Origin of the sequence: Roseivirga sp. E12 (genome assembly GCF_017592825.1) — a bacterium.
Lineage (GTDB): Bacteria > Bacteroidota > Bacteroidia > Cytophagales > Cyclobacteriaceae > Roseivirga.
The window spans coordinates 1-51,904 of record NZ_JAGFMD010000014.1 but is presented as its reverse complement, the minus strand read 5'-3'; the positions used below and the strand labels follow the sequence as shown (position 1 = coordinate 51,904).

Sequence of the window (51,904 nt, the reverse complement as noted above, 5' to 3'; positions counted from 1 at the left end):
GATTTACAGTCGGGTGCCTTGCTTATTAGCTTTGATAGCAATGGTGAGTATCGGTCGTCTAATGCTGAGTTTTCAACTGAGTCTGGTACCTCAGATGGTACGAGGCCTTCTAACTGGTCGACCGACCCTAATGCGAATGTATGGTTTAAGTTTGTTGCTCCATCAAATGGAGAGGTTGAGGTTGAAGCTAAGGTGTATGGCTCAGAAGGTTATATGCAGTATGCACGACTGGCATTGTTTGATGCACAAGGCTCAGAGTTAAGTAGTGTGAATCATATTCAGGGCAATTCTGATGTTAGTCTATCAGCAGAAAACCTGACTTCTGGTTCTGAATACTTTTTGACAGTGGATCAGGGAAATGGTGAGTCTCATCGTAGAGGTACTTTTACGCTTTCTATGGATTTCGTAGCTGATCCTCATTCTTGTATTTCTGAGTTATGGGCGATAGCAGATGGCAATTGGAGTGACCCAAATATTTGGTCTGATACTGAGGGTGGCAGTCCAATATCGACTATACCATGCGACCAGTCAGTAGTTCATATTAAAGGCTTCGATGTTTCCTTTAGTAATACATTACCGGTAACTGTCAAACGAATTGTTATAGTAGGGCTCGCATCTACAAACACTAGGTTAAGTATTATTTCTGGGGAGTTGAACGTGATAGAAAAAATAGTAACTAGTGGTAACGGGGCCAAATTAAAGACCAATACTTCCTCTACTATCAGAGTGACCGGTGTTGGCGGTAGTTAAGATGAGCGAAGACCATTTAGGAATAAAAACCTTTCTAGATGAAAAGGTAGAAGACTATAATCAACCTTCATTTATTCATCCTGACCCGATCAGTATTCCGCATGCCTATACGCTTAAACAGGATATTGAGATTACTGGTTTTTGGGCTTCTATTTTGGCTTGGGGCCAAAGGGTAACCATTATTAATAAGTGCAAGGAGTTGTTTGCGATGATGGATAACCAACCCTATGATTTTATTCTCAATCATAGTGAAAATGATTTGAAACCCTTACTCAAGTTCAAGCACCGTACTTTTAACGATATAGATACACTCTATTTTATTGCTTACTTCAAGAACTTTTACCAAAACCATAATTCACTAGAAGAAGCCTTCTTGAAAGGTTTTAAAGAGACCGATGAACATATAGGTAATGCACTGATTCAATTTCACGATCAGTTCTTTGCTTTGCCTGATGCGCCTCAGCGAACAAGAAAACACATCGCTACGCCAGCCAGAAAATCAGCATGCAAGCGGCTTAATATGTTCTTGCGCTGGATGGTTAGGCAAGATGATAAGGGAGTTGATTTTGGTATCTGGAAGAATATCGAGCCATCGAAACTAATATGTCCCTGTGACTTGCATGTAGAACGCGTAGCCAGGAAACTAGGACTTATCGATCGCAAACAGATGGATTGGCAAGCGGCACTAGAGCTGACCGAAAACTTAAGACAATTCGACTCAGAAGACCCTGTCAAATATGACTTCGCCCTATTCGGCTTAGGAATCGAAGAGAAGTTTTAGAGAATTAAGAATTAAGAATTAAGAATTAAGAATTAAGAATTAAGAATTTTCCTTCGCTATACGCTATACGCTATACGCTATACGCTATACGCTATACGCCTTACCCCCAATTCCCAGGATCATTTCTCCATTCTTCCAACGAAGTCAGATCTGACTCATTGATATAACCCAATTCCATTGCTTTTTGAAGCATGATCTGATAATTGCTCAGGCAGTGCAATTGAATGTCTGCATTCTTGAAATTGTCATCGGCAAGAGGAAATCCATAGGTAAAGATGGCGAGCATGCCCATTACTTCAAATCCTGAAGCAGTTAGTGCTTCTGCTGCTTTTAGTGAGCTGCCACCAGTTGATACAAGGTCCTCAACTACAATCACCTTCTGTCCGGGAGTTACCTTTCCTTCGATTAGGTTTTCCATACCATGCCCTTTGGGCTTAGACCTTACATAGACAAATGGTACGCCTAAAGCTTCCGCCAAAAGCGCTCCTTGTGGAATACCGGCCGTTGCTACACCTGCAACTGCTTCATAACCAGGAAACTTAGCTTTTGCTGCCTCAGCCAAGGCTTCTTTGATAAAAGTTCTTGTTTCGGGAAAAGAAAGCGATAATCGATTGTCGCAATAGATTGGTGATTTCCATCCAGAACTCCATGTAAATGGATTTTCCTTACTCAATTTAATTGCTTTGATCTGCAATAAATCGGATGCTACTTTCAGGGCAATTTCTTTTTCACTGAGAACTCTTTCCATGTCGCGAATTTAAGATATTTTTTTTCTGAAAATGTCATGATTTTCTTTCACCTACTTAGAGATTTTTTTTTCATATTGACAAAGAATTAAGACCCTCAATGAGGATTTATATAAAGGATACACCCCTAAGGATCAAAAGGCCTGAACAAATCAAGGATCAGAGTCTTTTTGACGAAGTTCTCCAAGAGGATGATCTATTGATCAATGAGCGCAAGTTCAGAGGTAACATGCTCATCTTTAACGCCAATCGAGATACGATTAAGAGTATTCTCTTTATCCTACATAATAAGAAGATCAAAGGCCTTGAGTCGGTGACAGTGGTTACGCCTCATTATGACGAGGCAGTAGAATACATCAAAAGTAAATTCAAAATCATCAATGCAGGTGGTGGTGTGGTTTACAAGAGTGGAAAAATTCTTATGATTCATCGATTGGGCAAGTGGGATTTGCCAAAAGGCAAGATTGAAGGTAAGGAGTCAGTCTTGGAAGGTTCCAAAAGAGAGGTTGAAGAAGAGTGCAATGTAAAAGTTGAAGTGTTAGACAAGATTTGCACCACTTGGCACACCTATACTAAAGGAGAGAAGAGTATCCTTAAGAAGACTGTTTGGTACCAAATGGAATGCCTTGATGATAGCGAGATGAAGCCTCAGTTAGATGAAGGTATTGACGAGGTACGATGGATGAGTAAAAAGGAAGTAGATGTGGCACAGTTTAATGCATACAGCTCCATTCAGCACGTCTACAAAAAATTCAAGAAGCACCTACTGGCTCACAAATCGTAGGGGAGGTATTTCTGAACATTCCCACCATAGCGGTGAACTTCCCTAATGATTGAAGAATTGACCGCTGCCAGCTCAGCAGAGGTAATTAAGAAAACCGTTTCAAGCCTATCGTTCAAATCTCGATTTACCTGAGAGATACTATTTTCATATTCAAAATCGGTCGTATTTCTTAACCCACGAAGAATGTATGAGGCTTCTAATTTATCAGCAATCTGAGCTGTGAGCTCATTGTAAACTAATACCGAAACTTCTGGGACATCTTTGAAGGTCTGATTGATTTTCTCCTCCATGTATGCGATTTCGAAATAGCGATTGGCCTTTTTGCTGTTATAACCTATCGCCACAATGATTTCATCAAAGAGCTTGAGTCCTCGCATTACGATGTCCTCATGGCCTTTAGTAAATGGATCAAATGAACCGGGGAAAAGTGCTATGCGCTTCATATTATAAATCTAAGCAATAAAACTAGAGGTTCGAAAGCACATCAAAATACTCCATTTGCTCCAATTCATTAAATAGGGGATGTATATGGATGTCAGAAGGGCGCTGCCCTAATTCAATATTCCTGAAATACTTCTTCAATGTAGGTAGATGCTCGTTTACTTGGTCTTTAATACCATGTAGAAGTAAGGGGATAGATTGACCTTCTTCACTATACTGACGAGATGTCAATAAAATGCGTTTGACCAAGTCCATTGAATCAGAAAATTGGAATTGATTATATATGGCTACGCGACTTAGGTTAAAACCTGCAATCATTACCTCTTTATCGTTGAGCAAAACATATACGCTGCTTTGAGCTCTGTTTCTCAACTGACTTTGTAGGCCCTTTAAATAGGCCACACTTTGGTGATTGAACTGTAAGCCGTTATTGGGGTATTTCTCTTTGAACCATGCCTTAATTTCCGCTGCATAAGCAAATGCAATGGAGAGTCCCAGTTCATCCAGAATCTTGAATCGATATTCATCCTCATTCGGATCGGTAGGCTGGTTTAGCTGAATATACTCTTGAAGTAAGGACTTATCGAAAACCGGAACTGGAACGAGTGAGAACTTATCATTCCGAATGAAAACCTGAACCTCTTTCCAAAAACCCGCTGCAATTAGGATGTGATCATCATAAAGCCGCTGTAGATTTTCGACCCGACTTAAATCCGATTGAAAGGACACGTCCTCTAAAAGTAAAAGGAGCTTTTTCTGAATGTCTAGAATACTGATCTGACATGAATCATCACCAATAAAAAACGAAAGACGATACTGATCAATGCGATCAATATCCAGTCTTTCGTCTTTTAATGATAATCTTGTTGGCGTATTAGTAGAACGCAATTTTATTGCCAGTTACCTGCGGTAGTAATGTCAGTTCTAGAACCGAATCTCAGAGGTCTGCGTCTCTCATTTTCGTTATCTTCCGTTCTCGTTCTGTCAAAAGGGTAGGTGTCAACAACCTCAATGTAATCAACACTTACACCAGATTTAATCGAATCTTTTGCATAAAGAGAGAAGTACTTGCCGCTTGAGTGAGGCAATTCTGGAAGCTTCTTGAAATCATAACCTGCAGAAAAAAGTGAATCTCTTACAGGAATGATATCCAAAGTATCATAAACAAAAGTTGATCTTTCTGCACCGTAATCTAGAATTTCAATTTGTTCTGTTCTTTGAATCACGTAGATATTTCCAGAATCAGCATAAGAGATTAGTTTCTCCCATGTGTCTGCGTAATCTCCGAAAGTACTTTGGTAGGCATTTTGAGTGTCTCGGATAAGCTCCAGTTTGGCTTTTACCAAGTTCTCTATTCTTTCAATTTCTTTTCCCTTCTCGATAGTCGAGTTAATGCCATCATAAAGGAAATATGCCACTACAATCGCTAGGACAAAGAAAACACCAGTGAGTATTTTAGTAAGGTTCATTTTCGAGGTTGATTTTCGCTAAATTAACTAATTATTTAGGTAATCCATAATAAATGGAAACGCTAGTTTATGGATAATTAATGATATTTGAAATAACCTTTTCGATTAATCAGTACATCGATTGACTCATTGTTTTGAAGTACATAATGAAGACTTTCCAATTCTTCGGTTCTAAGTACCTCCAAATCAAAGTACCCCAGCTGTGTAAGTATCTGATCATCAGTAGACAATTCAGGGTCCGTTCCTAACTTGAGATCGCCAGAAATCGGGTTCACCAAGAAGAAGAGCTCGATACCATGAAGTGGGGGATCTAGATACTCATGGACAAAGAGGAATTGTTCAACCTCGATGGTCAGGCCCGTTTCTTCCTTGAACTCTCTGGTTAAAGCTTCTTCTGCACTTTCGCTATACTCCATTCCACCACCAGGAGGCGCCCAAAGCGATCCCGTCTTGCCAAGTGGGTTGTGATGAACCAAGAGTATCTGGTCATTCTTAATGCAAATTCCGCACACCCGTACCCTAAGTTTTTGGCCGTAAGCTTCCGATATCTTAGCATCTATCTGGGTCATCTGTAGGGGTGATTAAGACTAGTGGATATATTTGCACAAATTGTAGTCTATGGTAAAGGTATTTAATCCTGAGTTCAAGTCAAGGATTGAGAAATTTCTAGAGCGTCAGCATTTCATGAAATTGGTCGGCTTTGATCTAAATGTCATCGAAGCAGGGCGTACTGAAGGCTGGTTGGATTTAACAGAAGATCATAAGCAACAGACTGGTTTGGTACACGGTGGTGTCACTGCTACGCTGGCCGATATTGTTGCCGGTTTTGCTGCAGTGACAGTTGTTGCTGAAGATCAGCATGTGGTCACTGGCGAAATAAAAATTTCCTATTTCACACCAGGCAGAGGCCAAAAACTGCATGCCAAAGGATGGGTGGTGAAACAGGGAAGAAAGATGAGCTTCTGTGAGGCCGAAGTCTGGTCTGTAGACGGTGAAGAACGTACTCTGATTGCTAAAGCAAGTACCACTATGGTGACTATCTTTCCTGAAGACAAGAAAAAGTCTTAGGATTGGCCAAGCCCTCAGAAATATTAGTCAGCAAATTTCCCTTCGAACCTACCGTTGGTCAACGAAAGCTCTTTGGCTTGTTTGATGACTTTCTATTAGATCCAAAACTTCGAAAGCCTGTATTAGTACTTCGCGGTTATGCCGGAACGGGAAAGACCACTGTGGTAGGTGCCATTGTTAAGATGCTCCCCTTTTTCAATTACAAGTATGTATTGATGGCTCCAACGGGTCGGGCGGCAAAAGTAATGGCTGGTTATACCAACCGAACGGCATTCACGATACACAAGAAAGTCTTCCAGCAAACAGCCGAGCCAGGTGGAGGTTTGGCCTTCAAAAGGCAGAATAATTATCACAAAAACACACTGTTTATTGTCGATGAGGCTTCTATGATTTCGAATCAAGCGGAGTATGGAAAGAACGGTTTACTCACCGATTTAATGGATTATGTTTTTTCTCAGGAAGGAAATCGACTATTGCTGATTGGTGATGTAGCGCAGTTGCCACCTGTGGGATCGCTTGAAAGCCCAGCCTTAGAGAGTGAATTCCTGGCCCAATCTTTTGGTAACGACATAAGCGCATTAGAACTGACAGAAGTCATGCGACAAGAGGAGGAATCAGGCATCCTTTTTAATGCTACCAATCTTCGTAATGAACTACTAAAGGAAGACTTCGCTATTAAGTTTGCTACTTCTAGGTTTAAAGATGTATTCAAGATGACCGCTGAGCGCCTGGAAGATGGATTGCGCTATGCATATGACAAATATGGTACTGAGAATGCCGTGATAATTTGCCGGAGTAATAAAAATGCGGTCCAATACAATCAGTACATCCGAAGAACCATCCAGTATAGAGAAGATGAAATTGAGGCCGGTGACATCTTGATGATCGTTCGGAATAATTATCATTTTCTACCCGAAAATGCTCCTGCTGGTTTTTTGGCTAATGGTGACTTTGTGGAGGTAATGAAAATCATCCGGTTTGAAGAATATTATGGACTTCGCTTTGCCGAACTTAGGGTACAACTTTTGGACTATCCTGACCAAGAACCCTTCGAGGCGAAAGTTATCCTGGATACACTTTACTCCCCAGAAGCATCCTTAAATAACACGGATTACAAAAGACTTTATGAAGAAGTCACCGAAGGCTATGCAGACCTTTCGACCAAAAAGGAGAGAATGAAGGCGATCAAAAGTGATCCTCATTTAAATGCACTTCAAGTCAAATTTGCCTATGCGTTGACATGCCACAAATCACAGGGTGGTCAGTGGGATGCTGTTTTTATAGATCAAGGTTATTTGACCGAAGAAATGGTAGATAGGGAGTATGTACGTTGGCTCTATACAGCCGTTACTCGGGCAACCAAGGAACTCTTTATGGTCAACTTTCACCCAAGGTTCTACTAATCTAGAGCGACTTTGAAACGCCTAAAATCAAGAAAATCCACCCCATGATAAAGGCCAACCCTCCAATCGGGGTGATGGCACCTAGCCAAGTGATATTGGTTAAGCTAAGCGTATATAGTGAGCCACTGAAAATTACAATACCAATCAAAAAACTGATCCCCGCATAATTGAAGTAGTTGCTCTGCACATTGAGCATTAAGATGCCTAGGAGAATTAAAGCCAGTGTATGGTAAAATTGATATTTCACAGCTGTCTCGAAAGTATCGAGCCGCGCATTGGCAGTGAGCGTTGCCTCCAGACCATGAGCTCCAAATGCTCCGATGCCAACAGAAAGTACGCCTAGAATTCCACCGAGTATAAGTATGGTTTTTGCTGTCATATAATTATTGTTGAGGGTAGTTACGTGCACCAAAAATGGCGCTTCCGATTCTGACCATGGTGCTGCCTGCTTGGCAAGCCTCTATGTAATCACTTGTCATACCCATGGATAGCTCCTGCATATCGACATTTTCCAAATCGAAATTGCTTTTTATCTGATTGAAAAGCGACTTGAGTTGATCAAACTCTTTGCTTACCTGAGCCTTGTCGCTGGTGTTAGTCGCCATACCCATCAAACCAAGGATTTTTACATTGTTATACTCTTTTAAAGAGTCGCCATTCAGAAAATCCATCAACTCAGTTTCGTCAAAACCAAATTTGGTCTCTTCTTCGGCAATATGAACCTGCAATAGGCAAGCAATCACTCTATCGTTTTTGAGGGCTTGTTTGTTGATTTCGGCCAATAACTTCGGACTATCTACCGCATGGATCAAGTGAACAAAGGGAGCAATATACTTTACTTTATTCCTTTGCAAGTGGCCAATCATATGCCATTTTATGTCTTTGGGCAGTACTTCTTCTTTGGCAGAAAGCTCCTGAACCTTGTTCTCCCCAAAATCTCTTTGGCCACCTTCATAGGCTTGTAACAAATCTTCAACAGGTTTAGTCTTACTCACAGCGATAAGTCGTGTATTGTAAGGAGCTAATTGCTCATTGTAGTGATTAATGTTATTTACAATTGACATATTGCAGAAATGCGATCGAGTTTAGATTTCTATTATCTTTGATCAAAATGATCGATCGGTCAAAGTTAGAAGATTTTAATCTCTAGCATAAGGTCATTTTTTAGAGAAGACAACAACAAATGCCCATAATTGGATCAATTTTAAAGAAAGGCATAAAGCTCAGAGAAACTCTCGAGCAAGATTATACCTCTCCTTATGACTTACAGAAAAAAGAGCTTTCAAAGTTGCTTATCAGTGCTCGCAACACGCAGTTTGGAAGAACTTATGATTTCCACGCAGTTTTAGAACAGTTCAGAAGTTTCGGTCAGCACGACTTTTTTGAAAAGTTTAAAGAGCTCGTCCCTGTCTCGGATTATGACAAGATGGATGAAGGTTGGTGGCACAAGATGCGCGAAGGCGAGTCTGACGTAAGTTGGCCAGGCAAAACGAAGTTTTTCGCACTCAGCTCAGGAACATCTGGAGCAGCATCTAAATACATTCCTGTGACAAAGGATATGATTCGCCAGATCAGAAAAACGGGAACAAGACATATTTACACCCTCTCTAAGTACGACTTTCCGGATCAATTCTTTCAGTCGGGAATGTTGATGTTAGGAGGAAGTACAGCATTGAATTTCTCAGGGAATTACTACTACGGTGATTTAAGTGGAATCACCACTGGTCAGTTACCGCTTTGGGTGCAAGGCTTCTCTAGGCCTACTCCAAAGATTAAGAAGCACAAGGACTGGGAAATTAAATTAGAAGAAATTGTAGAATCTGCTCCTAAGTGGAACATCGGTATGATTGTAGGTGTGCCCGCCTGGATGACCATACTTCTTGAGCGCATTATCGAAAGGTATGGTGTCAAAGATATTCATGAGATCTGGCCTAACCTGGGTTCATTTGTACACGGTGGTGTGGCCTTTGAACCCTATAAAAAGAGCTTTGACAAGCTGCTTGGTAGACCAATCCATTACATAGAAACTTACTTGGCTTCTGAAGGCTTTATTGCCTTTCAGGATACGCCCGAAAATCGAGGGATGAGACTGATGCTCAATGGTGGTATCTTCCATGAATTCGTTCCATTCAACGAAGAGAATTTTGATGAGGATGGGCAGATTGTTGATAATCCAGAAACCTTAATGATCGATCAGGTAGAAGAGGGTAAAGATTATGCACTGTTGATTTCAACATGTTCAGGTGCCTGGAGATATTTGATTGGAGACACCGTTAGGTTCTTAGATAAGCACAGCTCCGAAATTATCATTACAGGTCGTACCAAACACTTCTTAAGCCTTTGCGGAGAGCATCTTTCGGTAGACAATATGAACCGGGCCGTTGAAATGGCTTCTGAAGAGTTCAATATTGGTATTAAAGAGTTTACCGTAGCAGGTGTGCCGGATGGTAAGCTGTTTTCTCACCACTGGTTTATTGGAACGGACGATCATGTAGATGTTGAAGCTCTAAAAGCTCGAATAGATAACTGTCTTAATGAATTGAATGACGACTATGCAGTAGAAAGAAAGCATGCGCTAAAGAATATAGAAATGGACGTTCTCCCTACAGAGGTTTTCTATGATTGGCTAAGAGCCCAAGGCAAAGAAGGTGGTCAGACAAAATTCCCACGTGTTTTAAAGAAAGAAAAACTTGAAAGCTGGCTATCCTTTGTTGGCGATAAGGTCTAGACTGCATGGACATAATCATTAACGGATTTTTGTTTGGGTTACTGCTGTGTGTCTTAATTGGGCCGGTATTTTTTGCATTGATCCAAAACGCCATCGAGAAGGGATTCTTCTCTGGCTTCTTTATGGCAGTTGGTATTGCCTTGAGTGACACCATATATATTTTCATTACCTATCTCGGTATTTCTCAGCTTACAGATAATCCATCTTTTAATATGTGGCTGGGCGGTATTGGTGGAACCATTATGCTGGTCTTTGGGATATTCTATATGTTCAAGCCCATACCAACCAAGGGTTTAAAGCAGCTTCATGCTGAAGAGACCAAATGGTTTCAGCAAATAGTGAAAGGGTTTGTGCTTAATGGAATCAATCCTTTCGTGCTGATCTTTTGGATCGGAATTGTTAGTAAGATCACGGTGGACTTTGAATACACGACTAATGAAGCGATTACTTTTTTCATTGTGCTGATTGCAACAGTATTCTCAGTGGATGTTCTCAAATCTTATTTTGCGGTTAAGCTGAGCGAGATTGTAACGCCACGCTTTATGAAGATTATGAATCGAGTAGTAGGCGTGGCACTTGTGCTATTTAGTCTGCGCCTCTTCAATTTTGTGCTCGAAGGCTTTGGTATTGAGCTTTTCTAATCCCTTGCCTTAATTCTCGATTATTGACGCAGTACTCTATTTGGCCTTGCAATCAAGGGCTATGGGCTTGACAAACATTCTGGGAAAGGTGACGATCACACCTGAAAGTATTGGCTTGGTCCTTAGGTTCTAGTCTTCCAGTACGTTACTGATAAACGTGCTTTTAGAGAGTAGGTAGAGCAAAAAGAACACAATGCCCCAGCTTAAGTAAATGCTGTAGAAGTCTGTTGTGTTTTTGTAACGTGTTTCCTTGATTTCGGCTTTCTCGTACTGGTCGATCAACTGGAAAACGCTCTGTAAAGCTTCGTTGTCCGAAACGCGATAGAACTCACCATTTCCAATTTTGGCAATCTCACGAAGCGTGGTTTCATCCAATGTGTTTTCAACATAGTTCGGTCTGCCAAAGAAGTCTTTTCCAAAAGGAACTTTGCCCTCTTTGCCGATACCAATCGTATAGATTTTAATGTCATAAGCAGATGCTAACTCTGCGGCCGTTACTGGGTCGATATTTCCTGCAGTGTTATCTCCATCGGAAAGTAAAATCATCACCTTAGAAGCAGCTGTAGATTCACGCATGCGGTTTGTGCCTACTGCTATGGCACTGCCAATTGCCGTTCCGCGATTCTCTATTTTATTAAAGTCGATTTCCTCTTCGATGAATTTATAGAGCAGTTCATAGTCAGTGGTAAGTGGTGATAGAGAATAGGCATCGCCAGAGAAGATGACGAGACCAATACGATCCTGACTTCTGCCAGTGATAAAGTCCCGCGCAGTCCGTTTGGCAGCTTCCAGTCGATTAGGCTTAAAATCCTCAATCTGCATAGATTCTGAGATGTCAATCACCAAAGCAATGTCAATACCTTCAGACCACTGCTCTACCTCTTCATTTGTCCTTTGAGGGCGCGCTAATGCAACTAGGAGTAAAATGATCGATAGGGCCATCAAAGCATTTGGGATAAACCTTAAATAGCTGGCCCAGTGTTTTTTGATTTCCTTTTTTGGAAGGGCCACAGGCAGTTTCTGCTTGATTTTGCTACCGATCAGCCATTTAAGGATGAATAATAGAAGGACTAGCGGTATAGCATAAAGCACAAAGAAGAACTCCCAGTCAAAAGACTTGAAAGCTGTGGGTGTAAACCACTCCAGCGAATACCATTTATATAGTGTTTCGTCAAGCATTCTTTATCTCTTCCGTTACATGATTATACCTGTCTTCAGAGTAATCTTTCAAAAACTCAAAGTCGTTCTGCAAAGCAGTTACTTCTATCGGACTGTAAATGTTTTTATCTATGGACTTCAAAGTTTCCTCCAAAGAAGAACTCTTCTGTACTAAAACGATCTCTTTGGTGGTGAGTTTAGTATAAGGCACTTTCTCAAGCTTTTCCATGTAGCCCTTCCAGAACTTCAACACCGATTCAATTTTAACTTTAGTTGTATCAGATTTTAACTGATCAATTTCCTGATCAAAGAGCTCCTTGAACTTGATTAATTGCTTATTCAGTCTGTAAAGCTTGATTTTCTTGTGAATGGCCTTACCCCAAACGACCATTACTATTATGGCAATGATGCCAAGAACAACTAAGCCTATGACCCAATACGGATAATTGAAATCCAATGACAATGGCATAAAAGCCGAAGTTTCAGCGAGACTTACCGAGTCAGGCATCTGTGTTACCACCTGATCTAGAATGATGGAGTCCATCAAACTATAGAGTTGAAGACTGTCGTTGCCCGTGTAAAGAAAAACAGGTAGACTCAGCCTTTGTACCGTATCAATTTCAAAAGTGGCTAAATGATATACCGCACTATCAATACTGTTGATTGAGTCTGATTGGGTATCGAAATATTGTTTGTCGAGCAGCTCGAAAGGGGAGAAGTCGAATAGAGAATCTGGGAAGAAAACAGGTCTGTTTTTGCGATCCTTATAACTCAAAGAGTAGGAGACCGACTCACCAATCTTAACACTATCTTTTAAGAAAAAGCCAACTGGTTTTAGCTCCTGCGCTGCCGCAGTGCTCGCCATTAAAACCACTAAAATCAGAGATGTTAGTAACTTTCTAATCACGCTTCATCGATTTATTCCTGATCATAAAAAGCTTAATAAGCTGTGGGACATAATTGTCCTTGGTATTGATTTCGAGATAATTGATCTGGTGTTTTCGGCAAAACTTCTCCAGCTCACCTTTATTCACCGTATAGGTCTTCTCTAATTTTTTTCGAAAGTCTTTTGAAGAGGTGTTTACCCAAACCGTCTTACGACTCTCTTTGTCATAGATGGGTACAATACCCAAATTAGGCAGCTGCGTTTCGCGATCGTCCTTCAGATGAATGACAACTAAGTCATGCCTTTTGGCAATAAGCCTCAGGTTTTGCTCATACCCTTCATCAATAAAGTCGGAGATCAGAATGATGACACTCTTCTTATGAATGATTTCGAGTGCTCGCTTGATGCCCTCTGATAAGTCAGTTTTGGTAGACTTAGGTAGGTGGTTGTACAGTTCGTGAATTATGGCATACCCATGCTTATTACCTTTTCCAGACTTCACGTACTTTTCCTTTTGGTCAGAAAAAGTAAGTAGGCCTACTCTGTTCTGCTGTTTTACGGCGGCCAAAGTAAGTACTCCGGTAATCTCTTTTCCGATGTCGACCTTTTGAGCGCCTGGGGTTCCAATTTCTTGAGAAGCACTAACATCCAGAAGGAAGAAAACGGTCTGTTCTTTTTCCTCTTTAAACGTTTTTACAAAGGTGCCGTGCCCTTTGGCAGATACGTTCCAGTCGATTGTCCGGGTGTCATCACCATATTGATATTCCCTCACTCCGTCAAACTCCATACCCGAGCCCTTGAATATAGAATGGAAATCACCCTGCATTCTTGAATTAATGGCTTTTCTGATCTGTATTTCGTACTTCCGAAGTTTGGAAATAATATGCTCCATAATAAAGGGTCAAAAATATGACTTATTTGAGTTCTGGAAAGTCCTTTAGTTCTTAATTTTGGTTAATTCTGGGGTTTTCCTCCGTCATATCTTTTACTTTTGCTTCCACGTAAGAACAAAGTGTTCTCGAAAGTAACTTGGACGTGTTGAGGTGAAAAAGGTTTTTTTATTTACGGTTGCTCTTGTTGTTTTCTCTTGTGGAAAAAAAGAGCAAATCCCAGACAGTATCTTAAGTGAAGCCCAGATGGTGGATCTATTGATAGATATTCGAATGGCCGAGGGTAAAGTATCCACACTTACCTTAAACAATGATTCATCCGCGATTTTATTTAAGGTGCTAGAAGATGAGATTTTCACTGAACATGATATCGATTCTACAACCTATATGACAAGCTATAATTATTACCTACTAAACCCTGCAAAGTTTTTGCGCATCACCGATATCGTTATTGATAGTTTGAAAGTAAGACAGCAAGAACTGACCACAGGAAGAAGGCCCAGCAACTAAATGTTATACCCAAAGAATCTAGAGCAAAAGCTGGGTTTTGACAAAGTCAGACAGCATCTACAATCCTTCTGTGAAAGTAATCTAGGAACTCAGTTTGTTGAAAAAATAAAGTTTTCAGCCAACAGGGAAGATATTGAGCAGTGGCTGGCCCAAACGGATGAGTTCGTTAAAATCATTCAGAGTGGTGAACTTTTCCCTAACTCCAATTACATTGATATCACCCCTTACTTTGCAAAAGTAAGAGTTCAGGATGCGCATCTATCAGAAGAAGAGTTTTTCGATGTCATATTAGCACTCAAGACATTAGACAAATGCCTCGACTTTTTTAGAGAAAAGCGAGAAGAATATCCTTTCATGTCTGAGTTAACCCACCCTGTATTTTTTAACTCAGACCTGCTTTGGGCGCTGGATAGGGTTTTTGATGAAAGAGGAAAACTTAAGGATAATGCCAGCGATCGACTTTACGAAATCCGAAAGGGGATTGCTTCCGAAAAGCAAAGACTTCGTGGCGCCTTGGATAGAATCATTGCCCATTCTAAAAAGGATGGCTATACCCCAGACGATCTTTCTATTACCATTAGAAATGGTCGGATGGTCATTCCAATGTTTGCCGAGCACAAGCGTAGAATCAAAGGATTGGTGCATGGAGAGTCGGCCACAGGCCAAACGGTATATCTTGAGCCTACGGAAGTCTTTGAGATTAACAATGAAGTTCAAGAACTTGAATATGCCGAACATCGGGAAGTCTCAAGAATTCTGATTTCGCTGACCGATGAATTGCGGCCTGAAGTAGAGAGTCTCAAAGGCATCATGAAATTTTTGGGCCTGATTGATTTTATCCGATCGAAAGCCCGCTTCGCCATTGATATTAGCGCATGTAAGCCTCAGTGGTCAAATAGTAAGCAGTTTAAGTGGGAGAACGCCAAGCACCCAATCCTGCTAATGAACCATCGGGAGCTTAATAAAGAAGTAGTTCCTCTGAATATCGGTTTGAGCGCAGAAAAACGGATACTTCTGATTTCTGGCCCCAATGCAGGTGGAAAGAGTGTGTGTCTTAAAACCGTTGGGCTGCTCCAATATATGTTCCAAAGCGGACTGCTGGTTTCTGTCAATGAGACTTCTGAGTTCACCGTGTTCAATGACCTTTTTATTGACATCGGGGATGAACAGTCCATCGAAAATGACCTGAGTACCTATAGCTCTCACCTGATCAACATGAAGAACTTGTTGATTCATGTGAACAAGAAAAGCCTCTTTCTAATCGATGAATTTGGTACTGGAACCGAACCACAATATGGAGGAGCCATTGCAGAATCAATTCTTACAGAGCTAAATGCCTCAAAAGGCATGGGCGTTATTACAACACACTATGGCAACCTTAAAGAGTATGCCGATAAAAATCCAGGGCTGCTCAACGGAGCCATGCGCTATGATATTCATAAGCTGCAGCCACTCTATGAGCTTGAAGTAGGTAAACCGGGTAGCTCCTTTGCATTGGAAATAGCGACCAAGATTGGCTTGCCAAAATCTACCATTGACAAAGCCAAGAAAAAAGTAGGAGTGAAGCAGGTGTCTTTTGATCAAATGCTGGGTCAGTTGCAAGCGCAAAAGCAAGAGGTAACCAGAGCAGAGCAACGCATCAAACAGCGCGAGCAAGACCTGAACGAGCTGACTTCCCAATACGAAGACTTAAAAGCCCATCTTGAAAAGCAAGAGAAGCGCATTTTGAACAAGGCAAAGCAAGAAGCTACGCAAATCGTTCAGGAAGCCAATAAGGAAGTAGAAAAGGCCATTCGTGTCATTAAAGAAAAGAAGGCGGACAAAGAAGTCGTCAAAAAGCAGCGTGAGCAACTGGAAGCCGTCAAGAAGAAGAATGTTGTCAAGGCCGAAGCCAAGACAAAGTCAGATGCTGAGATCAAAGTGGGTGATTATGTTCGTGTCATAGGACAAGACACAGTTGGTCAGATTGCAGCCATTAAGGGCAAAGATGCTGAGCTAAAAATGGGAGCACTTACTTCATTCGTAAAGCTCAATCGCCTGGAGAAAGTCAATAAGAAAGCCTTTAAACAACAAGGCCAGGTGCAGTCCTATTCAGGTTTTGATTACACGGCCAAGCGTGCTGACTTTTCAGCTAAGATAGACCTCCGAGGTAAACGAGCCGAAGAGGTAATTCCTTTGCTCGATGTGTGGTTGGACGAAGCCATTCTATTGGATGCCAAAGTGCTCCATATCCTTCATGGTAAAGGCAATGGAGTACTAAGACAGATTACACGCAATCACCTGGGTACCTACAAAGAAGTAAGCACCTACCGCGATGAACATGTTGACCGTGGAGGAGCGGGCATCACCGTGGTGGAGTTGAGGTAGCTTTGAGCCAGACTTAATTAGTACGTCATTTCGATCACGAGTACTTAACTGGATGTAGTTTGTAACTACATCCTAATATGACTCTATGATATCATAGTACTGTTACACCTGTCTGCCGACAGGCAGGAACTACACTTAGGTCGGTTGGCTCTTAGAAAGTGCTTTTTAGACGAGCGTGATAAGATCTCTCATACTTCGAGATGACTAAATTTTACAGTTATCGAAATTTATATTAGCACGTCATTTCGAACACAGTGAGAAATCTTAGCCATCAAGAAAGTCGGGCTTTGTAGTCAAAATAAGGAGATTCTTTCGCTTCGCCTGTCTGCCGACAGGCAGGTTCAGAATGACGTCAACGATATCAAACCATACTACCACTTCAAATGGTCGATGATTGTGAATTATCTAAACCGTTCAAAAGCAGCTCTTTCCAATGCTTCTCTATGATCGGGATGTGCAATCTCAATCAATGACTTGGCGCGTTGCTTTAGGTTCTTACCATATAAATTGGCTACACCATATTCAGTGGCGACATATTGCACGTGTGCACGAGTAGTCACAACGCCAGCACCAGACTTCAATACATGAGAGATTTTCGATTCGCCTTTGCGGGTCGTGGAAGTCAATGCAATAATCGGTTTTCCCCCTTTGGATAATGAAGCCCCTCGGATAAAATCCATTTGCCCACCTACGCCAGAGTACATGGTTGTACCAATTGAGTCAGCACAAACTTGCCCAGTTAAGTCGACCTCAATAGCACTGTTAATACTGATCATATTGTCGATTTTGCGAATCACTTTCGTGTCGTTGACATATTCGATGTCCAGCATTCGAATCATGGGATTGTCATCCACAAAGTCGTAGAGCTTTCGGCTACCAATCATAAAACCGGATACCAAAACATCCCTATGTCGCTTTTTATATTTGTTGGTAATCACCCCCTTTTCCATCAAGGGGATCACGCCATCAGAGAACATTTCCGTATGAACTCCAAGGTCTTTATGGTTACCCAGACAAGCCAGCACAGCATCAGGGATGGCTCCAATGCCCATTTGAAGCGTGGCGCGGTCGTCAATCAATGCGGCTACATGCTCACCGATGGCTTTCTCCTCTGGTGTTAAGGCATGAGGTGGTAGCTCGGGTAGTTCTGCAGTGGCTTCAAAGTAGCGTGTCAAGCGGCTTACATGAATCAATCCGTCACCATGAGTTCTAGGCATTCGAGGGTTTACTTGAGCGATGATGGTTTTAGCACACTCCACCGCGGCCTTGGTAGCGTCAATGGAAATTCCCAATGAGCAATAGCCATGCTTATCCGGTGGAGAAACCTGAATTAGGACCACATCTACAGGGATAACGCCTGATCGGATCATAATGGGTACTTCGCTTAGGAAACAAGGAATAAAGTTTACACGTCCGGCCTGATGTGCTTTCCGCACATTGCCACCCAGAAAGAGCGAGTTGATCTCGAAAGATTTATGATGTGCTTCATCCGCGTAGGAAGCGGCACCCTCTGTATGCATATGATAGACTTTTACATTATGCAGTTCTGGTGCGCGTTCCGACATGGCTTCCACTAAGGGAACCGGTGTAGCTGCAGCCGTATGGACAAAGACAGATTGACCAGATTCGATAATAGAGACAGCTTCTTGGGCGGAGTTGACCTTCATTGTTTTTTTTCTCAAAAGTGAGGCTTGAATATTTCGGATACCCTGATGAAAGTCAGGTTATGAAAATATCTTTTTCATTTAATCAAACGGCTATGAAAGTGTTAACATGATAAGACCCCTATCCCGAAGCCTTGGGAGAGAAATCTTAACCATCCTACAAATCAGGCTTTGTATCCAATAATAAAGGGATTCCGGACTAAATCCGGAATGACGTCTAAAATGGGGAGAGACTCCTTCGCTTCGCCTACAGCAGGTAGGTTTAGAATGACGTCAAGGAAGAGGGGATGCGTAATGGCTGCTATTTTTTTCACAGCTTTTTAAAAGAAAAAACCTTCTATTGGAAATTTCTCTTCAACCTATTTGAATTAGCCTTCAATTTCTCTCAATACAGAATAATTCTTCTCTGAAAGCCATAATATCGATCAAATATTCTTTGGTGAAAAATGTATTTCACATGTTTTTATGTTGTCTGGCTGACACAAAGCCCTTCTTCTCAAAATAATCATGCAGCCATTTCTGCAAGGTGCTCTGTATACCATAATCAAAAACTGAGAAACATTCTTGAGTCATCAATTGAAAGACCAAGATCACCCTCGGTTCGAAATGGAAAAGTTTAACAGACAATAATTAGTAAAACAGAAATGGATAGTAAATTTTTAAAGAAGAGTATTTTGGGAGGCTTGATGCTTTCAGCTCTAGCGATTACTTCATGTGATAATGAGGACGACAATGGTACCAACCCGACAGGGCAGGATGTATCTGTAGTATTGAACGAGGTAAATTATGCAAGTGGCGATTGGCTTGAGATCTATAACAATGGATCTGAAGTGGCTGACCTTAGCAACTACTGGCTATGCCTCGGACCTGGTAGCTACCAGCAATTGAGCAGCTTAACACCACAGGCAGGTTCAGTGAATAACCTCTCTGCTGGTGAGTATCTAGTATTGCCTTATACAATGCCGGATGAAGAAGGTGGTTTAGGCTTATATTCTACCAACGAGTTCACCAATGCAGAAGCACTTGTTGACTTTGTACAATGGGGAGCTGGAAGCAGCGCTCGTGAAGATGTAGCTGTGTCTGCTGGTCTTTGGACGGCAGGAGATTTTGTGCCAACCGTAAGCGATGCTAGCAACAGTATCATCTTCGATGGTGAAGGTAATGGAGTAGCCAACTGGGCAGAGACTTCTCAGCCTACTCCTGGCGCAGAGAATGTATTAATGGTTCCTGAACCTGCACGCTCGATCATTATCAGTGAAGTGCAGTACGGTAACCAAGACCAGATTGAGTTCTATAACAATGGCGAAGTAACCATCGACTTGAGTTCTTACTGGTTATGCTTAGGCCCTGGCACTTATGTGCAGGTTGGAAGCCTTACACCGACTTCTGGCGACATTCAAGTAGAAGCAGGAGACTTTGTAGTATTGCCATATGCTATGCCTGATGATGAAGGCGGACTTGGCCTTTACTCAATGAACCAGTTTGCCAACCCAGCGGCAATCATGGACTTTGTACAATGGGGTGCTGGCGGAAGCGCTCGTGAAGACGTTGCCGTGTCGGCAGGAATCTGGACAGCAGGTCAGTTTGTGCCTACTGTAAGATTGAATAGCTACAGTATTGAAGTGGATATGGAAAGTGAAGGAAATCTAGCTTCAGATTGGTCTGAGGAAGTAAATCCATCATTAGGTGCGCCTAACGATGCTGATGTTGAAACGACAACTTTCAACGTAACCATCAGCAATGTCACTAACTACTTGAACGTACACACTTTCACTACGCCTGTAGGAGCTACTAGCCCTGGGCCACTGAATGTAAACGGTGCGCAATACCAAATTGAATTCAAAGCAGTACCTGGCACTAAATTCACTCCAGTGACTATGATGGGCAACAGCAACGACTGGTTCCTAGCACCAACGGATTTAGCAGGTATCGATTTATTTCCGAATGGAACAGCATTGAACAATGTGGATATCGCAAACCAGCTTTCGCTTTATGATCTTGGAACAGAAGCCGATGGTATGCCAGAGAGTTTCCCTCCAGCAGGAACGAATGTTGGTGCTGCTGATTCAGACCCAACAGTACGTTTAGTTTCAGGCAGACCAACAGGTGAGGTTTACATGAATGCAGTACTAACTTACGCTGCAGGAGCTCAGGACGAGGCTGGTACTTTCACATTGACAATGACGGCCATCAACGCTCCAGATGCGAATCAGGCAGCGAGCCAAACGAATGGCTTTGTGGTTACTCCTGGTATTGTGGTATTACATGCTTTACCAGAGCCATTATTTACCCTTGGTGCTGAAGACAGACAGGTTGGACTCGAAAGAATTGCCGAAGATGGTATGCCAAGCGAATTGTACGGTTGGTTTACAGAAACAGGTACTAACGGTGCTCCATTAAGACTCTCTTCTAGCTTGAGCGTATTCTCTCCAGGCTTGATCTACGCTTTCAATACAACTACTGACCCGCTATTCACTCAAGGTGAAGCAGCAAAAGCTGGAAGTGGTATCGAAGAATTAGCTGAAGACGGTAACAACCAGGTAGCGGTGGACTATATAACAAGCTTAGGCCTACCAGTAGCGGCTAGTAACGAAACAGTAAATATTGGACCGGGCGAAGACTTGACATTCGAGATTGAAGTGCCTGCTGGACAGAATTACAAACTAGGTATGGGTACCATGCTTGTACAAACGAACGACTGGTTTGTGGCTTATAACAACAGTGGTGTTGCCCTTTGGGATGCTAATGGTGTACCAACAAGTGGTACTTCTAACAGTGCCAGAACCTACTTGTACGATGCAGGTACTGAGGTAGACCAAGCAGTAGGTTTCGGTGCCGACCAAGCGCCAAGACAGGCTGGACCAAACCAAGGTGCTGTTGATGGTAATACAATTGTAAGAAGAGTTGCTGAACTAACTGATGTGCAGTTTGGTAAAGGCGCAATTGCTAACGGACCGGGTACTACTTACCTAAGAGATCCAAGAGGTGGTTACAATATCATTAGAGTTGATATTCAGCCGCAATAAATTCACAGAGAGATTTAAGAAATTCCGAGACATTATCTAGGGATGTTTGATTATGTGGGAGAGCCCCTGGCCAGTATTGGTCAGGGGCTTAGTTTTTCCCATCAAATTAAATTAGCACGTCATTTCGAGTGAGGGGAGAAATCTTAACTATTTAGAAATTGAGATTCTGAAACACCCCGAAGCTTCGGGGCAGAATGACGAGATTCTTTCACTTCGCTGTGCTTCGTTCAGAATGATGAACAAAGAACGGAATGACGAAAGGGAGTTGAATGGGTAGTCTCTCTAGAAAGAAACCACTCAACTCTGATATCTCATTTCCTAAAGCATTATTAACATTTTATATTTATATTATTAATACTTATGAGTATATTAAATAATTGGCTGGACATTGTATTTGAATAAGGGGTATGCCGAAAACCCCAAATAGAGTAGGCATTTAGTTAATCATATCAAGATGAAAAAAGCAATTAGAATGTTTCTAGCCTTAGCTGTTGTTGTGTTTATAACCACAGCCTCATTCAGTTCCTATGCTGGTTGGGATTACAAATCAGAAACTTCCATAGACCGAATGGAAGGTAGAATTTACATAGTCACACATTGTGAAGACAAACTAGGGGATGACTGCAATATGGTAGGCAGTGCCTCTAGGACAGATATAACCTTGTTGATGGATATGCTGAAACTCTTTAAGCGATAGCCGTCATGAAGCTTATTGCTAGGTTGATTCGGGATTGGCATATATCAATCCCTTTTTTGTTTTTCCTTTCCTGCTCCTCTAATAACAGCAGAGATAAGCTAATCTATAGTCACTTCTCAGCTATGGATAGTCTGGAAGTAGTGATGCCCTTACCGTTTATTCAGCACACCAATTGGACAACTTATAGGAGAGGAACAAAAAGTATATTGGTAGAATATGGACTGGATGACTATGGGAACATCATCATCCATCAGGTTGACTTCGACAAAGCAGCTTATCTGAATCCAATGGTCATAAGTAGAGAAGGACCAAATGGATATAACGCGTCAAATGCTTCTGTCTTCTTTAAACAGGAAGACTCAATCTATGTTTTTCCCGCTGCTAGAAATTCATTTTTCCTATACAATGGTGCTGGAGAGAAGCTCAGTGAATATCTATATAGTTCCTCATCATTTGAGAGATATTATAAAAATGGTTATTACTCCAGTTTGGTTGATTATGACGATAGGCTAATCTTGACAACAATCAATGACACTAGGCATGATGACCCTTCTTACTTCGATAAGGTAACTCCGGTAAAGACTTATGATTTTGAAAAAGCAGGATTCACTGAGCCTCTAACATACCCAAAGTATATCAGTGATAAACATATTCCTTCAAACCTTACAGGAGCAATGATACACCCCCTTGATTCTGGTCACTTCATTATTAACTACAGCTTTTCCGATTCCCTCTATGTCCATAATATTCGTACTAGAAAAACTGAGGCGGTCTATTGTGGCGCCAACGGTTTTGGAAAGCCCAAGCTCCTAAACAAAGTGCCAGATAAGCTGCAAGAATTAGAATACAACCTTAAGGAGGTCAATTATGAGTTGACTTTCTTCAATGCTGGAAAATTGTATCGGGTAGTTTCACACCTACCGAAGCGATATCAGAGTTATTCAATTCCGGAAATCGTCAACCAGAATTTAAGAAGAGTGTCGCTCATTGAAATGGATATGAATACTCAGGAATTAAGGTTTTATCGCATGCCGATCGCCAAGTACTTTGTTTTTGATGATGACTTCTTAATTGTTGGAGGGGTTTCTATACGAGAAGTCAATGGAGAGACCTTGAGAAAGTTTTATAAGTATAGCCTCTAAGACTAGATAGCTGATTGGGTCCTAATCTTTGAAAACCAAATTAGAATGACGAACTATTCGGGAGATTCCTTCCCCGAGCGCTCACTTTTATTGTGTGCTGGTATTACTCTCTCTCTCTCTCTTCTGGGTTGATGCTTGATCTACTAGGGTGATAAGATCTCTCATACTTCGAGATGACTAAATTTTATAGCTTTTGCAAAACCTTATTAGCACGTCATTTCGAGTCAAGGAGAAATCTTGACCAATTAGAAAGTGAGATTCGGAAACACCCCGAAGCTTCGGGGCAGAATGACGAGATTCTTTCACTTCACTGTGCTTCGTTCAGAATGACGGACAAAGAACGGAATGACGTACGCGATATGGAGATTCCTTCTCCCGATAAATCGGGATCGGAATGACGATAGGCTAGAAAGAAACTACCTTAAATTCCGTACGCCTGTTGGCTTGATGCTCTTCAGAGCTACACTGAACACCATCTTCACATTGGTTCACCAACTGTGTTTCGCCATAACCCTTGCCCACAATCCTATCCTGTGCGATACCTCTAGAGACAATATAGGCAGCAGAAGAACGTGCCCTGCGATCGGACAAGGCCAAGTTATAAGGGTCGCCACCACGCGAATCCGTATGAGACCCCAGCTCAATCTTAATCGTTGGATTATCCGTCATCATGGCAACGATTTTGTCTAGCTCAAATGCCGCATCAGGACGAATTTCAGACTTGTTCAAATCGAAATAAATGTTCTCAATTCTAATAGCTCGGCCTATGACAATCTCATCCATTTCCAAGTCGAACTTGATCAGTCCACTAGGGTCGGAACCAGTTTCAACCTTGGTTCTAAAGTTGAAATAACCTTCTTTCTGCAAGAATACATCGTATTCAGAGTCGGGTTGTGCGATAAAATAGAGTAAACCATTCTCGTTGGTTCTCACACTGTCAACTTCACCTGTTGTGGTTTCCGTAAAGGTTACCAAGGCATTGTCGACTACTCGTCCGGCAGGAGTTACCAAATCACCTTTTATAACCAATAGTTCTCGCAGAGGGATCCTTAGAAATTCTTTGTCCAAAACATCATCAAAAGTCTTGGCCGAGTCCAGACCAACTGACCAATCAGGTTTGGTGGCCGTGAAGTCATAATCCTTATCCCAGTCTAGCACAAACTCGAAGTTTCCATCTGCCTGCGTGGTGATTTTAATACTGTCACCATCAGCTGTTGATAGAAATACATCGGCATTGCCCAATGGGTTTCCAGATCTCTGATCTACCACTATCCCTTTGATGGCAATGTTCTCTGGCTTCGGTGGTTTAACAATGCTGAAGGAGTAAATATCATCGCTGCCCATTCCACCTTCTCGATTAGAAGTGAAGTATCCGTGCTTCAAAGAATCACCTAGAATAATAGCGAAGTCATCTTTTCGCGAGTTCATCGGTATACCCATATTATAAACCGTTTGACTACTATCGGTAAGCACTACTTGGTAGAGATCCAGGCCGCCCACACCGTAGTGACCATCAGAAGAAAAGAAGAGTACACTATCGCGCACAAAAGGGAAAACCTCATCTCCAGAAGTATTGATTTTCGGTCCTAGGTTAACCGGCTCTGACCATTCACCGTCATCCAATCGGCTCATATAGAGGTCTACACCACCTTGTCCACCTGGCATGTCAGATGAGAAGTAAAGTGTCTTTTCGTCTGAAGAAATCGCTGGATGGCCAACGCTATATTCTTTGTTGTTATAAGGGAAAGGTTGGGGTTTACTCCATTTACTGTTGACACTAGCACGCTCTGAAAGGTACAGTTGCAGGTGGATCGTTTCGTCTTCGGACTTGCCCACTTTTCTTCCATTATAATTGTTACGGGTGAAGATTATCTTTTCATAATCGTCATAAAAACTAAGAGGCCCCTCGTGATACTTAGTATTCAAAAGGTCACTAAATAAGTCCACTGTACTGGTGGAATCGCTTGTAGGTTTGTAGTGATAGATCTGCAAAAAATTAGTGTCGTCCCAGCCGTGTCTTCTTTTCACTATTTTAAATCGAGATCGGTTCGAACTAAATACGACCCCTTCTCGATAGAAAGCCGGGCTAAAATCAGAGCCTTCGGAGTTAAATGCGGCTGTATCAATTTTATAGCGTGCTGAGTCCAAATAGAAAGCCTCGAAATTATCGATGCCTGCGATCAAGTTGTTCGCCCTTCCTTGGTCGTCAGATTCGCTTCTATAGCGTGCCAACCAACTTCTAGCGCGATCGTACTGCCCATTACTCATTAAAGCTTGCGCATAATAGAGTTTGTGAATCGGGTCGGAGATAGAATCGTTTACAATTTCGGCATACCAAACAGCGGCCTTTTCTGGCCGATTCATCAGGCGATACGATTCTGCCAATTGCAGTTTGGCGTAGCTAAAGCTAGAATCTTTCGCCACCAGGCGCTCATAGATTTTTGCTGCTTCCACAAATTCAAAGCCATCGAAAAGTTTTCCAGCACGCATCACATCTAATCTCGACCTGTTTTGTGCTTGCACCAGTCCTGAACATAAGATCAGAGCAAATACCAATAAGAGTTTTAAGTGTTTCTTCAGCATTGCTTAAAAGTATCTTGGTGAAATGATCTTTTTCTTTCCGAATACAAACCTGTACTGAATCATAAGTTCATGCGAGCCTGCATTCACCCTTCTTAGGTCTGTAGTGGTGGCAAAATCATAGGCATAACCGAACTGAAATTGCTTAGAAATTTGGACTTGTACTAGCGCATCAAAGGAATCGAATGAACGATAGGAGAGCCCTGCCCATATGATATCCTTGATTAAGAAATTGGCATTGATGTCGAATTCCACCGGAGCATTCTCCACATACTTAATCAATAGATTGGGCTTGAATTTTAAGTCTCTGGAGATATCAAAAACATAACCCGTATAGCCAAAATAGTGGCGCTCCAATCTAGAGTCGGAATCACTATTGTTTACGTCCAGTTTACTTCTAACAAGCTGAGGTACTGATACACCAGCAAAGAAGCGATTGGAGTTAAAATATAACCCTGCACCAAAATTGGGACGATTTATATTGATGTCTCCCTGACCGAAAGCCGGGTCTGAAGTACTGATTCGACTCAGCTTAGAGTTATAATTGCTCAGCCCTCCCTGCAGCCCAAAAGCCAAACGAGCGGAACCGCTAAACCTAATTCTATAGGCAAAAGCCAAGTAAGCGGTAGTCTGGTCCGTTACTCCAATGTTGTCATGGATCAGCAGTGCTCCTACATTGGCGCTCCCACTGGCATTGAAAGGAGAGTGGATACTGAAGGTCTGGCTAGCAGGTGCTCCTTCGAGCCCCACCCATTGTTCCCTTGCCAGGAAGGTAGCCGTGATATTATCGTGGCTACCGGCATAGGCAGGGTTAATGGCCAGGCCATTAAACATGTATTGTGTAAACATGACCTGTTGCTGGGCCATGGCTACTTGACCAAATACTGTCAGAATCAGAGCAAGTGATATGTTTCTTATCATTTTCATGTTCAGTATCTATTTATCGTTTTATGACTATAAATCCACTCAACGGCTTCGTGCCATTGCCCAAATCGACTACGTAGAAGTAGGTACCATCCGGTAGTCGCTCTCCATCTTTATTGATGAACAATCCTACAATAGCATCACCATTCCATGCATTGGTAGTATTGTTATAGCCATCAGCTTCCCAGACCTTGTTACCCCAACGGTTGAAGATCTTGACATTATTATCAGGGAATTTATCAATACCCTCAATAAACCATGTTTCATCTCCCATACCATCGTTGTTAGGAGAGATACCCTGACCAGGAATTACATCCGAGTTCTCAAGTACAGTAATGGTCACCACTGCCGTATCACATTTGACAGGAATACCATTGTCACAAACTTGGTAAGTGAATGTCACCACTCCAAAGAAGTCAGGCGTTGGTGTATAAGTATAAGAACCATCCGCATTGAAGACTAGGGTGCCTCGCTCTGAAGCTGAACCTCCATTAACAAGTGAGTAAGTCAACTGATCTCCGTCTGCCTCAGTGTCATTGAAAATTACCGTTCCATTGTCTAAGGATGTATTTTGAAGCATAGTCACCTCATCATCTTCTGCAATTGGTGGGTTATTAAAGGTCAACTCTACCGTGCTAACATTATTGGTTTCATCAGGGTCTACCTCAGTACCTATGACAGATACAGAGTTAGTATGATCACCATCATCCAATACGTTGGCAACAATGACTAGTGTCTCTGTTTGATCGATGACTAGGATACCAATGTTCCAGGTCCCAGCCACTTCATCGTAGGTGCCAGTCGTTGTCGTTGCACTTACAAACTGATAACCAGAAGGCAGTGATTCGGTGACCACCACATTTGTTCCAGGGTTAGGTCCAGCATTATTCACTACTATGGTGAAGATCACTTGACCTCCACTTTCAGGATCGTCATCGCTAATCGATTTGATTACTGAAAGATCAGCCCTTGGCAAGGTGATTCGTTTAGACGCTGTGTTGTTAGACAGGTCTGGATCAAACTGATCGGCTCCCAGGATGGACACCTCATTGAGGTATTCACCCGCTCGGTTGACGGTAACGGTAATACCCAATGTTGCTGTCTCATCTACACCCAATGTCGGTATGCTCCAAATATTGGTATTGGTGTCATAAGTACCTGCACCCGCTGCAATGCTCACTACGGTATATCCATCTGGCACCTCTTCCAGCACTTCAATATTCGTTGCTGGGCTTGGTCCGTTGTTACCCACTGTCACAAAGAAGGTGATGGTCTCATTCAACTCAGGACGAGCATTGCTCACCGATTTTTCGATTTGCAGATCTGAAATGTCTGGTAGAATCTTAGCGAAGGCCTCGTCATTGGCTGAATTCAAATCCGTTTGATCAATGTTCTGAATACTTGCGATGTTGAGGTAGTTGCCTGTAGGCAATACTTCGGCTCGGATCGATAGCGTAGCCACCTGATTGAGTCTAAGCGTATCCACACTCCAAACTCCCAGTGTTTCATCATAGTCGCCAATGGCGGTAAATCCTATGAATCGATAGCCATCAGGTAATAGGTCATTGACTACAATACCAGAGGCTGTTTCAGGACCTGTATTAACCATGGTCACTAAGAAGTTCACCACATCTCCAATGATTGGATTTGTGATGTCAACCGTTTTGGTCAAGCCTACATCAGCCTGCTTGATGCTAGTGAACGCAGACGATAGATCATTATTAGGGTTCACATCGAATTGGTCTACAGCAATCAAACGAGCAGTATTTGTATAGCTTCCCGATCCATTGACGGTAGCTCTTACAAGTAGGAATGCACTACTACCTTCGATCAGCTGATCGATTTGCCATTCTCCAGTGATGGAATCATAAGTACCGATACTCGCGAAACCATCTACGAAGGTATAACCTGATGGTAGTAGATCAGAGATGATAATTCCTGATGCTCCATCTTGACCAACGTTCCTGACAAGGATGCTGAAGTTCACCTCATCACCAATATTGGCTTCATCATTGTCGATGGTCTTGGTAACAGCAATGTCAACAGTAGGAGGGTTCACTTCTGCCTCACTGCTATCATTATCAGCATTGCTGTCTTTCTGATCTAGGCTACTGATGGTAGCGGTATTGTCATACTCACCTTCTTCAAGCACTTTAGCAGTGATGAGTAGGTTGAGCGTTTGACCATTGTTGATACCATCAAGTATCCATGCCGATTGACTAGCATCATAACTACCTGCATCCGCAGCGATACTCACGATTTCATAACCAGAAGGTATCTGATCCGTCACCACAACATTTGTTGCATCATCAGGTCCGTTATTGGTCAGCGCAATGGTAAAGGTTACTTCCTCGCCAATATTCGGTATATCATTGTCGACAGTTTTCACTACTTCTAGATCTGCGGATCGAGGAGAGATGCTCGCGGTAGAACTGTTGTTAGCTGTATTGTCGTCAAACTCATCTACATCGTTTACTCGAACGGTGTTAGAGAAGCTGCCTTCAGCCTTAGTCTGAACTTTGACCGTCAAGGTAGCCTGCTCATTCAAGGTCATTGAGTTCAATGTCCATAGTCCGGTGCCTGCATCGTAATCACCTTTACTCGCTTCAGTTCCGATTAGGATAAATCCGCTTGGAATAATCTCAGAGACCTCAATGTTATTGGCTTGATCTGGTCCATTATTCGTCAAGGTGATTGTGAAGTTGACTTCCTCACCAATATCAGCACGAGTAATGTCTGAAGACTTGGTCAACGCCAGGTCAGCAGTAGGGAAGACTACTTCAGCAGAAGCTTCATCGCTGCTGGTATCCGGATCAACCTGGTCGCTATTGGTAATGGAAACCGTATTGGTCATATCACCGGTTGATAATACCTCACCTTGAATGGTCAAGGTCACCGTATCATTCGCGGCAAGTGTTCCAATTGTCCAAACTCCTGTCGCATCTACATATGTTCCGCTTTCGGCAGTTGAGTTTTCTAATTCATAACCGCTAGGCAGTAGGTCTTGTACCTCAAGACTAGTGGCGGCATCTGGTCCTGCATTGAATACATTGATGGTAAAGACTACGCTTTCACCCACATTGGCTGTGGCATCGCTCACTACTTTGCTTACACCAACATCTGCCGTTTGAACTACTACACTCTGTTGCGAGCTGTTGTTGGTCTCATCCGTATCGAACTGATCGGCAGCGGTAATGGTAGCAATGTTGGTATGATCACCCGTAGGCTGTGCTTCAGTAATGAAGTTAATAACTGCGCTTCCGCCATTGGCTAGGTCACCAACTTCCCAAATGCCTGTTGCGGCACTGTAGCTTCCTTGACTAGTTGTAGTACTGGTCACTAGGAAACCATTCGGCACATTGTCAGTCACTTCTACATTAGTAGCAGGTGATGGGCCATTGTTAGTCACCGTTACAGTGAAGACAACTTGCTCATTGATAATTGGCGTTGCCTGATTAACAATTTTCACAATCTCAAGATCAGATTTAAGCGCTGTTACTCCTGCACTAGCAGAGTTGTTACTATCATCTGGATCATCCTGATCTGCCGCTGTTACAGAAGCTGTATTGGTGAATTCACCTGACTCTAGTACAGTTGCCGTTATTGACAGTACTGCATCTTCGCCATTGGCGATTGAACCGACTGTCCAAACCCCTGTACTACCGTTGTAGGCTCCATGCGAAGCACTTGCACTCACTAGGGTATATCCAGAAGGTAGCTTATCAAGAGCCGTTACATTGGTCGCAGCATCAGGTCCAGCATTTGAAAGTGTTACTGTGAATATCACATTCTCTCCAACATTCGCATCGCTGTTGCTCACTGCCTTCGCCATGCTGAGGTCTGCATTCTGAGCCACAATACTTGCACTTGCCGTGTTGTCACCCAAGTTCGGATCGAATTGATCTGAGTTAGTGATTTGAGCAGTGTTGGTAAAGTCTCCTGCTGCAAGGACAGTGGCTGTCATCGTAAATGTTGCAGAAGCTCCATTCGCCAATGTTCCAATATCCCAAACACCTGAAGTAGTGTTATAGCTACCCTGGCTTTCCGAAGTAGAGACTAGGGTATATCCGCTTGGTAGCTGATCCGTCACTTCCACATTGGTAGCATTCGCAGGATCAGGACCATTATTGGTGACAAGGACAGTAAATGTCACTTGATCGCCTACGTTAGGATTGTTTGCATTTACAGCTTTAGAAATACTCAAATCTGATTGAGGTGGTACCACTTCAATCGAAGCTGAATTATTCGTTTTGTCATCATCTACCTGATCGGAATTCACTACTGCAGCTACATTATTGTAGTCTCCTAGTGAAAGCACTGTACCTGTTACGGTTAAGGTAGTTGAAGCACCGTTTGCCAGTGCACCGATTGTCCATACGCCAGTGGTGCTGTTGTATGTTCCTGATGCAGCACTTTCGCTTACTAGTGTGAATCCGCTTGGAAGAAGATCATTCACCACAAGGCTCGAAGCAGCATCTGGTCCTGCGTTGCTTACAGTCACAGTGAAAGTCACATTCTCTCCAACATTGGCCACTGCATTGTCAACAGTTTTTGTAACACTGATATCAGCGCGCTGTATGGTTACTGGTCTATCTGCACTGTTGTTAGTTTGATCAGTGTCGAATTGATCGAGTGCTGTGATAGTCGCGGTATTATCGTGAAGTCCAGTTTCGCTAGTTCTCACTCTTAATGTCAATACTGCATTGCCACCGCTGACCAAGTTGCCTACTGTGAAGATGCCCGTATCTCTATCGAATGATGTGCCTGGCGTTACATTATTACTAATGAGGGTATAACCGCTTGGTAAAATATCCTCAACTATAACACCTGTTGCTCTGGCAGGTCCATTGTTGCTCACCGTTATGGTGAATACAATTTCCTCATTGATAATTGGGGTATCGTTGTCAACCACTTTCGTGATAACAAGGTCAACCAATTGAGGAGGAGCAGAGACTGACGAAGTATTATTAGTACTTGTCGGATCTAACTGATCCACTGCATTGACAGATGCGGTATTTTCATAGTCGCCAGTATTTAATACTTGAGCTCTTACTACTAGGCTTTCACTTCCGCCACCACTTAATGTGCCAATGCTCCAGACACCTGTCGTGTTGTTGTACGATCCTTTGCTAGGGTCGGCACTTACGAATGTATATCCGCTTGGCAATAGGTCTAGGATATCTAGGTTGCTTGCGTCATTTGGACCAGCGTTAGAAACGTTGATCGTGAAGTTGACATTGTCACCAACATTTGGTTCAGCATCATCTACTGTTTTCACCACAGAGATATCAGCACCCTGAAGTGTTACTCCGGCAGAAGCGCTATTGTTATTCGTATTTGGATCGAACTGCTCGGCAGCCGAAACAGAAGCCGTTGTTGTGAAATCTCCTGAACTGTTGACTGTCGCTACAATGGTAATCACTTCAAGCGATCCATTGCCTAAGTCACCAACTGTCCACTCACCAGTAGTGTTGTCATACGTTCCTTTACTAGGGTCTGCGCTTACAAATGTAAATCCGCTCGGTAATAGGCTTTCGATCGAAACGCCTGTTCCGTCATCTGGTCCATTGTTTTGAACAGTGAAAGTAAACGTTACTTGATCTCCTGCATTTGGATTAGACTCATCAACAGACGCCATTACTTCCAGATCCACTTGTGGAGGAGCAACATTGGCATCAGACTGGTTATTGGCTTCATCCGGATCGAATTGATCTAGAGAAGTAACCGCTGCCATGTTATTGTACTCACCATCTCCCTGAACTGTTGCGGTTACAGTAAGCGTGGCTTGTGCACCATCGTCTAGCGTACCTACTGCCCAAACACCGGTTGTACTTGTGTACGTTCCGACACTTGGAACAGCGCTCACCAGTTGATATCCGTTAGGTAGCTTATCAGTCACATTCAAGCCTGAAGCTTGGTCCGGTCCGTCATTGCTTGCCGTGATAGTGAAGACTACATTTTCACCCACATTGGCAAATGGATTGTCAATCACTTTCAGGATGTTGATGTCTGCCGAAGCAACATCGGATCCAGCTGATGCTGTGTTATTGGTTAGATCCGGATCGAATTGATCAGCAAAGTCAATTGATGAATTGTTCACCAAGTTTTCATTGGACAATACGGTAGCTCTAATGTTGAGTACTGCATTTGCAGATGCTACAAGGTCACCGATCATCCAAAGTCCTGTTACTTCATCGTAGGTTCCCACGCTTGCCGAACTATTTACCAGTTGGTAACCAGCAGGCAGGGCATCTGATGCTTGAACATTCGTGGCTGCATCAGGGCCGTTGTTTGTTACAGTTACCGTGAAGAATACATCGTCACCTACTTTCGGGTTGGCAACATCAACCACCTTAACAATACTCAAGTCAACAATTTGAGGGTCTACCGTAACCGTGCTGATGTTCGAAGTGATATCAGCATCAACCTGATCTAAGTTCGAAATAGTTGCGGTGTTGATATAATTACCTGTAGATCTAACAGTCGCTTTAATCTCCAGTGTTACGATACCATCTACTTGAATAGATCCTATGTCCCAGATACCTGTTGTTCCGTTGTAGCTGCCTGTTCCTGTAACACCCTCTACAAAGAAGAATCCATTAGGAATGGCATCCGTCACTTGGACACTAGTAGCAGGATCAGGTCCATCATTTTTCACTTGAATTGTGAATGTGATTTCATCACCTACATTCGGTACATCGTCATTAACCGTTTTGGTGATGATGAGGTCAGATGTTTGAAGTCCTACACTTACCGAAGCAAGGTTATTACCCACATTAGGGTCGAACTGATCAGCATCGGTTACTTCAGCAACATTGGTGAATATTCCTGTGAGCTTCACTGTCGCGTTGATCGTGAGAGTAGCGGAAGCATCTTTTGCAAGTCCGCCAACAACCCATAGTCCAGTTGTAGCATCATAAGTACCTTGACTCACAGTAGGGGTACCCACCAAGTCATAACCATTTGGTAGTTTATCCACCACCTCGATGCCTGAGGCAGCAGCATTGTCTGGTCCAATATTGGTGACGGTTACCGTAAAGACTACCGGATCGCCATCATTCGCATTTGCATTGTCCACCGTTTTGGCAATGGCAATGTCTACTTTCGGTGAGGTCACCGTTGCAGAAGCAGAATCATTGGTTCCGTTACTGTCAACCTGATCTACAGCAGATACAGCTGCTGTATTCTCAAATTCACCATCTAGTAATACTCTGGCTTGAACATTGAATGTTGCACTTGCGCCATTGTTGATTGTTCCGATGATCCATTCGCCTGAGATCTCATTGTAAACGCCATTACCATTTGTATTGGTACTGATCACGGTGTACCCAGAAGGCACTTGATCGAGTACTCTTACGCCTGTTGCCGCATCAGGTCCATTATTGGTTACTGTTACTGTGAAGTTCACAAAGTCACCAACATTAGCCGTTGGATTGTCTACCACTTTAGTTACACCTAAGTCTGACTGTTGTAGCGTAATGCTCTGAGATGCTTCGTCATTGGCAGCGTTCTCATCTAACTGATCCACTTCAATGATCTTAGCAATGTTGTTGTAAGCCGAAGAACTCGTAACGGTTGCAACTACATTCAAGATGGCTGTTCCAGCATTTGGAATAGTACCAATACCCCAGATTCCTGTAGTGGCATTATAGCCTCCTTGACTTACTGAACTGCTTATAATATCATATCCAGCAGGAACTAGGTCGTCAACCAATACGCTAGTAGCTTCATCAGGTCCGTTGTTGGTAACTGTCATGGTGAAGGTCACTCTATCACCGACATTTGGATTGTCATTATCGATCGTCTTCGTGATAACGACATCCGCTTTTTGCAGAATAATTGACTGGCTTCCGCTGTTGTTCGTAGCATCAGGGTCAAATTGATCCGAAGAAGTGATCGAAGCAATGTTTTCGAAGTTACCCGAAGCATTCACCGCAACGCTCATTACGAGTACTGCGCTACTTCCGTCTCCAAGTGTACCTAGGCTCCAAATCTGAGTAACAGGATCGAAGGTCCCTTGCGAAGCAAATGCGTTTTGTAAGCTATAACCACTTGGCAATTGATCTTGGATTTGCACGTCTGAAGCTGCATCCGGACCAATGTTAAATGCTGTCACTAAGAAGGTAATTACATCACCTGGGTTAGGGTTGGCATTGTCCACCGTTTTACTCACAGTTACATCAGCACGCTGAGGTCTTGGCGTAGAGCTTGCCTCGTTGTTAGTCAAATCTGGATCAAACTGATCTACATTCAATAGTGATGCTGTGTTGGTGTATGTTCCATCAGACTTGACAAGCGCAGTGATCTGCAATGTTGCCGAAGCACCATTTACAAGGTTACCAACTGTCCAAACACTATTGGTATTGTTGAAACCACCTTGACTTGCATTGGCTAGCAGGAAGGTGTAGCCATTTGGCAATTCATCCTCTAGTGTAATACCAGTCGCTGCATCAGGTCCATTGTTAGTCACCGTGATGGTGAAGACTACATTCTCACCAACATTTGGTCCGCCATTGTCAACCGCTTTCTCTACCAGAATATCAGTTTGAGTAGGGAAGATGGTCACATCTGCCGCATCGTTAGATTCCACCTCATCATGCTCGACAAGGTCGGTCACCAATGAGTTGTTTTCATAAGAACCATCAGCTAATACTTTAGCTGTTATTGTGATGGTTTCTGTACCACCATTCGGAATGTCTCCGATCGCCCAAAGTCCATTACTTGCTGTATAAGCACCTTGCGTAGGATTATCAGAAACAAACTCTAGCCCATCAGGCAGTAGATAAGTGATTTCTACATTACTCGCATTGTCAGGACCGTTGTTAACCACCGTTACGGTGATTTCTACTTCGTCACCAACATTTGGACGAGAGATGTTTACCTCTTTCAACAATCCGATATCAGCTCTTGGAGCATTCACGAAGGTTGTTGCCGTATTATTCGAGTCGTCAGGATCGTTCTGGTCGATCTCACTGATGGTGGCTGTGTTACCATAGTCACCAGTCGCCAAAACAGTACCTACAACATCCAGAGTAGCTGAACTTGTCGAAGCAATTGTGCCTACCGTCCACTCACCTGTTGTGCTATTGTATGTACCTTGAGAAACTGTCGAACTTACAAATGTGTATCCGCTTGGTAGACGATCTTCCAATTCGATATTGGTTGCTGCGTCTGGTCCGTTGTTCGCAATTGTTACGGTAAATACCACACTCTCTCCAACATTCGCTGCTGAATTATCAACCACCTTGGTTACTATAAGGTCAGATTCCTGAACTGTGGCACCTTGACTTGCACTATTATTCGATGCATCCGGATCGTATTGATCTACATCATTGATGCTCGCCACGTTTAGATGAGAACCTGTAGCAAGTACAGTTGCTCTCAATGTCATTACTGCACTTGAGCTGTTAACTAGTGTTCCGACAGTCCAAATTCCAGTGGTAGCATCATAAGTTCCTGTGCTTGTTGTAAATGCCGCAAAAGTATATCCGCTTGGCAGTCTATCACTCACTTCTACATTGGTAGCGGCATCAGGACCGTTATTGGTCACTGTAATCGTGTAAACTACTTGCTCACCTGGAATAGGGGTGGTGTTGTCAATTACCTTAGTGATGGTCAGGTCAGCCTGCTGCGCATCTACCTCAACAGTTTGTGTATTGTTGATAGGCTGCGGATCGTCTTGATCACTGCTAGAAATAGTCGCGGTATTATTGTAATCGCCTGTTGCTCTTACTTTCGCAACTACCGTAAGTGTAGCTGTTTCACTGTTATTCACTACGCCAACATCCCATAGTCCTGTAGATGCATTGTAGCTTCCGAAGGCTGTTGTTGCACTCACAAAGTCATAACCACTTGCCAGTACATCTGTCACCTCTACATTGGTAGCTGCATCAGGACCATTGTTGGTAAGCGATACGGTGAATGTGATTTCTTCATCAACATTTGGTGTTGCATTGGAAACCGTTTTAGTGATGCCCAAGTCGGCAGACTGAGCTACAATACTCGCGCTGGCAGTGTTATTACCCGCATTAGGGTCGTACTCCGTAGCGGCAGTAATGCTAGCCGTATTTGTAAAGTCCCCAGCTGCACCAACTGTAGCAGTTATCGTTAGGGTGGCGCTTGCATCTTTAGCTAATGTTCCAACATCCCATAGACCAGAAGCACTAGTGTAAGTTCCCACGCTTGGAGTAGCAGTACCTAGCGTATAACCACTTGGCAATTGATCGGTTACTTGAATGCCAGTAGCATTTGATGTACTTGGTCCATTGTTGGTCAGTGTTACGATGAACGTAATAACATCTCCTACATTAGGATCAGTAGCACTTACTGTCTTGGTTAGTTCTAGGTCAGCTCTTGGCGGATCTACCGTTGCAGTTGCCTGATCATTTGCATTGTCAGGATCGTTTTGATCTAGTGCATTTACAGCAGCTGTGTTTGCATAGTCTCCGGATGCCTTCACCGTAGCTACAACCGTTAGCGTTGCAGTGGCAGCATTGTTCAGCGAACCGACAGTCCAAAGTCCAGAACCACTATTGTATGATCCTTTAGTAGAGATAGCACTGATTAGGTCGTATCCTGATGGGATAAGGTCTTCAATGACTAATCCTGTCGCTTCGTTTGGTCCATCATTAGTGGCTACTATTGTGAAGGTTACTTCATCACCCACGTTTGCCGAAGCATTGCTTACTGATTTAGTAATACTGATATCAGACGTTTGAAGGGTAACAGAAGCACTTGCACTATTATCTGTATTGTCTGTATCGAATACATCAGATGCAGTAACTGTAGCTGTGTTTGTGAAGATACCTGCTGATTGTACAGTGGCTCTAATCACTAGCGTTGCTGAGGCATTACTGCCTAGACTGCTCAATGACCAAACTCCTGTGCTGCTCACATATGTTCCAACCGAAGCGGTTGTGCTAACAATGCTGTAGCCATCAGGTACCTGATCGGTTACTTCAATATTGGTTGCAGCATTCGGTCCTTCATTCAGAAGCGTTACGGTGAAGATTACATCCTCACCTGGTACAGGAGATGCATTATCTACCGCTTTGCTAATGTTCAGATCAGCGAATTGCGCTGTAATATTTACCGTAGCATCATCATTGTCTGAATCAGGATCATCCTGGTCAGAAGCTGTAATTGTTGCTGTGTTATCGTAATCACCAGTCGATTTAACCTTCGCGATTAGGTTGATAGTAGCAGTTGTACCATTACCAACTGATCCGATAGTCCAAAGGCCAGTAGCATTGTTGTAGCTACCGAAGGAGGTGTTGGCACTTACAAAGTCATAGCCAGATGGCAGTTGATCCGTTACTACAACACCAGTTGCAGCATCAGGGCCAAGGTTGTTCACACTAATTGTGAAAGTAACATCATCACCCACATTTGGTGTGGCATCGTTGGTAGTCTTAGTCAATGAGAGGTCTGCCGACTGTGCCACAATACTTGCACTAGCTGTATTGTCACCTTCATTCGGATCGAATACATCAGATGCTGTTACGCTGGCCGTATTGGTAAAGTCACCATTCTCTTTGACGGTTGCTTCAATAGTCAATACAACCATTTCGCCATTGGCGAGATCTCCAACAGTCCAAACACCATTTACATTGTTGTAGCTCGTACCTGGGGTAGTGGTGGCATTTGTCAATGCATAACCCGATGGCAATTGGTCAGTTACTTCAATTCCTGTTGCCGCGGCAGTGCTAGGTCCATTGTTTGTCAAGGTTACGGTGAACGTTACCTGATCGCCAACATTAGGGTTATTAGCATCAACCACCTTAGTCAAGTTAAGGTCAGCACGTGGAGGTGTTACCGTTCCAGATGCTGTATCACTTGTGTTGTCAGGGTCAACCTGATCTAAACTGCTTACGGTAGCCGTGTTCGTGTAGTCACCAGTTGCCAGTACCGTTGCTGTTACTTCAAGTGTAACTACACCTGCATTTGGCAATGTTCCAATGTTCCAGTTTCCAGTAGCACTTGTGAAAGTACCTTGGTTAGATGTAGCGCTTACGAAGGTATAGCCTGATGGCAACTGATCTGTTACTGCCAGGCCTGTCGCAGTGTTCGGTCCATTATTGGTTACCGTAACTGTGAATACCACGTTTTCGCCAACATTAGCATCGTCATTGTCTACCGTTTTGGTAATAACAATGTCTGAAGTCTGAACAGTTACGCTAGTAGACGCTTGATTATCTGAGCTGTCTACATCAAACTGGTCGGATGCTGTTACAGATGCAGTGTTTGTATAGTCACCAGAAGCTTGAACTGTCGCTCTGATGGTAAGCACGGCACTGCCTGAGCTTCCAATACTTCCGATGCTCCAAATACCTGTTGTGCTAGAATAAGTGCCGATGGAAGCATTGCTGCTCACCAGTACATATCCGCTCGGCAGTTGATCAGTGATTTCAATATTAGTTGCTGTATTCGGGCCTTGATTTGCTGCTGTAATAGTGAAGATCACATCTTCGCCTGGTACTGGAGAAGCATTATCAACAGTTTTCGATACGCTCAGGTCAGCAAATTGTGCTGTTACCTCAACGGTAGCTTCGTTGTTGGCCTCTTCAGGATCGTCCTGATCTACGGCAGTAATTGTAGCTGTATTGTCATAGTTGACGGTTTCAGTTACCGTTGCCACTATGGTCAATGTTGCAGTTTGAGTATTAGCGATCGATCCTAATGTCCAAAGCCCTGTGTTATCCGCATACGAACCGAAGTTGGTTGTTGCAGAAACAAAGTCATATCCACTAGGTATTTGATCGGTTACCTGAACACCTGTTGCTGGGTCAGGACCCAAATTGCTCAAGTTGATGGTGAAGGTTACGTTCTCACCAACATTCGGCATGGCATTGCTTACTGACTTGGTTACTTCAAGATCAGAAGCTTGCGCTAATATACTTGCACTAGCCGTGTTATCTCCTTCATTTGGATCGAAGACATCACTAGCCGAAATTCTTGCAGTGTTAGTGAAGTCACCAGACTCATTCACTGTTGCTGTCATCGTTAAGGTCGCAGTAGCAGCATTGGCAAGAGAACCTAGGGTCCATATACCAGAGTTGCTATCATATGCTCCTTGACTTGCAGTAGGAGTGACGAGGGTATAACCAGAAGGTATTAAGTCTGTCACTTCAATACCCGTGGCAGCCGAAGTACTTGGTCCATTGTTAATCACCGATACGGTAAATGTGATTACATCGCCAACGTTCGGACTGGTGTTGTCAACCGTCTTAGTGATGGCTAGGTCAGCTCTTGGTGGAGTTACCACAGCAGAAGCTGAGTCATTGGCACTATTCGGATCGATTTGATCTAGCGTATTTACCGATGCGCTGTTAGTGTAATCTCCACTTGAGAGTACTGAGGCGCTCATGGTCAATGTTGCTGTGCTACCATTGGTTAGTTGTCCAATAGTCCAGATACCTGTTGCCGAAACATAGCTTCCAGCACTCGGGTTAGCCGAAATTAGGTTATAACCTGATGGCAGTTGATCGAGTATGGTCAAGCCAGTGGCTCTATCAGTACCATCATTTGTAACAGTCACAGTGAAGGTCACTGTTTCGCCCACGTTGGCATCGTCATTATCGACTGCCTTCGTAACGTTGATATCTGATGACTGTAAAGTCACAGCACTGCTGGCTGTATTATTTGTATTGTCGTCATCGAACTGATCAGAAGCTGTAACGGTAGCTGTATTGGCGAAGTCACCAGTCGACTGTACTGTAGTTCTGATGGTCAATGTCGCTGTTGCAGTATTGGCAAGACTACTAATTGTCCATGCACCAGTGCTTGAAGTGTAAGTGCCTTGAGAAGCTACTGCACTCACTATAGCGAATCCGCTCGGTATCTGATCTGTCACTGTAATTCCAGTAGCAGCATCAGGTCCGTCATTCGTAAGGTTGATGGTGAATATTACATCATCACCAGGAACTGGATTGGCATTGTCCACTGCCTTAGTAATGGCTAGGTCAGCAATCATAGGGTCCAGCGTCACAGATGCACTGTTGTTCGTGTTATCAGTGTCGTTTTGATCCGCAGCAGTGATTGTTGCTGTGTTTACAAAGCTTCCAGTCGATAGGGCAGTTGCTTTTACCACTAGTGTTGCTACACCTGCATTGTTCAGGCTTGCAAATGACCATAGACCAGTTGAGTTGTCATAGGTACCTCTAGATGGAGTCGCACTTACGAAAGTAAACCCTGAAGGTAGCTGATCGGTGATCGTGATATTCGAAGCGGCATCAGGTCCAGCATTATTCACTGTTACCGTGAAGGTAATTTCATCACCCACATTCGGTGTCAAATCACTAGCAGACTTAGAAACGCTTAGGTCAGAGTTCTGAATGCCTGAAGAAACGCTAGCAGTATTGTTCGCTGTCTCTGGATCAAACTCATTCACACTGGTGATTGATGCTGTGTTTGTTCTGTCACCAGTCACATTCACTGTAGCTAGTACTTCAAGTGTGGCTACACTTCCATTCGTTAAACTACCAACTGTCCAGATTCCGGTTCCTGAAACATAAGCACCTTGACTTTCGGTGGCATTCACCAAGGTGAATCCAGAAGGTAACTGATCGGTCACCACAATGTCCGTTGCTTGATCAGGCCCATTGTTAGTAACAGTTACTGTGAAAGTAACATTGTCACCCACGTTTGGACTTGCATCGTCAATCACTTTGGTGACGGCAAGGTCCGCATTCGGAGGAGTCACTGTTGCAGTAGCAGAGTCATTGGTGTTATCAGTATCATTCTGATCTACACGTTGGACCGAAGCCACATTCTCATAGACACCGGTTGATTGAACGGTGGCTATGATCGTGATTGTGGCACTACTTGAATTATTTAATGTTCCTAAGGTCCATACTCCGCTTGTTGCATTGTATGTGCCTTGGCTAGGCGCTGCACTTACAAAGGCAAAGCCTGTAGGCAGCTTGTCGACAATCTCCACATTGGTAGCAGTGTCAGGTCCTGCATTAGATGCAGTAACCGTAAATGTTACGTTTTCGCCAACATTGGCAATGTTGTTACTCACAATCTTGGTAACACTTACATCTGCTTCTTGAACCGTAACAGTCGCAGTTGCGCTGTCATTGCTTGCGTCAGTATCGAAGGTTGAATTTCTAGTACTGGTGGCTGTGTTCAAGTAATCACCAGTTGCATTTACTGTCGCTCTAATGATTAGCGTCTGTGTGGTTCCATTACCAATGGTACCAATGTTCCAGATACCTGTGGTATTGTCATAAGTACCTTTTGTTCTTGTCGCATTCACGAAGGTATATCCGCTAGGCAGTACATCTGTTACTTGAACTTCTCTTGCACTGTTAGGACCAGCGTTAGAAGCGGTTACTGTGAATTCTATGGCTTCGCCAGGAACTGGAGTAGCATTGCTAACCACTTTTGTTATTGATACATCAGATAGGAGGGCAGTAATAGTAGTACTTGCCTCATCATTGGTGTTATCAAGATCCGTCTGGTTTGCTGAAACTACTGAAATGGTGTTCGTATAGTTTCCTGTGCTCAGCACCTTACCTACTACGGTTAAGTTAGCCGTGGCTCCGTTGGCCAGTGCACCGATATTCCACGTTCCGGTAGTCTCATTGTATGTGCCGAAGTCTTGGTTGGCAGATACGAAAGTGAATCCGTCAGGCAATATGTTATTCGCAATTACTCCTGTTGCTGCATCAGGGCCATTGTTAGTGAGCGTGATTTGGAAGGTCACTTCACCGTCAACATCCTGAGTAGTAACATCTGGTGTAATGGTCACTGCAAGATCGATTGCTTGAGAGTTTGTACTCACCGTAGCCGTATTATTTCCTTGATCAGGGTCAAACTGATCAGAGGCCGTAATTCTTGCAATGTTGGTTAAGTCACCTGTAGCATTTACAGTGGCATTAATCGTCAATGTTGCATTAGCTCCATTGGCAACTGTACCTACAGCCCAAGCTCCAGTAGTATTGTCATAAGTACCAGATGCAGTACTTGCGCTAACGAATGTGTATCCGTCAGGTAGTACATCTGTAACTTCCACATTGGTGGCATCAGCAGTGCTAGATGCTTCACTTTGTACCGTTAGCGTGAAGGTTACTTCCTCGCCCACCGTAGGGGTGGTTGTATTCACACCTTTGGTGATGGATAGATCCGCCACCGGAGGCGTTACCGTTGCTGAAGCATTATCATTCGAACTATCAGGATCAAGCTGATCGAGTTCGGCAACAGATGCTGTATTCACATTGTCATCAACAGATGCTACGGTAGCCGTAATTGTTAAGGTAGCAGATGCTCCGCTAGCCAATGTACCGATGGTCCAGATATCAGTCGCATTGCTGAAGCTTCCGTTAGCCGTACTGCTTGATACGAAGGTGTATCCGGCAGGCAAATCGTCTCGAACCTCGAGATTCGTTGCGGCATCAGGCCCAGCATTGCTTGCAGTTACCGTGAACACTACGTTTTCACCAACATTAGCCGAAGCATTGTCTACCACCTTAGTAATGCTGATGTCTGATGACTGAACCGTTACGCTTCTAGAAGCAGTATTGTCAGTTGCGTCATTATCAAACTGATCGGAAGCAGTTACCGAAGCGGTGTTATTGTAATCTCCTGTTGAAAGTACTCTTGCTCTGATTGTCAATGAAGCACTTCCTCCGTTGGCCAATGTACCAACTGTCCAAACTCCTGTGCTTGTGGTATAAGTGCCTTGAGATGTTGAGAAACTCACAAGTGAGTAACCGCTTGGCAATTGATCTGTGATTTCAACATTGGTAGCCTCGCCAGTTCCCTGGTTCATGGCTGTTACAGTAAAGATAACGTCATCACCAGCTATTGGGGCAGCGTTATCAACCGTTTTAGTGAGGTTGATGTCAGCGACTTGAGGCACTACGTTAGCCGTAGCTGAGTCGTTACCATTGTCACCATCGGCTTGATCAATTGTGCTTAGCGATGCTGTGTTGTTGTAAACACCAGTCGATTTCACAGTCACCATTATCTCAAGAGAAACAGCTGTATTTGCAGGTATAGTACCTACAGTCCAAATGCCTGTTCCGCTATTGAAACTACCATTAACCGTAGTCGAACCTACCACATCGTAACCACTAGGGATGGCATCGGTAATTGTTACTCCCGTTGCATCGTCAGTGCCTGTATGCGTAGCTGTAATTGTAAACTTGATCTGATCTCCGATTTGCGGTGCAGCATCGTCTACCACTTTGGTTACAGCGATATCTGCAACTTGCTTTTCTGTCGATACGCTAGACGTGTTGTTATCTGTATCAGGATCGAATTGATCGGCAGCAGTAACTGTAGCTGTATTTTCAAAATTACCAGTAGCATTAACAGTTGCCGTTATGGCCAAGGTTGCAATACTGTTACTCGCCAAGTTGCCCACTGTCCATACGCCAGTGCCCGATACGTAAGTACCTTGGCTAGGCGTGCTACCTGTAATGGTATAACCGTCAGGCAATAGATCTGTAATCACGACACCAGAAGCATCTTCAGAACCGTCATTGTTTGTAGCTGTAATCACAAATGTGATTTCATCGCCAGTATTCACGCGGTCTTGGTCTACAGTCTTAGCAACGCTAATGTCTACTCTTGGAGGCGTTACAGTTTCAGTATCCTGATCGTTCGTGCTGTTATCGTCTACTTGATCTAAGCTGCTTAGTGATGCAGTATTACCATAATCACCCGAAGCATTTACAGTAGCTACTACAGTTAGGGTAGTAGAACCTCCATTGGCAAGGTTGCCCACTGTCCAAACACCTGTAGTGGCATTGTACGATCCTGTAGCTGGAGATTGACTTACTAGTGTGTAGCCAGAAGGGAGGAGGTTGTCGATTACAAGGTTAGTCGCATCATCTCCACCATTGTTATTCACCGTTACAGTGAACGTTACATTCTCTCCAACATTCGCAGAAGCATTGTCTACAGCTACAGTAACAGCAATATCAGCCTCTTGTAAGGTCAAGCCTTGGCTCGCACTGTTGTTGCTATTGTCAGAATCAAACTGATCAGCACTGTTGATGTTCGCTACGTTGGTGAAGTTGCCAGTGGTTTGAACCGTTCCTGTCAATGTCAACACAGCACTAGAGCTATTCACTAGACCACCTACAGTCCAGATGCCTGTATTGGCATCGTATGTTCCTGTGCTGGCAGTGAAGCTAGCGAAGGCAATACCTGATGGAAGTCTATCGCTTACCTCAACCGAAGTAGCAGCGTCAGGGCCATCATTCGTTACCGTGATGGTATAAACCACAGTCGCTCCCGGAATAGGGTTGTTATCGTTCAGCATCTTAGTAATGCTCAAATCAGAGATCTGTGCATCTACATTAGCAGTGCTTGAATTGTTGCTTGTCGTAGGATCGTCCTGATCCGAAGCTGAAATCGATGCAGTGTTATTGTACGTACCAGTCGGCAACACTTTCGCTCTGATGGTCAACACTGGAGATTGAGCAGTAGTCACATTACCCACAGTCCAAAGACCTGTTGTTGCGCTATAGTTGCCGAATGCTGTATTAGAACTCACAAACTGGTATCCGTTTGGTAGGATATCGGTAATGGCAACATTGGTTGCTAAGTCTGGTCCTGCATTAGATAGTGTCAATGTGAAAGTAACTTCATCATCCACATTAGGCGTTGCACTATCCACCGTTTTCACTAATGCGAGATCAGCAGACTGTGTTACAATTGTAGCGGTAGATGTATTGTTACCTGTATTTGGATCGAACTGGTCAGCTGCTGTGATAGCTGCTGTGTTGGCAAAGTCTCCAGTCGATAGAACTGTAGCAGTGATCACCAAGGTAGCGCTAGCATCTTTTGCTAAGCTACCTACTGTCCAAAGCCCAGTGCCGTTGGTATAAGTACCTACGCTAGGTGTAGCTGAGCTAAATGTATATCCTGAAGGCAATACATCAACTACTTCAATCCCTGATGCCGAACCTGCAGTAGGGCCGTTATTCGTTAGCGTCACCGTGAATGTGATGAGGTCACTCACATTTGGACTGCTATTACTTACAGTTTTTACCAATTCTAGGTCCATTACCGGAGCTGTCACTGTTTCAGAAGCCGAATCATCTGTGTTGTCAGGGTCTTGCTGATCGAGGTCTTTAACCGAAGCTGTATTCGTAAAGTCACCCGTAGAAAGTACTGTTGCTGTAATGGTCAATGTTGCAGAAGCAGCATTGTTGAGCGAACCTATTGTCCATACACCAGCTCCGCTGCTATAAGTACCCACAGACGCTGTGGCACTCAAGAATGCATAACCAGAAGGCAAGGCTTCATTGATGCTGAGATTTGTTGCATTGTCAGCTCCTGTGTTATTAACAGTCACTGTAAATGTTACATTCTCACCCACATTGGCAGTTGCATTGTCAACCGTTTTGGTTATGGCGATATCCGAAGTTTCCAAAGTAACCAGTGCGGTATCTGAGTTGTCCGTGGCATCACCATCGAATTGGTCAGAAGCCGTAACTGTAGCCGTATTGGTATAATTTCCTGTTGCGAGCACCGTAGCTCTCAGTGTCAAAGTAGCTGTCGAACCATTGGCGATTCCTCCTACAGTCCATAGACCAGTAGAAGAAACGTAGCTGCCTTGAGAAGTCACTGCACTTACAAGTGTGTATCCACTTGGCAATAGATCAGTCACCTGAACACCTGTAGCTGCCCCAGTTCCTTGATTCAATACGTTCACTGTAAAGATTACATCATCCCCTATATTAGGAGTCGCATTGTCTACTGACTTGGTAACATTTAGGTCAGCTACCATTGGCACTACAGTAATAGTACTTGTGTCATCTGTAGCATCTGGATCATTCTGATCTAGTGAAGTAACCGAAGCGGTGTTCGCGTAGCTTCCAGTTGATAGCACTGTGGCAGTAACACGTAGCGTGGCTGTTCCGGCATCATTCAGTGTGCCGATACTCCAAACGCCTGTTCCTGAAACATAAGAACCTCTATCTACGGTATGGCTTGCATAAGTAAATCCGCTTGGCAATAGATCGGTAACGATTAGGTTGTCAGCAGGATCTGGTCCAGAGTTGTTCACCACTACGGTAAAGATTACGGACTCACCAATATTAGGAGTGAGGTTGTCTACAGATTTGGCAACAGAGATATCCGAACTTTCGATAAAGGCTGCTGCTGTCGCTGTATTGTTAGCAGTATTGGTATCAAATTCTGCTACTGCAGAAACAGTTGCTGTATTAGTCAGTGCTCCCGCAGCATTCAATGTGGCTACAATCTCAAGCGATTTGGCAACGCCATTTGCAAGACTACCTACTGTCCAAATTCCTGTTCCGCTGGCATAGGTGCCTTGGTCGGCAGTTGCGCTTACGAACGCATAACCTGCAGGTAGGAGGTCTGTCACGGATATGCCTGTAGCACCATCAGGTCCATTGTTTTCTAGAAGGACTGTGAAGGTTACTTGATCTCCAACATTTGCTCCAGCAGGTGAAACCGATTTGGTTAGTGCCAAATCAATATTAGCAGGATCAACTGATTCCGAAGCACTGTCATTAGTTGATGTACCATCGAACTGATCTAATGACTGAACACTAGCAGTATTTGTATAAGTACCTGTTGAAAGTACTGTAGCAACAATATCTAAAGTCGCATTATTACCATTGTTAATGGTTCCCGCAGCCCAAACGCCCGTTCCAGAAGTGTATGTTCCCTGGCTAGGTGTAGCACTAGAGAAGGTATAGCCTGAAGGAAGCAGGTCAAGGATATTGACATTAGTCGCATTGCTCGGTCCAGCATTACTAACCGTAATGGTGAACGTTGCATTTTGACCAACATTTGTAGTTGCATTGTCGACAACCTTAGTGACGCTCAAATCTGACTGCTGCATGGTAACAGACTCAGATGCAGTGTTATTAGCCGCATTAGTGTCAAAAGTATTGTTACGTGTAATTGTAGCTGTATTGGTATAAGTACCAGCCGTATTAACTGTTGCTCTAATTACCAAAGTCTGGCTACCAACCGCTGCAATATTTCCTACATCCCAAAGGCCTGAAGTATTTGTATAGGTACCGGCTGTAATGGTTGGCGTACTTACAAATGTGTATCCCGAAGGAAGTACATCTGTAATTTGAACACCATTTGCTGTTGCAGTACCGCTGTTAGTAGCAACTATGGTAAACTCTACAGTTCCACCCGGTAGTGGCGTGCTATTATCAACCACTTTGGTCACGCCCACTTCTGAAAGTAGAGGGGCAGAAACCGCATTGTCTGAATCATTTGCGCCATTTGAATCAGTTTGATCCGCAGAAGTAACCGAAGCTGTATTGGTGTAAACACCAGTCGAGTTGATTGTCGTTCTCAGCGTTAATGTCGCTGTTTCGGCATTTGCCAAACTACCTACCGTCCAGACGCCAGTTCCTGATACATAAGTACCATGAGACACTGTGCTTGATACAAGGGTATATCCAGAAGGCAATAGATCATTCGCAACAACATTAGTCGCTAGGTCAGGTCCGTTGTTGAGGAGTGATACTGTAAATATTACGCTTTCACCTACATCCTGAGTGGCATTGTCCACCGTTTTGGTCATTTGTAAGTCGATAGACTGAACTGTAGGACTAACCGAGGCTGTATTGTTTCCACCGTTCGGATCGAACTGATCTGATGCAGTGATGCTCGCCACGTTCGTGTAGTTTGCTACGGCAGTTACAGTGGCATTAATGGTTAAAGTAACTGAACCACCATTGGTGATTGTACCAATATCCCAAACTCCAGTTCCCGAAGTATATGTTCCTTGACTAGGCGTATCACCTGTGTAAGTATATCCTGTTGGCAATAGATCAGTAACTGTGACATTTGTCGCATCAGCAGTACTCGCTCCACCACTTGTAACAGTAACTGTGAAGACTACTGGGTCACCCGGAGTAGTTGTTACCACATCGACAGTTTTGGTAATACCCAATTCTGCAATAGGAGGAGTCACTGTAGCTGTGGCTGAATCGTCTGTAGCATCCGGATCAAGCTGATCCAGTGATTGTACAGATGCCGTATTAGTGTTGTTGTCAACATTTACTACAGTAGCTGTGATATCTAGTGTTGCAGTTGCACCATTAGTTAAAGACCCTAGTGTCCATAGCCCAGTTGCATTACTGTAGCTACCAGTAGCTGTACTGCTAGATACGAAAGTGTATCCTGCTGGAAGCTGATCTTTGATAATGACATTGGTCGCATCATTAGGACCTTGATTGATAGCTGTAACGGTAAATACTACGTTTTGACCCACATTGGCAGTCGCATTATCGACAGACTTTGCAAGGTTAATGTCAGAGTTCTGAACTGTTACTGATTGGCTAGCGCTGTTGTCCGTTCCGTCACTGTCAAACTGATCTGAAGTGGTAACTGAAGCAGTATTATTGTAAACACCACTAGACTTAACAGTTGCTCTAAGTGTCAGTGAAGCACTTGCACCATTGGCTAAAGTACCTACTGTCCAAACACCAGTATCTGATAAATAGCTGCCTTGAGAAGTAGAAGCACTTACAAACGTATAGCCACTTGGCAATTGATCAGTGATAGTGACATTTGTTGCTTGTCCACCACCTTGGTTCAATACTGTTACTGTAAAGATCACATCCGCTCCTGGGATAGGAGAGGCGTTATCAACAGTCTTCGTCATGTTCAGGTCAGCAAACTGTGTTACTACTGTTGCTGTCGCAGAATCATTACCGGCATTGCTATCGGCTTGATCGATTGTCGTTAGTGTAGCTGTATTGTTATAAGTTCCTGTTGAAAGTACTGTTGCAGTAATCGTCAATGTTACTGACGAGTTGACTTCGATTGATCCAACCGTCCAAACACCGGTTCCACTGCTGTAGCTACCTGTTAGTGTACTTGCACTTACGAAGGTGTAGCCTGTAGGCAATGCATCTGTAATGGTAACACCTGTAGCAGCATCGTCACCAGTATGAGTTGCTGTGATTGTGAAAGTCACTTGATCGCCCACTTGAGGTGCTGCATCACTCACTGTTTTAGCTATGGCTATATCAGCAGATTGCTTGGTAGTTGAAGCAGTTGCAGCATCGTTTGTAGTATCCGTATCAAATTGATCAACAGCTGTGACTGTTGCGGTATTGGTGAAGTCGCCAGCCCCGTTTACGGTTGCCGTAATGGCCAGAGTAGCCGTGGTGTTTTTGGCGAGACTACCCACTGTCCAAACTCCCGTTCCGGATACATAAGCACCCTGACTTGGAGTATCTCCAGTGTAGGTATATCCTGAAGGCAATAGATCAGTTACTGTGATTCCTGTAGCATCTGTAGTAGTGCTGTTGTTTTTCACCGTTAGGGTGAAGGTGACAGCGTCTCCGGTATTTACTCTTTCTCTATCGACCACTTTTGCCATACTAATGTCAACGCGTGGAGGTGTTACTGTACTTGTCGCTTGGTCGTTTGTAGAAGTATTGTCTTGCTGATCGAGGCTTCCAACAGAAGCAGTGTTTCCATAGTCACCAGTAGCTAGTACAGTTCCTACTACAGTTAATGTAGCGTTTGCCGCATTATTCACTGTTCCCACGGTCCACACACCTGTACCCGATACATAAGTACCCTGACTTGCCACATGGCTCACGAAGGTATATCCAGAAGGAAGTAGATCGTTCACTACAAGGTTAGTAGCATTATCAGGTCCAGCATTAGATGCTGTAACGGTAAATGTCACGTTGCTTCCAACATTAGCCGATGCATTGTCTACCACTTTCGTGATGGAAATATCAGATTGTTGTAAAGTGTAAGTCTGGCTTGCACTGTTGTTAGAATTGTCTGTGTCGAACTGATCGGCACTGTCAATATTGGCAACATTCGTAGTACTTCCAGTTGTCAGTACTGTTCCTGTTAAGGTCAGTACCGCAGAAGAACTATTAGAAAGACTTCCAACTGTCCAAACTCCAGTACCAGAATTATATGTTCCAGCGCTTTCAGTAGAAGAGACAAATGTCAGTCCAGAAGGAAGACGATCACTCACTAGAACATTGGTTGCATCGTTTGGTCCATTGTTAGTAACCGTAACAGTATATGTTATCTGAGCACCTGGTATTGGTGTACTAGTGTTCTGAAGCTTTGTGATGCTTAAGTCTGCTTTTTGAGCCGTTACCGCTGTAGTGGAGGTGTTATTTCCACTTGTCGGGTCATCCTGATCAGAACCGGTAATGGATGCAGTATTATCATATGTTCCGGTTGCAAGCACCTTGGCCACAATGGTCAATACCGGAGCCTGTGTAGTAGAAACGGTTCCAATATCCCAAAGACCTGTTGACGCTGAATAAGTACCAAATGTTGTGTTAGAAGACACAAAAGTGTATCCGCTTGGTAATAGATCTGTCACAGCTACATTGGTAGCTACATCCGGACCGGCATTACCCATAGTCAACGTAAAAGTGATGTCATCTCCCACATTTGGAGTCGCATTACTCACTGCCTTGGTCAATGATAGGTCTGAAGACAAGGCGACTATACTAGCAGTCGCTGTATTATTACCGGCATCCGGGTCGAATTGATCGGCACCAGTAACAGTAGCAGTATTTGTAAAGTTACCTGCAGCAAGTACAGTTGCGGTAATGGTTAATGTTTCTGTAGCATCTTTCGCGATCGTGCCCACTGTCCAAATTCCAGTACCAGATACGTAGGTTCCTGTACTTGGAGTAGCAGTACCCAGGGTATAGCCTGAAGGAAGTAGGTCAGTTATCTCTACTCCGGTTGCCGAAGAAGTACTAGGTCCGTTGTTCGTAACACTTACCGTAAATGTGATGACATCGCCCACATTCGGGTTCGAATTGTTGACCACTTTCGTCAATTCAAGATCCGCTCTAGGAGGGTTAACAGCTGTGGTAGCCGAGTCATCAGAGTTATCCGGATCCAGTTGATCTAGTGCAGTTACAGAAGCAGTATTTCCATAATCACCGGTTGATAGTACAGTAGCAGTAATGGTTAGTGTAGCAGAAGCGGCATTGTTCAATGCTCCGATAGTCCAAACCCCAGAACCGCTGTTGTAAGTACCAGTAGATTCTGTTGCGCTAACGAAAGTATATCCACTAGGCAGTTGATCAGTAATGCTAAGTCCAGTTGCATTGTCTGAACCGGTGTTAGTAGCAGTAACAGTAAAGACTACATTCTCACCCACATTGGCAGTAGGGTTGTCTACAGTCTTAGTAATGTTGATGTCAGAAGACTGCAATGTAACAGAAGCACTTGCCGCGTTATCAGTTCCATCAGTATCAAAGACATCAGAAGCCGAAACAGTTGCTGTATTGGTAAA

At 43.5% G+C, this 51,904-nt stretch carries 27 protein-coding genes; 12 read left to right on the top strand and 15 right to left on the bottom strand.

The features are described 5' to 3' along the window. Both J4E76_RS20455 and J4E76_RS20450 read left to right on the top strand, forming a co-directional pair. On the top strand, window positions 1-750 hold a 750-nt coding region (locus J4E76_RS20455; protein WP_208506667.1), incomplete at its 5' end, for a hypothetical protein. 1 nt (window position 751) lies between these two features. Then, entirely contained in the window at window positions 752-1,531 is a 780-nt protein-coding gene (locus tag J4E76_RS20450; RefSeq protein ID WP_208506668.1) for a TIGR02757 family protein, read from the top strand. Between the two features lie 100 nt (window positions 1,532-1,631). Here the strand turns inward: J4E76_RS20450 and pyrE are convergent, their stop codons facing one another. Further along, complete coding sequence (pyrE, locus tag J4E76_RS20445; RefSeq protein ID WP_208506666.1) at window positions 1,632-2,279, bottom strand: orotate phosphoribosyltransferase; 648 nt, start codon at window positions 2,277-2,279, stop codon at window positions 1,632-1,634. Between the two features lie 98 nt (window positions 2,280-2,377). On the opposite strand from pyrE, the gene J4E76_RS20440 reads away from it, so the two are divergent. Further along, window positions 2,378-3,061, top strand: coding sequence for an NUDIX hydrolase (locus J4E76_RS20440; RefSeq protein ID WP_208506665.1), 684 nt, complete (start codon window positions 2,378-2,380; stop codon window positions 3,059-3,061). Here the strand turns inward: J4E76_RS20440 and coaD are convergent. The 4 genes from coaD to J4E76_RS20420 form a co-directional block, all read right to left on the bottom strand. Continuing rightward, window positions 3,049-3,504: a pantetheine-phosphate adenylyltransferase gene (gene coaD, locus J4E76_RS20435; protein ID WP_208506664.1), complete on the bottom strand. Its 456-nt coding sequence runs from the start codon at window positions 3,502-3,504 to the stop codon at window positions 3,049-3,051. The genes J4E76_RS20440 and coaD overlap by 13 nt on opposite strands. A 22-nt stretch (window positions 3,505-3,526) precedes the next feature. Further along, on the bottom strand, window positions 3,527-4,390 hold the full coding sequence (locus tag J4E76_RS20430; protein WP_208506663.1) for a DUF3822 family protein: 864 nt from the start codon (window positions 4,388-4,390) through the stop codon (window positions 3,527-3,529). Window positions 4,391-4,392: 2 nt separating this feature from the next. Beyond that, on the bottom strand, window positions 4,393-4,971 hold the full coding sequence (locus J4E76_RS20425) for a hypothetical protein (RefSeq protein WP_208506662.1): 579 nt from the start codon (window positions 4,969-4,971) through the stop codon (window positions 4,393-4,395). A gap of 77 nt (window positions 4,972-5,048) precedes the next feature. Then, window positions 5,049-5,540 carry an NUDIX domain-containing protein gene (locus J4E76_RS20420; RefSeq protein ID WP_208506661.1) on the bottom strand — a complete coding sequence of 164 codons (492 nt, stop codon included), beginning with the start codon at window positions 5,538-5,540 and terminating at the stop codon, window positions 5,049-5,051. 49 nt (window positions 5,541-5,589) lie between these two features. Between J4E76_RS20420 and J4E76_RS20415 the strand changes: the two genes are divergently transcribed. Both J4E76_RS20415 and J4E76_RS20410 read left to right on the top strand, forming a co-directional pair. Further along, window positions 5,590-6,039, top strand: coding sequence for a PaaI family thioesterase (locus tag J4E76_RS20415; protein ID WP_208506660.1), 450 nt, complete (start codon window positions 5,590-5,592; stop codon window positions 6,037-6,039). A 2-nt stretch (window positions 6,040-6,041) separates the two neighbouring features. Further along, a complete protein-coding gene (locus J4E76_RS20410; RefSeq protein WP_208506659.1) occupies window positions 6,042-7,442 on the top strand; it encodes an ATP-dependent RecD-like DNA helicase in 1,401 nt (466 codons plus the stop codon). Between the two features lies 1 nt (window position 7,443). On the opposite strand, the gene J4E76_RS20405 is transcribed toward J4E76_RS20410, so the two are convergent. Beyond that, a complete protein-coding gene (locus J4E76_RS20405) occupies window positions 7,444-7,821 on the bottom strand; it encodes a DUF423 domain-containing protein (RefSeq protein WP_208506658.1) in 378 nt (125 codons plus the stop codon). 4 nt (window positions 7,822-7,825) lie between these two features. Beyond that, on the bottom strand, window positions 7,826-8,506 hold the full coding sequence (locus J4E76_RS20400) for a YggS family pyridoxal phosphate-dependent enzyme (RefSeq protein WP_208506657.1): 681 nt from the start codon (window positions 8,504-8,506) through the stop codon (window positions 7,826-7,828). A 119-nt stretch (window positions 8,507-8,625) separates the two neighbouring features. Here J4E76_RS20400 and J4E76_RS20395 point away from each other — a divergent pair, with 119 nt between their 5' ends. Both J4E76_RS20395 and J4E76_RS20390 read left to right on the top strand, forming a co-directional pair. Continuing rightward, window positions 8,626-10,170 carry a GH3 auxin-responsive promoter family protein gene (locus tag J4E76_RS20395; RefSeq protein WP_208506656.1) on the top strand — a complete coding sequence of 515 codons (1,545 nt, stop codon included), beginning with the start codon at window positions 8,626-8,628 and terminating at the stop codon, window positions 10,168-10,170. Between the two features lie 5 nt (window positions 10,171-10,175). Then, complete coding sequence (locus J4E76_RS20390) at window positions 10,176-10,811, top strand: LysE family translocator (protein ID WP_208506655.1); 636 nt, start codon at window positions 10,176-10,178, stop codon at window positions 10,809-10,811. A 129-nt stretch (window positions 10,812-10,940) separates the two neighbouring features. Here the strand turns inward: J4E76_RS20390 and J4E76_RS20385 are convergent, their stop codons facing one another. Genes J4E76_RS20385 through J4E76_RS20375 form a run of 3 tightly spaced genes read right to left on the bottom strand, consistent with a single transcriptional unit; the run spans window position 10,941 to window position 13,747 of the window. Then, entirely contained in the window at window positions 10,941-11,990 is a 1,050-nt protein-coding gene (locus J4E76_RS20385) for a VWA domain-containing protein (protein ID WP_208506654.1), read from the bottom strand. Further along, the gene (locus J4E76_RS20380) at window positions 11,983-12,876 is read right to left on the bottom strand and encodes a hypothetical protein (RefSeq protein ID WP_208506653.1); all 894 of its coding nucleotides are present in this window, start codon (window positions 12,874-12,876) and stop codon (window positions 11,983-11,985) included. Before J4E76_RS20380 ends, J4E76_RS20385 begins: the two co-directional genes overlap by 8 nt. Next, the gene (locus J4E76_RS20375) at window positions 12,869-13,747 is read right to left on the bottom strand and encodes a DUF58 domain-containing protein (RefSeq protein WP_208506652.1); all 879 of its coding nucleotides are present in this window, start codon (window positions 13,745-13,747) and stop codon (window positions 12,869-12,871) included. Before J4E76_RS20375 ends, J4E76_RS20380 begins: the two co-directional genes overlap by 8 nt. Window positions 13,748-13,898: 151 nt before the next feature. Here J4E76_RS20375 and J4E76_RS20370 point away from each other — a divergent pair, with 151 nt between their 5' ends. Both J4E76_RS20370 and J4E76_RS20365 read left to right on the top strand, forming a co-directional pair. Next, complete coding sequence (locus J4E76_RS20370) at window positions 13,899-14,255, top strand: DUF4296 domain-containing protein (RefSeq protein WP_208506651.1); 357 nt, start codon at window positions 13,899-13,901, stop codon at window positions 14,253-14,255. Further along, window positions 14,256-16,622 (top strand): endonuclease MutS2, encoded by a 2,367-nt coding sequence (locus J4E76_RS20365; RefSeq protein WP_208506650.1) that lies wholly within the window; start codon window positions 14,256-14,258, stop codon window positions 16,620-16,622. Window positions 16,623-17,023: 401 nt separating this feature from the next. Here J4E76_RS20365 and J4E76_RS20360 read toward each other — a convergent pair whose 3' ends face one another. Together J4E76_RS20360 and J4E76_RS20355 are read right to left on the bottom strand one after the other, a co-directional pair. Next, window positions 17,024-18,289: an acetyl-CoA hydrolase/transferase family protein gene (locus J4E76_RS20360; RefSeq protein ID WP_208506649.1), complete on the bottom strand. Its 1,266-nt coding sequence runs from the start codon at window positions 18,287-18,289 to the stop codon at window positions 17,024-17,026. Between the two features lie 161 nt (window positions 18,290-18,450). Further along, a complete protein-coding gene (locus tag J4E76_RS20355; protein WP_208506648.1) occupies window positions 18,451-18,600 on the bottom strand; it encodes a hypothetical protein in 150 nt (49 codons plus the stop codon). Window positions 18,601-18,930: 330 nt separating this feature from the next. Here J4E76_RS20355 and J4E76_RS20350 point away from each other — a divergent pair, with 330 nt between their 5' ends. The 3 genes from J4E76_RS20350 to J4E76_RS20340 all read left to right on the top strand — a co-directional run bounded on the left by J4E76_RS20350 (window position 18,931) and on the right by J4E76_RS20340 (window position 23,151). Then, the gene (locus J4E76_RS20350; protein WP_208506647.1) at window positions 18,931-21,312 is read left to right on the top strand and encodes a spondin domain-containing protein; all 2,382 of its coding nucleotides are present in this window, start codon (window positions 18,931-18,933) and stop codon (window positions 21,310-21,312) included. Between the two features lie 454 nt (window positions 21,313-21,766). Beyond that, window positions 21,767-22,009, top strand: coding sequence for a hypothetical protein (locus J4E76_RS20345; RefSeq protein ID WP_208506646.1), 243 nt, complete (start codon window positions 21,767-21,769; stop codon window positions 22,007-22,009). A 5-nt stretch (window positions 22,010-22,014) separates the two neighbouring features. Beyond that, window positions 22,015-23,151, top strand: coding sequence for a DUF4221 family protein (locus J4E76_RS20340; RefSeq protein ID WP_208506645.1), 1,137 nt, complete (start codon window positions 22,015-22,017; stop codon window positions 23,149-23,151). Window positions 23,152-23,556: 405 nt separating this feature from the next. Here J4E76_RS20340 and J4E76_RS20335 read toward each other — a convergent pair whose 3' ends face one another. Genes J4E76_RS20335 through J4E76_RS20325 form a run of 3 tightly spaced genes read right to left on the bottom strand, consistent with a single transcriptional unit; the run spans window position 23,557 to window position 51,823 of the window. Further along, entirely contained in the window at window positions 23,557-25,734 is a 2,178-nt protein-coding gene (locus J4E76_RS20335; RefSeq protein ID WP_208506644.1) for an OmpA family protein, read from the bottom strand. 3 nt (window positions 25,735-25,737) lie between these two features. Then, window positions 25,738-26,652, bottom strand: a complete 915-nt coding sequence (locus J4E76_RS20330; protein ID WP_208506643.1) for a type IX secretion system membrane protein PorP/SprF — start codon at window positions 26,650-26,652, stop codon at window positions 25,738-25,740. A gap of 19 nt (window positions 26,653-26,671) precedes the next feature. Then, window positions 26,672-51,823: a gliding motility-associated C-terminal domain-containing protein gene (locus J4E76_RS20325; protein WP_208506642.1), complete on the bottom strand. Its 25,152-nt coding sequence runs from the start codon at window positions 51,821-51,823 to the stop codon at window positions 26,672-26,674. Window positions 51,824-51,904: the final 81 nt, after the last annotated feature.

What these genes read in the sequence shown, in the direction of transcription:
- J4E76_RS20450 (WP_208506668.1), top strand. Translation starts at nt 752, where the DNA reads ATGAGCGAAGACCATTTAGGAATAAAAACCTTTCTAGATGAAAAGGTA.
- J4E76_RS20330 (WP_208506643.1), bottom strand. Translation starts at nt 26,652, where the DNA reads ATGATAAGAAACATATCACTTGCTCTGATTCTGACAGTATTTGGTCAA.
- J4E76_RS20390 (WP_208506655.1), top strand. Translation starts at nt 10,176, where the DNA reads ATGGACATAATCATTAACGGATTTTTGTTTGGGTTACTGCTGTGTGTC.
- J4E76_RS20350 (WP_208506647.1), top strand. Translation starts at nt 18,931, where the DNA reads ATGGATAGTAAATTTTTAAAGAAGAGTATTTTGGGAGGCTTGATGCTT.
- J4E76_RS20415 (WP_208506660.1), top strand. Translation starts at nt 5,590, where the DNA reads ATGGTAAAGGTATTTAATCCTGAGTTCAAGTCAAGGATTGAGAAATTT.
- J4E76_RS20420 (WP_208506661.1), bottom strand. Translation starts at nt 5,540, where the DNA reads ATGACCCAGATAGATGCTAAGATATCGGAAGCTTACGGCCAAAAACTT.
- J4E76_RS20335 (WP_208506644.1), bottom strand. Translation starts at nt 25,734, where the DNA reads ATGCTGAAGAAACACTTAAAACTCTTATTGGTATTTGCTCTGATCTTA.
- J4E76_RS20440 (WP_208506665.1), top strand. Translation starts at nt 2,378, where the DNA reads ATGAGGATTTATATAAAGGATACACCCCTAAGGATCAAAAGGCCTGAA.
- J4E76_RS20425 (WP_208506662.1), bottom strand. Translation starts at nt 4,971, where the DNA reads ATGAACCTTACTAAAATACTCACTGGTGTTTTCTTTGTCCTAGCGATT.
- J4E76_RS20365 (WP_208506650.1), top strand. Translation starts at nt 14,256, where the DNA reads ATGTTATACCCAAAGAATCTAGAGCAAAAGCTGGGTTTTGACAAAGTC.
- J4E76_RS20345 (WP_208506646.1), top strand. Translation starts at nt 21,767, where the DNA reads ATGAAAAAAGCAATTAGAATGTTTCTAGCCTTAGCTGTTGTTGTGTTT.
- pyrE (WP_208506666.1), bottom strand. Translation starts at nt 2,279, where the DNA reads ATGGAAAGAGTTCTCAGTGAAAAAGAAATTGCCCTGAAAGTAGCATCC.
- J4E76_RS20340 (WP_208506645.1), top strand. Translation starts at nt 22,015, where the DNA reads ATGAAGCTTATTGCTAGGTTGATTCGGGATTGGCATATATCAATCCCT.
- J4E76_RS20400 (WP_208506657.1), bottom strand. Translation starts at nt 8,506, where the DNA reads ATGTCAATTGTAAATAACATTAATCACTACAATGAGCAATTAGCTCCT.
- J4E76_RS20405 (WP_208506658.1), bottom strand. Translation starts at nt 7,821, where the DNA reads ATGACAGCAAAAACCATACTTATACTCGGTGGAATTCTAGGCGTACTT.
- coaD (WP_208506664.1), bottom strand. Translation starts at nt 3,504, where the DNA reads ATGAAGCGCATAGCACTTTTCCCCGGTTCATTTGATCCATTTACTAAA.
- J4E76_RS20375 (WP_208506652.1), bottom strand. Translation starts at nt 13,747, where the DNA reads ATGGAGCATATTATTTCCAAACTTCGGAAGTACGAAATACAGATCAGA.
- J4E76_RS20385 (WP_208506654.1), bottom strand. Translation starts at nt 11,990, where the DNA reads ATGCTTGACGAAACACTATATAAATGGTATTCGCTGGAGTGGTTTACA.
- J4E76_RS20360 (WP_208506649.1), bottom strand. Translation starts at nt 18,289, where the DNA reads ATGAAGGTCAACTCCGCCCAAGAAGCTGTCTCTATTATCGAATCTGGT.
- J4E76_RS20395 (WP_208506656.1), top strand. Translation starts at nt 8,626, where the DNA reads ATGCCCATAATTGGATCAATTTTAAAGAAAGGCATAAAGCTCAGAGAA.